Below are 41,030 nucleotides of genomic sequence, written 5' to 3' on the forward strand. Positions count from 1 at the left end.
GGACATCCACGAAATCAAAAACAAACTATCGATCCAAATGGTACTGCAGCATTATGGGTTAGAAATCAAAAACAACCATGTGCATTGTCCTTTTCATGCGGATAAAACGCCAAGCATGCGCGTGTATACAGATACTAATATGGGATCAACCCGAAAAGTTGTGGGATGATAATTTTTAAGCATATATATTTGACAGTCTAAATAAGAAAAATGATACAGATTTCACCCCTCTGAATTGACTTCTAAATGTTTTTATTTTTGCATTGAAGGATTCAGCTGAAGCATTTGTACTGCGGTTATCAAAGAAATTTAGAATGTTGCGATAATGGTTTTGTATTGATCTAGCTACGGTACCAAAAGTTTTTGAGAATTTAGAGTTTTCAATTCTGTTATACCACTGTGCTTGTTTAGTGTAGGCTACAGATTTATCTTTAGTTTTTTGGTAAATTATACCTAGCTCTCTAGTCAATTTATAAGCTTCTTCTAAATCAGGGTAGTACTTGAATAATATTTCAGCCCTAACAGATTGTTTTACTGTCCATTTGTTTTTAGGTTTAAATAGTAAATATCTGCTTCGGGCAAGTAGTTGTTTAGGTGTATCTCCATTTTCTAGAAAATGAGGTTTGTATTTTTGCTTAGTCTCTTTAGCTAATTCAATTTCATTATTCTCTTGCTCGATAGCTTCCCAACGATATTACACTCTAATTTGTTGTAAAGCATCGAAAGCTAATTTTTGCACATGAAAACGATCAGCTACCCTGGTTGCTTTAGGGAATGCTTCTTTAGCTATACGTTCCATAGTTGGTGCCATATCTAAAGTTATTTCTTTTACTCCATAACGATCACGAGTAGCGATTTTCTTCAATACTTTGATGATCCGATCGCTGTTAGTTCCTGCTACCATAGCTACAATAGCACCTTTCTTTCCTTTAGCTGATTTATTAGTAATTACAGTATAAAGTTCTCCTTGAGTTAAAGCCACTTCATCTATGCTTAAGTAGCTACCTATGTTATCTTTAAAAAGAATCCAATCTTCTGCATGAGCTAATTGGTCCCAAGTAAAAAAATCACTTAAATGTCTACGATATTGCTCCTCTAGTTGTTTACCGTCCAAGTGATAATAAGTAGATAAACCTCTACAACTAACAGGAGTGCTATCCAATAAGCCTCTTTAAAAAAAGAGCGAACTCTGATGTCATTCGAGTTCCCTTAGCTACTAAATCCCAATCTCTTGAATAAAGTTCTTGTGTCTCAATATTAATCCACCTTCTACGCTTCACTTCTAAATAACATGCTTTTCTGCGAATAGGAAAATCTTGGATTTGAGTTACAGGATAAAAACCTTTAGAATGTAATCGCTTTTGAGATTGTTCGGCCATCGGTAATGGCTTTTCTTCTAAAACTAGTGTCAATCTATCATTAGATTCTTTGGCTTCTATAATATCAAAATATTCTAAAATCCCTTCGGGTAAAAAGTAAGCAAGTAGTTCTTTGGAGTCCAATTTATTGTTTTTTACAAAAATCTAAAATTTTGCAACACTCCACAACTTTTCGGGTTGATCCAGTATAATGACCACAATTTATTAAAATATTAATTACTGCAAATAGTAATGCCTTGCAATTACGTTACTTCAATACTTGATTTATATACGCTTCAAATTTTTCAACACCTATATTTAACAGCGTATTTCCATGTTTGTCTTTGTAGTTAGGAATACCATTTGTAACTACTTTGACAATACCGTTTTTATCCAGCAACACATTGGTAGGAAAAAAGCGAACACCAACTTCGTTTATATAATTTGTATCCGTTGAAATATGGGTAAAATTGAATTCTTGAGTTTTTAAAAAAATTTTTAGGTTTTGTTCATTTTCAAACGTCATGGAAACAAAATTAACACGGTCTTCATACTTTTTCTTTAACTCATTTAAATAAGGCATTTCATCCACACATGGCTTGCAGTGTATAAACCAAAAATTAATCAGGGTGGGTTTGCCATTGGGTTTTGCTGCATTATAAATACCTCCATCCAAGGTAAATTGGTTTACACTTGGCAACTTTTTCCCCATGTAGGAACGTACTTTTTCTTGCTGCATCAATTGATTCATATTGGGTTGAGAACGACCAATAAAAAAACATGTCAAAAGACTCAAAAATAGTACTATATGTTTCATTTTTCTAACTTCACTACAAATTGCAACCCTAAAGCTACGAAAACCATTTTTTTCCTAAAATACTTTTTAAATCAAGTTACTTTTAAAAAAATAATTTATAAAATGAATCAAAAAAACCTCGAAAGACGAGGTTTTTTTGGTATTAATTCCTATGTTAAACTAAAATTCAATGTCACTATTCAACAAGTAATTTATTGGTGTACGTATGCCCATTAATTTCAACTGTATAAATATAAACACCTGTAGTTAACTTAAAACTTTTTGCCTCCAATTGAATTTCTTTTGTTTCATTATTAATAATCTGACCTTGATACAGGGTCCCTAAATCCCCACCTGTTACACTCCATAAATTAACATTTATTTCAGCTGTTTTCTTAGCGGTAACATATATGGTTGTAGCTCCATTAACAGGCATTGGGTTTGGAAAGTTATATACACTTGGAGTATTAATAGCATAATCTAATTCTTTTAGAGCAACATCCTCCAAATCAATTAATTGTTCATCAACACTTAGCTCCGAATTATTATTTAGTTTTTTATACCCATATTTTGAAACCGTATTTAAGCCCCATGCAATATTATTTACCGGATCCCCTATTGACCCTTCAATAAAACCTAATGGATCTGCTGACGAATGCACATCGGCTACAAAATCTATATCTAAAGTATTTCCATCTCCAAAAGCATCTCCTGGCAATACTCCAGATCGAGATATACTATCTGTAGCGTCCATTATTGACCTTGCTTCATTATCATCCAAAGTATGATCATTGCCTAAATAATGTCCTATCTCGTGCGATGCTATGTTACCTACAACTGTAGCTACTAGATCTTTTTTATCTGCTCCTTTTGCAAGAGGTATTGAATTTATGGAATTATTATCTGATTCATCAGCACTAAGTCTACCTAATAATACATAAGCAAAATCGTCCAAGCTATAATTCCCAATATCAACAATTGTTGCTCTTCCAATTCCTGACCCTGATCTCCCATAACCAGTTTCATCATATGATCCTCCTATCACCATTGTACTGTAAGGGATATTAAAACGATCTAACATTTTTGGTATTTTTTTACCTAAAAAAGTGCTTGAATAATCGCTTACAAATAATATATCCGCATTAGGGTTTATATTAGAATCAATAACATCTCTAAAATTTTCTTTTATAACTTCTGTAATTTTAAATGCTAATTGAATTCTCTCTAATTTAGTATTTTCAAAACCCCAATTTTCCATATACTCACTAAGTGGAGATAAGGTTCTTGCTTTTAACTCTTCTTCAGTAAAATCCTTAAAACCTTCAATATAATCGGCGTGTGTAAATTCACCTCCTGTAAAATCAAGATAAACAATTTGTTTTTGTCCTTTGTTAATTTCTTGACCTGGTCTTGAAACGTTTACTTCGGCTATATAATCCCCCTTTTGGGTAGTGGAAAAAGCAAATGTATGTCTTCCAGATGTTGGGACAACATATGACAAGTATCTGTATAATCCTTCGTTATCATCTGTTCTTTTTTGTACTAATGGGGCATCTTCTGCAAAAGGAAAAGTTCCAAAAGAGTTAAATCCTATTAAAAATTTATTATTAGGATCAAAAAGTTTTACTGTTTCAATAGGGCCTTCAACACCCATTGAAATTACATCTCCTTTTTTTAAATTTACTGCATAAAAATCATTGTCCCCTAATTGTATTTCATTATTATCAAATGTAATTGTAAATGAGTAAGGACCTTCACTCATAGAAGGAAAACGAAGTTCTGGATTATCCGTTTTTGTTAAAAATGAATTTAAAGATTCCGTTAATGGTTGAAACGATACTGGTAATGCTCCTATTAAATAAGAACCTAAAGTGACATAGTGAATACCATCATCGCTAGCGGTAAAATCCAATGAAACTGAATTTGAACTATCTTCTTGTGATTTAGGCTCTAATGTATCAAATGAAGTAACTGGTCTTCCTAAAAAAAAAGTCTCTGTAGGCGGTATAACAAAAAGTACGGGATTAATCAATTGATCTGGGTCTGTTGATTCGATTTGTACATTGATTGTTTGACCTTTTTTTAAAAATATTTCGTAATAATCATGGTCTCCAAAACCAGATCTTCCAAATGAATTGGCACCATCACCTATAAACCCATTCCCTTTAACTGTTTGTGAGGTGTTTTCAAAATCAATTACAGTTGCTGTTGAAATGGTACCATTATCTTGATCATCAGCTTCTGACAAAGTCCCCAAATCAATTACAGGGATTTCTTCTGCCTCAAAATTATTAAATGCTCCAGTAATACGTGCCCGACTAACTAAATTTGTAGTTGTATTTAAATTAGGTATAAATTGAGCCGTTTCGGAGGTATTATTAATTCTTTGTTCATCTGTTTCAGCTTCGGTTACTAAAATTTCTTTAGTATTTGATGTATTTGAACTGGTTTGAGCATAAAAGCTTGAACCTATTAATGCAAATACTGTGCTAGCAAAAATATTTTGTGTTTTGTGTTTAATTGCTTTCTTCATTAGGTGTAAAATTCATTTATTATATAACGAATGAAATCAAATATACCCTACCTCTGTTCTTTGTTTTTATTATATCTTATTGTAATACTTTGATAATTAATACTTAAAGTCATAATTCAATCTAATTGCTCAGCTATTTCTTTAGCCTCTTTAATTATTTCTTTGGGGTAATTATTAATTTCGAGTATACGAATAGCATTTCTTTGCTTTAATTTCCCTTCTTTAAGTTTATAATCAAAACCTACACTTTTTTTATTTACTGTTTCACTAAAGTGATACAATTCGTATTCATTAGAAAGCATATCGGTAAGTTGAATATCATGAGTTGCTACTATTACTTTATATTACAAAAAATATACGTAAGTGTAGCTTTTAGTGCTTACAAGGTCCTATTTCATTTTATAAATCCACTTTTGCGGATTTAAAAATTTAGAACCTTGATAAATGGAAAATTTAATAATAGAGCGCCCTGTATTTGAATTGGTATGCACTTTGCCTATGGCCTGTTTGGTGCGCACCTTATCACCTTCTTTAACCGAAATTTGATCAATATTATAATAGGTGGTAATAAAATTTCCGTGCCTTATCTGCACTAGTTTCCCTGCTCCTTTTATGGCTTGCACCGTGGATACTTCGCCATCAAAAATAGCCCGAGCTACTTGATTTTCTTCAGTTTCAATATCTACACCACTATTGTTAATTTCAATATTTTTAAGCACGGGATGACGCTGCCTACCAAAAGGTTTAATTACATCGCCTTTTAACACAGGCCAAGGCAACTTTCCGCGGTTTGATGTAAAGTTGGTGGCTAGCTTTTTTGACTCAGCTGTTAGTGTAAATGTTTTAGTCCCTTTTTTAACGCCTGCTTTTTTATTCGCTCTGGCTATGGCCTCTTTAATTAATTTTTCTATTTTTCGATCAATAGCTTTTGCCTTTTTTTGTTGTGCGCGTATTTGTTTTGCATAAGTAGCCTGATCACTATTTATTTGGGCAATTAATTTTTGCTGTTCTAAACGATCGTTTTCTAGGCTTTTTTTTGTTTTTCTATTTTCGGCTACTAGTTTTTCTTTTTGTTTTCGTTGCTCAAGTAGTTGAACGTTTAGTTTTTTTAGTTGCTCGGTTTTTGTTTCAATTAAGGCTCCTTGCTTTTTTCGAAATTTGGTGTATTGTTGCATATAACTAATACGCTTATACGCCTGTAAAAAACTTTCTGATGACAACAAAAACATGACTCTATTTTGACTGGATTTACTTTTGTATGATTTTTGAATCATTTTAGCGTAATCCTCCTTTAAATCGCTGAGCTCCGTAGTTAAATTTTCTATTTCAACCGTGTTTTCTTTTATTTTTCTATTAATGTAATTGGCTTGCCTGTTAGTTAGTTTTACCAAACGATTTAACACCCTTACTTGCCTTGATAAAGCATTGACCTGATCTAGTAACGATTTTTCTTTTTCTTTACTTTTGGCATTTAATTTGGTTATAGAAGCTATTTTGGCTTGCAATGATTTGCGCTCCTGCTCCAATTGCTCTTGGTTTTGTTGCGCACTAGTTACATAGGCAACAAAAAAAATACTTATAACTATAAGGTGTTTTAAACTATTCATACACTAAGGCCAAGCAATTTTTTTATATCCTTCAGGAACTTTGTAAGGAAAAACCAAATCTAAATTTTTTTGAACTCCTTTAAATCCAACGTTTAGCTCTACTTTTTTGTTGATTTTGTAGCTAAAAATTCAATGTTCTCAGGAAAATACTGCTTGTCTATTACTTGATAATTTAAATAATTGACAAACACTTTTTTTTCTTTCTGCGAAAGCTGATAGTTGGCTACCCGCATATTATTTTGAAAAAGCTGTACCATAAAATTATAGCTAGGGTCATCTTTTTTCGGAGTAAGTACAAATTTGTCTGGTGCCTCCCATTTGGACTTGTATTTTTTTGCTTTTAAATCTAAAATACTTTGACCAGTCAAGATATGTTGTACTTTTTCAAAATCGACTTCGGTCCCTAAAAACGCTGACAAGGCTTTAAAGTCACCGTCAAAATAAGTTTTATTTAGTTTTACATAAAAAGATACGCGATCCGGAGTAATGTATGCCTTGCCCATACTAAAACCAAAGACTTTTATACTCATCCAAATTTGCTTATCCTTTTCCATGCGTAATGATATGGAAGGAGCCACTGATTTTTTACCATCATCAAAATTTACCCGCAATCGGGCTTGAAGGGTATTAAAATCAAACGCCGAACTATTATGCAAGGCAATTAATTGCTTTGTCGAAGTTGTTTTTTTAACCGTAGTGGTACTAGTAATTTTGCTTGTTTTGCACGAAAACAAACCCAGAAATACTACACTAACTATTAATCGATAAAAAGCATGCTTGCTACTCAATGGATATTTTTTCACCTTTAGATTGGTATTTTTTGGCTTTATCTGGAGCGCCCAGTGCCTCATAAGAAACCGCCATTTTTAAATATAACGCACGTTCGTATTCGGGATTGTCCACTATATAATCTAATCCATCCGAATAGGAAGTAATGGCTTTTTTATGCTCCCCTTCTTTAGCCAATAAATGACCATTAATTAAATATAAAAAGGGTTGTGAAGGGTATTTTTCAATAGCCGAAGACACCAATTCCTTTGCCTTTTTATTTTTACCATAGTAAAGTAAAAGTGGAAGCGTGTCCTTGATAAGACTAAAGTTATTAGAATCTACATTTAAATTTTCCTCATACACTTTTAACAAACTTTCCGTTGATCCTTGTGCGAGTTGAAATGCCGAAAGTTCCATAAAAAACTTCATGTTTTCTTCTTCACTTAACGTGGAAGATTCCATGCTGTTTAAATCAGCTGTAAAATTAGGGTTTTGCTTTCCGTAAGTGCGGTAATCATCCAACACTTTCCCCTTTAGGGTATCCGAAATATTATTATTACTAGTCAACTTTTTCATGATTTCGGTTGCTTTAACCGTATCATTTGTATATAAATAATCCCTAAAAGTTAAATAATCCATTAGTGGAGAATCCGGCATGGCGGCTTTAAATCGCAGTAACACTTTTGAAGCCTCTTGGTGTTTATTGAGTCCTTTATACACCTCAATTAACTTAACATAAGCATTTTCATTCTGTGGATTTCGGTCCAAGGCTTTTTCTAAATGAATGATAACATCGGTTTTATCCTTTGAAACGGAATAAATCCTGTTACGTAATTTTTCAATGGACGTGTCGTAACCAAATGCACTTTCATATGATGATAATACCTCTAAAGATTTCCCATATTGCTCCGTGTATACGTATGCTTGCGCTAAGGATTTTTTGTATTTTGGATCAATCTCAACCAGTTTACGAAGTGTAGCTATCGTTTTATCATACTTTTGCTGCACAAAATAAATTTTTTGCAAATTGGTTAAAATAGCTTCATTTTTGGGCATGCGCTCCAAAGCAATTTCCAAATTATCCTGTGCCAAATCGTATGCTTTTAACTCAAAATAGTTTTTTGCTTTTTCATAATACAGTATAGGTTTCGTATTATCCAATTTTAAACACTCATCAATAGCATCAATGGCTTTTTGGTGTTTTTCAATTAAACGAAAGCTAAGCGCATTATAAAAAGCATCTTCAAAAGTTTTTGATACATTTGATATATCATTTAAAGTTGATATGGATTGTTGCGGTACTTCTTGCGCAAGCATAAAGTAACTACATAAAAAATTACAGAGCACACAATATATCGACTTCATCATTTTCATTTATTCAAATTGTGAATAATCACCAATACTAATTTTAGTGAATTTCCCATTGTAACGCACCTTATTTCCTATCATTGAATCCTTAATAACGGCGTTTTCAAGTTTTGTTTCGTTTTGCACCAAGCTATTGCTAATGGTAACATCTACCAACTCGCAATCGTTACCAATAGACACGTTGGGTCCTACCTTGGCATTCACTAATTTTACATTATTTCCTATGAAACAAGGTGCAATGATTTCGGAATTTTCCAAACTTACATTTTTGCTTACCAAATTTTCCTCACCATCCTGATGAATAAAGTTAAGCATTTTAGAATTGGTATCCACCGTTACTGTTTTATTACCGCAATCCATCCACTCAGTTACCTTACCGGTTTTAAATATTTTGCCTTGTGCCATAAGGCCTTTAATCCCGTCGTTAATTTGGTATTCGCCACCGTGCATTAAATTTGCATCCAATACTTTTTGTAGTGATTCCTTTAAAGCTTCGCCGCTTTTAAAGTAATAGATACCAATAACCGCTAAATCGGATACTTTTTCTTTCGGTTTTTCAACCAATTCTACAATTTCATTGGCAGTATTTAATTTTACTACTCCGTATTGTTCGGGTTGTGCTACTTGTTTTACCCAAATAACAGCATCGGCAGTAGGATCCAATTCAAAATCAGCTTTAAAAAGGGTATCAGCATAGGCTACTATACAAGGTCCTGAAAGGGAATCCTTAGCACACATAATAGCATGCCCTGTACCTAAAGGCTCATCCTGATAATATACACTGGCTTTAGCGCCCAAACTTTCGGCAATGGCAGTGAGTTGATCTTCTACACCAAAAGAACGGTCGGTAACAAATGCTACTTCGTCCACAGGTTCATTAACTACTTTGGCAATATCCTCCACCAAACGTTGTACTATTGGCTTTCCTGCAATAGGTATTAAAGGTTTTGGTACGGTTAATGTATGTGGCCTTAGTCTTGATCCGCGACCCGCCATGGGAACTATTATTCTCATTTTAATTTTTTCTAAGTGTTTACTCTAAATATTTGTTTGCTTTCTATTTATTTTACTCCAGTGCTTCCAAATCCTCCGCTTCCGCGAGAAGTTTTTGACAGTTCCTCAACTACATTCCAGTCGACACGCTCGTATTTGGAAATAACAATTTGCGCAATGCGATCTCCGTGCTCAATTGTAAAATCCTCGTTGGATAGGTTGACCAAAATCACCCCAATTTCACCACGATAATCCGCATCAATTGTACCTGGTGCATTTAATACGGTTATCCCTTTTTTTGCCGCCAAACCACTTCGTGGTCGTACTTGCGCCTCGTAACCTGCAGGTAATGCCATAAACAACCCTGTTTTTACAATTACACGTTCAAGTGGCGCTAGTTTTATAGAAGTATCCGTTACTGCCCTCAAATCCATTCCAGCCGAAAGCAAGGTTTCATAACTTGGCACTTCATGTCCAGAGGTATTTACTATATCAATTTTCATGCAAAAGTTTAATTTTTTTTAAAAAATAGATTTATAATTTTAAAAATTAAAAGTGATAAAATTATTATACTTTTTATATCAACGTTTTAGCAAACGTTTAATACTATTTTTTTCAAAAATAATGATTATGGTTAAATATAAAAGTATTACCATAACTTTAAACCAAAATAGCTTGGGTAATATATTCATACTTAACGCACTTAATGCCAAGGCTACACTTAAATACATCAGTAACCTAGGCACATTGTAAGGAATTTTATAATAGCGCTGTCCCATGAAATAGGAAATTAACATCATTCCTCCGTAAGCAACCAAGGTGGCATAGGCTGCAGCCATAAACCCAATACGTGGAATAAACAGGTAATTAATTAACAGGGTAACTACCGCTCCAAAAATAGTGAAATACATACCGTACTTTGTTTTGTCGGTAACTTTGTACCAAACCGATAAACTTTGATACACCCCCAAGCACCAGTTAGCCACTAAAATTACTGGTACAATTTTTATGGCTTTCAAGTAACTGGCATCCTTAATAATAATTTTGGTAAACAACTCCTGAAAAGTAAGTACTACCAAAATACCTAAAGAGGCAAATATGACAAAAAATTTAAGCACCACGGCGTAACTGGCTTTGGCATCAGTTTTATCGGCTTGACTAAAAAAGAAAGGCTCGATCCCCATTCGGAATGCCTGTATAAAAAGCATGAGAAACACCCCAAATTTATAACAAGCACTGTAGGCTCCCATGGTACTTTTACCTAACATGTCCCTAACAATTAACTTGTCAATATTTTCAATAACTAAAAATGCTATCCCCGCTACCAAAATAGGGAAGCCATACTGTTGCATTTGTTTAAAAATAGCGAAATCAAATTTCCACGGAAACCTAAAATAATTAGGAAAAACCAGTACGACCATTAGCGCATTAGCTATAAAATTAGCTAAAAACACGTAGCTTTCCTTGGCTTCAAAAACTAAAAATTCGGGAAGTGTTATTTGATAGGCAGCAACCCATTTTAAGAAGAATAAATTAAGCAATCCATTAATTACAACTAAGGTAAAAACACGGATACCTCCATAAGCTATTGCTTTGCCTTTTAAGCGGTAATAGGCAAATGGTATTACCACTAAAATATCAAAAGCTACTAAACCTATTAACATTAAAAGCACAGGAACGCTAACTTTAAACCACAAAGCAATTTCCGTTTTAAAAACGAATACAAAACCAACAAAAATTAATAAGGATACTAGTAAGCTAATTAATGCTGTGGTGTATACGACTTTTTTATTTTCGGACTTGTTATAAAATCGAAAAAAAGCGGTTTCCATCCCATAAGTCAAAAACACATTTATAAAACCTGCGTACACATAAAAACTAGTTATTTCGGAATATTGACTGGTTTGTAATACATCGGTATACAAGCCATTCAAAAGAAGATTAACCAATTTGGGCAATACCATGGCTAATCCATAAATAAAGGTGTCCTTAAAAAGGGTTTTAAAAATACTCAATGCTACTTATTTGTATGGAGTAAATGTAGTGAAATAATTGGGGGGAATAATTTTTGTTGTTAGGAGTCTAATCCTCTATCTCAAAAAAACTATACTAATTTTCAACTTATATTTTATAGTAAAGCATGGAATGTTCAATTATAAAATCCTAGTTGCTGACCTATATTAATCTTACTACTACTTACACTGTTTAATGATAACAAATTGATATATTAGTTATAACGAATATAAAAATTCATTATCAAATGAACTCAACAAACCAAATTAGCTTAAAAAAATTAAAAAGGTGTCATCAAAATTGGGACGAAATGCCTGCACATGGAAAAGGACGATTATGCCAAAAATGCAGCCATACCATTATTGATTTTAGGAATAAATCCGATTTAGAAATTGCCATTGCGCACAGCCAGAGTAAAGAAAAGGTTTGTGGTTTTTATTCTAATGATCAACTTAATGCTCACAAAAACATTAAAAAAGAAAAAAAGTACCTAAATGGTATTCTTTTTGCGCTAGTTTGTTTGGTGTATTAGCTATAAGTAACACTAATGCTCAACAGAATAAAATTACAAACAATATTGCCCAAATTGATACTAAAAAAACAACAGGTAGTCTAAAAAAATATGATACAACAAAAAAATCAACTAAAGTAAGTGATCATTTTTTTATCAGAGGTCAAATAATTGATGCAAATAGTAATACGCCTTTACCAGGTGCTCATGTTTTTATAAAAGAAATTTTGGTAGGAGCTACTACTGATTATAATGGCTTTTATTCATTAAAACTATCTAAGCAACTTTTTTACCAATAAAAAAATTTAGAGAAGAAATTACATTAGTTATTAATTATGTAGGCTTTATATCTCAAGAAGTGAAAATTAATAGAAAACAAGTAAAGGATATTGCTATTTTTACAAGCAATGCTAAACTAGTAGAAAATGTATCTGATTTAAGCTCTTTTGCTATTGTAGGTTACCCTCCTACACTTTACCAAAAAAGAAAAAAGGCATTAAGAAAAATTTTTAGTAGCAAAAAATAAATTTTGCTGCCAACTTATTCACTATCCAATTCTAAAATTTCCTTTTTAATACGTTTACTATGTTTGTAAAACCTCTGTTTTTTTTATGGAGGTCCTTTTCTTTTGGTATTAAAATGCTATCAACTATAAATTGCTCCCACTCTTTTTGTTTTTTTAATGCGGCCTCATTTCTTAACTTTCCTTTTTCCTTTTGTAAAGCAATAGAGTCTTTTTGTTGTTTTTTAAAGGCTCTGCGTTCAATAAAACTTTTATCTTCAGGTTTGCGTATATCAATATTATCATATTTTTTTAGATAACGATATAATTGATTTATACTTTTGAAAATTTTTCTCATCCAATAAGTATTATTTTTTGCTGAATTTTCATAGATTAAGCCGCCGTTCCTTGCATCATAATAAAGTGATAGTCTCAATTTATTATGAAATTTTTCTTTAAAAACACCTTCCTTTACTGGGAGTTCATTTTTTTTACAAAAAAACAATTGTGTCTTATCTTTCGATATTCCCATTCGTAAGCTAGTGCCCCAACTATCAATACTTTTCTTATTATCATTGGAATAGTCATAAATGGTACCGCTTTCTCTAATCAATTCCGCTGTCCCTAATTTTAAGTCTTGATGCCCCCTTAATATTTTTGTAATATTGATTTTAACAGCTGAACATATCTTTATTTCTTCATCTCCATAATAGCCTTTAATACTAGGTTCTTCTTTAGAGTCTTCTAATACAATACCTTCAAAAATATAGTCTGAATTATTGATAATACTGTCCCTGATAAATTCATTATATGCTTCTAAGGTTCCAAAGTGTCTTTGAGCTATTGTATGTTGACTACTTACTAAGCTAATAAGTAGCCATAGTAGACCAATACCTATATATTGGTGTGTTTTTATATTGATTTGTTTCATGTTTTACTTTTTATCTAATGGCTATTTTGTTTTGATCTTTTTTAGTTTAATAGTTGATCCAATTTAGATAATCGCTGTTCCAAACTAGCATTTTTTTGCGCTAGATATTTTAGTTTTTTAGCTTTTCATTTTGCGCTTGTAATTGTTTTAGTTGTTTAGTAATGTATAAGACAAGTTTTCCATTTTCTGTAAAAATCGATTTATCATTGCCAATGAAATATTACTAGAAGATATAGTAACCAACAAAAGCTATCAAATTGATAGCTTTTGAATACTTACTTATTTATGAAATTTAGTTTTTAATTACTAACCTAGTCTTACTCGTACCATTATTTAAAATTACATTAACTACGTAAACTCCTTTTTCTAGACTTGATAAATTCATTGTCTCTATTTTTTGAATTTGACTACTTTTTTCCATAATTATTCGTCCTTGCATAGAAGTAATTGTAATTTTATTTACATTATCCAATAAATTAGTGTCAAAACTTATATTAACAAAATCTTTTGTAGGATTAGGGTAAACACTAATTAAATCATCCAGTATATCTTCGGATTTTGTTAGGTTGTCAACATTATCACTATTTTCTTCTATAAACTTGGCTCCTGAATTATTTGCTGTACTATTTACAATACGCTCAGGCAATGCATCACAATTTAATTCAGTACTCATAACTAAACTACTTCCTTTTTCTGAACGAAATCCTGGTTTAATAACAATTTTTGATCCATGAAAGTTTGCCTCTCCTCCTCCTTTAATCACATAATCACTATCAATTTTAAAAGAATTACGCACCTTGTAATATTCAGATTCTCCATTAGAAATCAATTTATCAAAAGATGAAGCTGATGTTACAGTAAGGTTTTGAATTAACCTATCATTTCCTGTAACAATAAGTGAAACAGATTCAAATTCATCCGTTGATCCGGAATCCATATTTAATTGCACTGTATAAGTGCCTGATGGAATATCTTCAATCACTATTTGTTCTATATTATCAACATTATTATCTCCTTTAGTTGCAGCCGCTGCAGGGTTTGTGGGATCCAACCTCCATGGAAAAAACACACTTCCATTTGGCGATATAATCCTAAGATCGATATTATTTACTAAAGAGGGTGTTCGGTCATTAAGTGCCCGTGCTCCAACCGTTCCTGCAGGATCAACCCATGCTATAGTCACCTTTAATGGCTCACCTTCTAACTTATGAACTTTAAACTCTGTTACTTGATTTTTATTAACTTGTATTTCGTATATGTTTTTTAGTAACCCCCAAGTTGTTACATTTGGAGCCCGGTAATCACAACCTGAATTATTATACCTAATAATTTCTGCAGCTCTTGCAGTATTCATTAATCCCCACCCAAAAGAATAATCTGGACCATCGGAGGCACCTGCCTCATCGGCTGAGTGAATAACTAAACCTTTAAAAGTTGATGACCAACCGTCTATTTCTGCTGGCATTTCACGCTCTAATTCATACAATAAAGCTAAGGACCCTGTTACACTTGGTGCAGCCATAGATGTTCCGCTATCAGATTTTAATGCAGTATCTGAAACATTATCTGTCGACTTCAACCATACTCCATTTGCTACTATATCTGGTTTTATTCTGCCATCATCAACTGGTCCCCAACTAGAAAATCTGGCCAATCTAACAGAACTTGGACCTGAATAACCATCAACAATATCAGCAACAGCACCAACGGTAAAAACATTTTTAGAAATACCGTGATCTGCTATACAATCCCAATCGCCATCTGGGCCTTGTACTGATCCTATTGGTCCAATATCATCCCTGTCATTTCCAGCCGCAACAATCATTAAATATTTATTATTTGCTTTTGCGATTGCATCCCATTCCTGTGCATTACGGTTATATCGACCGAATTGATAATCTTCTACTGTACTTATATTCCTATCTCCAAACCAAAATCCAGAATTCCATCCCCTAATTAATCCATAGGAGTGATTTGAAAGTAAAAGATTAGCATTTGCCATTTCAGTAGTATCACTATTCCAATCATAGGCATCAATACGGGCATTTGGAGCCATTCCCATAACATCAGCATCAATACCAGATGCAATCATAGTACCTGCAACGTGAGTTGCATGAGAGCCAGAATTGAGTGGACTTACTCCATCTCTATCTGTTACTCTCCCTCTTAATTCTACATGTGTTCCTCTTACATCTCCCCCATCCCATATTCCTATAACAGGTGCGTTGCTTCCGTCCAAATCAAAACCTAACCCTCCATCTAATCTAACTAAATTAGTGCTAATAGTTTTTGCTGAATTTTCATTATAAGTGCTTCTGTATATAGGAATTCCATTTTCAATGTCAAATAACTGCATTATTGCCCCATCCGATGAAGTTGTAACATTAGCGTTTACAGAAGGATTTCTTCTTACATATTCATTAATCTTTTTCTGCCTTTCTGAAGCCCTATTAGCTAATTGTTCTTTCAATTTTTGAGGGTCTTTGCTAAGTTCTTGTGAATGTAAATTAGCTATTACTGCTATTAAAAGAAATAGCATACTTGTATAATATCTTTTCATTTATCTGATAAATTAGAATTAATATCTGATTTCATAATTAAACCTGTTTATTAATTATTTTTTCCAGTTTAGCCATACGAATTTCTAAAGCTCTATTTTGTTTCTTTAAAGCATCCATCTCTTCAAGTTTCTTTTCCTGCTCAATAGTATACAAAGTAAGTTCCTCAATTTTCTGTAATAATCGATTTGTCATTTCAGAAACCTTCATATCATTGGCTCTAAAATCATCCGCCGAGGGCATTTCGGGTAAATGCTTGTTTCTTTTTATAAAAGCTTCCACTTCTGCTAATGGTTTTAAATTATAGTCCTCTTCAAAAACCCAATCAGCTCCGTCTTTTAAACTAACAATTACTTCCTGCGCCCAAATGGTTCCATTAACCGAAAGTTCATTTTGAGGATCATCGGTACCTATACCTATTTTTCCTTGAAACTCTATTGTATCTTCTCTTAAAGTCATTCTACTTTCGCCTCCTAATTGTTGTATATTTAAGGCCGTAATATTTGAATTAGCTGCTCCATTCCCGATATAAAACTTAGGTCTTGTTTCACCATCATAAAAAAGCATACCTGTACTAAAACTTCCGGTAGCACTCGCTTCAGGTTGAAATAGCGTAAATCCTTTAAGAATAATATGATTGAATTCATCAAATTGTGAATACCCAAAAAAGCTAAATAAAAAAAGACTGAATACTAAAATTTTTGTTTTCATTATATTGATTTTAAATTGTTAATGATTTTTACCAGTTCGAAGTTCAATAAAATAAACGCCTCAAAAACCCCTGTAAACAGTGAAAATGCATTGTTGTAAAAAATTGATATTCTAATGCTTATTGTTTATTTTAAACTTATTTTTTATCAATTCGAATACCTTTATCCCTTAAAATAGAAATACTACTTTGAAATTTTTAGCATGTACAAAAAGAATAATTACAACCAAAAAAGAGACTGTCGATAAAGGCAGTCTCTTGTTTAATTTATTTTTTAAAATTAACGTTTGATTATTTTACCATTTTTAATCAAATCACCTGTTTTAAATGTAAATATGTAAGCACCTTTTTCTAGGCTAGAAATATCTACAACCGCACCTGATTCTAATTTATTTTTAGAAAGCACAACTGAACCATTAATGTCAAAAACCTCAAATAAAGAATCTGGTTCATAAGCGTGTGTAAATTCAATATTTACATAATCTAAAGCCGGATTAGGGTAAAGTTTAAAAATATTTTCTTCAATATTTGAGGATAATAAACTTTTATTTCCTGTATTTGTTGAAGCATTAGAAAAAACAGCACCATCACAATTTCCTCCGATAGTTGCTCTTAAAGTTCCATCTGAAGCACTCTTGTATGAAAAACCCTTTGAAAGTACTATTTTTTCACCTGCGCTTAGACCAACAATTAAATTTTCTTCAATAGAACTAGATAATTCTAATCTTTCTGAAGATTCTACTAAAACATCAGAATGAATTTTATCGTTAATAATTACATCGTCTATACACGTTAATCCATAAATCCAATCTTCATAATTCAATACATTGGTATACATCGTTGGAGAATTTGAACCGCCAATACAACCAGCCACTCCCCAACTTGCCAATCCAACTAAATGAATTACTCCTTCGTCATTCTTTACAGTTAAAGGGCCACCACTATCACCATGGCAAGGCCCTAATCTTTGAGCTCCTAAAGAACCCGTAGCTATCATGTTATCTGTTAATTCAGCAGAACCAGGCTGTGATATATCAAGTTGACCTTTAGCATCAATATTAGATATAATAGGAACTCCTACTCCCATTAAATGATCAACTCCTAAACCAACACCTGAAATAGTCCACCCCCATCCTGAAGCAAATGCATTTTGACCAACATCATTTAAATTCTGATTTTCATCATTAATAAGTCTTATTGGCTGAACAGAGTCGTTATATTCAATTTCAGTTGATAGTTCAATTAAAGCGATATCATTATCAAATGTTCTCGCAATATAATCTGGATGAATAAACACATTTTCAATTTCTAACAATTGTCCTGAAAAACCTACTTGATTCTGCTCTGTAATGCCCACAGCTATTCGAAGGTCATTTATATCAAACCCTTTTACACAATGTGCAGCAGTAATTACCCATGATTTATTTATAATACTTCCTCCACAGTCATGACGTCCATTACGCTGAATACTAATTTGAAATGGCCTATCTTCAATTTCTATTTCATTTCCACCTATAATAAAAGGAGTGGGACCCGTTTGCCCATGTAAAGCACCTCCCAAAAAACTAAACAGAAGGATTATTAAACTACTTTTTATTAATTTTTTCATTTATTCCTTTTTTAATAATCTTACATTAAGATTATAGTCAATAAATTATTTAACTAATAAGGCTTCTAACTTAGCTAAGCGTACTTTCAACACTTCAAGCTCTTCAAGTTTCTTTTCCTGCTCAATAGTATACAAGGTAAGTTCTTCTATTTTTTGTAACAATCGATTTGTCATTTCAGAAACCTTCATATCATTGGCTCTAAAATCATCAGCCGAGGGCATTTCGGGTAAATGCTTGTTTCTTTTTATAAAAGCTTCTACTTCTGCTAATGGTTTTAAGTTATAGTCCTCTTCAAAAACCCAATCTGCTCCGTCTTTTAAACTTACAATTACTTCCTGTGCCCAAATAGTTCCGTTAACTGAAAGTTCATTTTGAGGATCATCGGTACCTATACCTATTTTTCCTTGAAACTCAATGGTATCTTTTTTTAAGTGAATTCCTGCCTTTCCTGCTAATGTTTGCCATATACTTAATGCCGATTCTGTATTAGGCCCTCCTCGCTGTCCAATATAAAATTTAGCACCACCCTTATCATCAAAAAAAAACATGCCATTTTGATAAGAACCACTATCTCTAGGTTCTGATCTAAAAAATAAAAATGACTTAACTCCTGTATTACCAAATTCTGTTATTTCCGAAGCTATTTGTGAATACCCAAAAAAGCTAAATAAAAAAAGACTACATACTAAAATTTTTGTTTTCATTGTATTGATTTTAAATTGTTAATGATTTATAGTAGTTCAAAATTCTACAAAATAAACGTTTAAAAAACCCCTGAAAACAGTGAAAAACTATACCATTTCACCAATTGTAACTTGAATTAAATTCAATAAAATATTAATAGAAGATACAGTAAACAACAAAAGCTATCTGTTTAGATAGCTTTTGAAAACTTTTAGGTTGAAAATAGTTAGTTTTTAATCAAAATGTAAATTGGTATAACCTTAAAAGACTACATTCTTCTTTAAATTATTTGACTCCTTTAAAAATGGAATTAAAATAGATATAGAAATGTGGCTTAGTAAAATTGTACCATATTTATTAGGTTAGTCCAAATCTCACTTTATAAATATATCGGTTATTTTTACCTAAAATCTTATTTTACCACAATTCGTTTACTTATTATTTTTTTATTTGTCTGAATAGTTACAAAATACACTCCCGAATCATAAGTATACATTTCCAAACTATGTAAATCGTTTGTTACATTGGTATATTTTAAAGTTTTGATTAATGCGCCTGCGCTATTCGAAATTAAAATAGTGACATTTGTAGGTGCAGTATAATTGAACTGAATATTAGCCAAACCATCGCAAGGGTTTGGATATACTTGTAAAAAATCAATTTCTGGTGTATCGTCCTGTTCAATTTCTTTTTTGCCTCTATCGGTATCAATTATAGTTATATTTTGGAGACCGTCACAATCTGCCGAAATAATTTTGGCTTTAAAAATCCCACCTTTGTTCACCTTAAAACCCTTACGCAATACAATTTTTTTACTGGCTTGTACTAAAATATTTGCCCCCGAATTTACTTTTGCATTAGATTCATTTGCACAAGATACTACCGTTGCTCCTACAATAGGATTTTGAGTATTATCAAATCCGTTGCCAAAGGGTCCACAAATTTGTGCTGTAGATGGTATGTTAGGAGAACAATTAATAACACTTATGGCATTTGTATAACCCGAAGCACCTATTCTGTTTAGCGAATTTACCCTGTAGTAATAATTGGTATTGGGTACAAAGTTTGTATCCGTAAAACTTGTGGTATTACTGCTTACATTACCTACAGGGGTAAAGCCCGAGTTAGGAAATAACGAACGCTCGATACGGAATCCAGTCTCGTTAGTGGAATTGTCATTCCATATAATTATAATTTCGTCCAACGAGTTTGTTGAGCTCGAAGGATTTGTAGGAGCTTTTGGCGCCGCGCCACCGCCATTAAATAGTGTTGTAGCCGTAACTGTACTTGTAAAACTAGAATCGCCACTGGCGTTAATAGCCTTTATTTTATAATAGTATGCCCTACCTGCTACCAAACCCGTATGCGTATAGGAAGTACTTGTTGGGTTAGCCAAAAGTGTAAAACCTGTAGTTGGATGTGTTGAAAATTCCACCCTATAATTTGTAGCATTTGAAATTTTAGTCCACGTAAGTCTAATAGACGATTTAGAAACCGTTGTTGCTACCAGGTTGCTTGGAATGTTGGGTTTAATGTTGGTACAGTTTGTTGTATCGGAACTAAGCGTTTCGACCTCTGCCCCGCAAGACCATTGCGTAGCTTTACTTTGTGTTATTATATCTCTAGCGCCCCGAGCTGCCATACCCCTACCCGTGGTTAGCGTTTTTCTTTGTGCTACAGTGGGAGATAATAACTGGGTAGGATGCATTAAATCTTTTTCTTCTAGTACATGTCGAAGCCCAATGGCATGACCAATTTCGTGCAATATGGCTCCGTAAAAATCAAATCCACTACTAATATTACCTGTTATATTAAACTTCCAATTTAAGGTTTGATTGATCCTGATATCTGCCTCCTTTTGTCCGTAATGATTATTGCTACCACAACTGTAATTGTAATTAGTCTCGTTATTATGCGTACCCGTAGCCATAAATCTGATATTGTCAACCTTATTAATATCGTAAGCAATGCTGTTAAATCCATCTTCGGTATTAGCGGAATTTGCAACAATAGTAGCAGGTCTATTATTGGAAGTTTTTTCTAAACTTAAATCAATATTTAAATGATTGGACCAAACCGCTAATGCCCTTTCAATAAGCTGCACTGCATTCCTATTGGTCGCTAATACGCTACCCAATTTGAATTTAATACCATTTACACAATTTAACCGAGGTAAACTAATTCTATAATTATTTGTACCATTAACAGCTCCAAACCTCATGGTTTGTAAAGCATATTGAATATCAATTGCCCTATCACTTTCTACTTTTTCTCCCCAATCTGTAACTACTCTAAATTTTCCAGACCCAGGAGGTGCATTTCTATTAATTCCATTAATCCTAGAATAAGTTTGTAACTTGAATTGAATGCGGTTATTTTCCCATGATATATACTTATCCATCCCTGTTAAATAAAGTTCTGTTAACTTTCCTTGACTATCAACCACCGTATTATTTGCATTTAAAAATTGTACTTGCTGTTTATCCCCTTCGGCCCGAACACCAAAATTAGTTCCAAAAACACTCACAATAGCACCCTTACCTGCTGTAGTGGTTGTGGTAAATCCAGTAATGGTAGGTTTGGGGGCTAACGGGAAAGTTACTGGACTATTTTCGAAATTAGTATTGGTATATGCTGTGGTATTTAAAAAATTTGTGGATGGGCTATTGCCATATAGGTTTAGCATTGGATAAATAGAAGCACTAGAATCTTCACCTACTGTTAAACTAAATGTTGTAGTAGGTCTATTTCTTTTAATTTTTAATTTTACATGCATTAGCTGTTGCCCGCCGGTAGCGGTAGTCACTTCCGTTCTAAAAACAGGGGAAATGGTACCCGTTCCAAGCCCTAAATTTAGAATCTCATCAGTATGATCAGCAATAACCACTTGTTGGTAATTGGTATTATTAAATGCTGCCCCACGAGTGGCAATAATATGATTATTTTCTGCACTATTTTTAAAAAAGTTATTGGTTTGGTATTTAATTCTAATAACGGCATTGGCTAAATACGTATTAGGAACACTTGCTCTGGCAAATACATCAAATTCAAAAAAGCGTTCGCCTTCTTTTCCTGGTCTGGTATCAGCGGTATTTTGCGGATTTTTTAAAAAATAAGTAATGTTTTGAGTTGCATTTAAATTTTTAGCGCCTACTTTTTTTTACTTTTTTGAGGAGCTATAATACTATCTAGTATAAATTGCTCCAACTCTTTTTGTCTCTTTACTTCAGCATCATACTTCAATTTATTTATTTTTTGTTCAACTTCCTTGGTTAATTTTTGTTGTTTTTTATAAGCTTTAGTATCTACAAACTTTTTTTCTTGAGCCTTTCTAATCTCTATATTATCATATTTTTTTAAGTATCGATAAATTTGATTAGTGTTTTTAAATAACTCTCCCTTCCATAAAGTCTTTTTTTCATCTAAATTGTTGTAAAGAAAATCCCACTCTTTTACATCATAAAAAAGTGATAGTCTTAATTTATTATCAATTTTCTCTTTAAATATATTTTTCTTTACTGGAAATTCATTTTTTTTACAAAAAAACAATCTCATCTGTGAATCTTTCATACCTGTAGCAAACATAGGGTCATCCCAATTATCAATAAGATTTCTAGTACCACTTGAATAATCAAAAATTTCTCCTCCTTTTTGAATCAATTCAGCTGTACCTAATTCTAAATCATTATGTCCTCTAAAAATTTTTGAAATTTTTATTTTTACTGCTGTACAAATTTTTATTTTATCATCACCATAGTACCCTATTATACTAGGTTCTTCTTTAGTATCTCTTAGTACGTAACCTTCAAAAATATAATCCGAATTATTGATAATACTGTCCCTAATAAATTCGTCATATTCATCTAAACTATAAAAAATTCGTTTGCCTTGCCCACTTATACTATGACAAAACAAAAGGCTAGTAAGTAGCCATAGTAGACCAATGCCTACATTTTGTTTTATTTTTATATTGATTTGTTTCATGTTTTAATTGACTTATTTTATTACAACTTATGCTTTAATATATGTTGTTGTTTTTAACCTTCCTTTTTCTTTCTGTAAAGCAATAGAATCTTTTTGTTGTTTTTTAAGCGCTCTACGTTCAGCAAAGCTTTTCTCTTCAGGTTTGCGTATATCAATATTATCGTATTTTTTTAGATAACGATACAACTGATTAATACTTTCAAATGTTTTGGTCATCCAAATAGCTCCTCTTTTTGTACTATATTTATAAATAATATCCCAATTTGGCTTGTCATAAAAAAGTGAAAGTCGTTGTTTGTTATCCATTTCTTCCTCAAAAATATCTTCCTTTACAGGAAATTCATTTTTTTTACAAAAAAATAATTGTGTGTGCGTGTCGGAAAGTCCAATACCAACATCATTCGCCCAGCCATCAATATATTGATTAGAATCATCAAAGATGCTACCTCCTAACCTTATTAACTCAGCTGTACCTAGTTTTAAATCATCATGCCCTCGTAATATTTTGGTGATTTTTATTTTAACCGCAGAGCATATTTTAGTTTTATCATCTCCATAATAGCCTATAATTTCTGGTTGGTAGATTCCTCTTCTTTCTACGATACCTTCAAAAATATAATCCGAATTATTGATAATACTGTCCCTAATAAATTCGTCATATTCTTCCATTGTATTGAACAATCTTTGAGCCCTAATTTTTTGACTGTAAATTAAACTACAGATTATAAGCACTATACTAAGTAGCTGCCTTTGATTTATTTTTATATCGTGATATGTCATTTTTTGTTTTACTTTTTATCTAATGGCTATTTTGTTTCGATCTTTTTTAGTTTAATAGTTGCTCCAATTTAGATAATCGCTGTTCCAAACTAGCATTTTTTTGCTCTAGAGATTCTAGATTTTTTAGCTTTTCGTTTTGTGTTTGCAATTGTTTTTCCTGCTCAATAGTATACAAAGTAAGTTCTTCTATTTTCTGCAATAATCGATTTGTCATTTCCGATACTTTCATATCATTAGCTCTAAAATCATCTGCTGACGGCATTTCGGGTAAGTGCTTGTTTCTTTTTATAAAAGCTTCTACTTCTGCTAATGGTTTTAAATTATAATCGGCTTCAAAAACCCAATCGGCACCATCTTCTAAACTCACAATTACTTCTTCTGCCCATATGTGACCCTTAACCGATAATTTGTTTTTAGGATTACTAGTACCAATACCAACGTTACCATTATCTTTAATAATCATTTGTTCTCCCATTCCTGTGGCAAAAACTAATGAATTAAAATCTTCTCTATTTTGGCCAAATGTTGACCTTATATAGGCCCTATCTCTTCCTCCTACTGATTCTAAAAATTTGATTTTTTTTGTTCTCACTAGTGCTATATTTCCATTAATTTCCAAGGCTTCTTTTGGGTTGGTTGTACCTATACCAACATTAGCCTTGTTATTAATGGTTAATGCAGTAGTCGGCAATGCTGTTCTTGTAGCAGAAGTACCTAAACTTAATTTACCTGTAAGGGCTTGAAAACGCATTTCGGCCGCATATTGCGAAGTATTCAAATCAACGCTTCCAGATGGTGCATAATTAAAACCTATAATTTTTTGAGTGCCATTGTGAAATGTAAATGTATTCGAGATTTGAAATTTTTCTATTGGAGCTAATGTACCAATACCTACATTACCATTTTCTTTAATAATCATTCGTTCTTTGTCCTTACCTGTAGCAAAAACTAGCGAATTAAAATCTTCTCTGTTTTTTCCAAAAGACGATCTGATATAAGCTCTGGGGCTTCCGCCAACTGTTTCTAAAAAATTGATTCTCTTTTCTCTCCATAATGATACATCACCACTAAAAAACCCTCCGCTTTGTGCATTAATAGAAGTTATTGAGCTAATTGTTAAAGCTGTAATACCAAGTAATTGTAAATTTTTAAAATTCATGTGCTTTGTTTTTATTTAAGTTGATACAAAGCTAGATAAATACAACTCAACTTGCTCTTAACTTATCGTATGTCAGAAAAATACAAATAGCAACAAATCGCTAAAAGGGATATAAATTCTATAAAATACATTTTCGAAAAAAGTAAATCGCTACTTACCAAAAGGTAAGTTTTATTGAATTATAATGTACTACAAATCAATGTTATTAAATTGTTAACCCTTACATGTAGTCTTTTTCTTTAAAAAAATCAATATTACAGCACGCCTATTTTTTACCAAAAAAAAGCAGCACCTATAAATGATACTGCTTTAATTAATTTTCTACTTTTTTAGTATACAATTTGTATACTTTGATTTATGAATTACGTAAACTACGCTTTAAAATTATTGTTTTTAATTTTATTGTTAAAAATAACGTTAATTCACAAATTCCAATTGTTTATCCAAAACCAAATCAGCAATAAACGCATCAATATGCTGCTTAGTTACATTTGGCATGCACAAAATATGCGTAATCCCTTCTACTGTAGCTAATTGCCATTTCTTTTTTAGCGCTACTGAAGTTTCTCTAAAAAACACTGTGATACCTCCGGTATTTACCCAGCATTCCACTCCTATTTTGTTTAATTGTGCTACGCAATAATTTGTTACCTCCAAACAATCGAAATAGCGTTGTTTTAGCCCTTCCACTCCCATTTTTTTCATATTATACCATAAAAATAAGGGGGTATGCCCATTTCTGGATCCTGTTACGGTGGAGTCGTAAGAATCGATAACTTCCATGGGTCTTAAAATTTTATCTCTTATCGATTTTTTGGTTATAAATACCCCTGCTGGCATGGGCGAACCTAAAAACTTATGTGCACTTAAACAAATACTGTCAATCCCATCGGAAAAGTCAAAAGGGATTCTTGGTTCAATAAACGCTCCAAAACTTCCTGACAGCGCTCCATCAATATGGATGTAGGTTTCTTTTACTCCGCATTTTTCAATTATTTTTTTTGCCTGCGCTACGTTGTCTTTGGCTTCGGTCATAGTTGTACCAAAATTCAAGCTAAAAACTGCTGGATTATCTTTATTAGCGAACAGCTTATCCTCCAAATCAGCATAATCCATTTCTCCGCTAAAAGTAGTGGCTATTACACAGGATTTCATATTTAAAATATCAATACTTTTTGGCACACTATAATGCGCTGCATCTGCATAATAAACAATGGCATTGGGGTAAAGCTTTCGTGCAATGTGTAACCCGCATAAATTATTTTCCGATCCTCCATTGGTAATGTACCCCCAATAATCATTTGGATCTGCATTAAAAAGTTCAGCAAAAAAACTTATCACTTCCCTTTCCAAATTGGTTGTTTGCACTTTGTAGTTACAATCTTCAAACGGATCGCCAATATTATTAATTGAAAACTCCAAAAACGGATACAATTCAGAGAAATTAAAATCAGATGAAATAGGGTATCCTAAAACTTTTTCTCTGTAATTAATTAATTGCTCTTTTAAATGAGCTAGTTTTTGGTCCTGCGAAGTTAAAGTTAGGTTTTCCATTAGGATAAGTTTTTAGTTTCTTAAATTTAACCTTAAATAGAATGTAATTTTGTTTTCAGTATTAAATCAGTAAATAAAACTTACAAATAGTAGCTATACAAATTAAATTATTGTTTTATTATAATTTCAAAGCTTTTCAAAGAATATAATTATGGATTCCATTGACTTAAAAATTATAGCTGCGCTTAAAAAAAATGCCAAACAAAACACAAAAGAGATCGCCAGTAAGGTTGGCTTGTCGGTTTCGCCCACTTTTCAGCGTATAAAAAAGTTAGAAAATCAAAAAATAATCAAAGGATATGTCGCCGTAATTGACCAAAAAAAACTGGGTACTGGCATTATTGCTTTTTGTCAAATTAGCATTTCCAAACACTCTAAGGAAGTAATTGATATTTTTAAGAATGTCATTCAGGATATTGACGAAGTACTGGAATGCAATCACGTATCGGGCAGCTTTGACTTTTTACTAAAAATTGCTGTAACAGATATGGATCATTACCACAATGTAGTGGTTGAAAAACTAACCTCAGTTGATGGTGTACTGAATATTCAAAGTAATTTTGTTATTGAAAAAAGTAAGGATGAGTATTTGAGTTAGAAAGGGTACTTTTTGAATGCAAATTCTAGCTATACATTTAATGTAAGTTTGATATAAGAAAATGTGTTTATTAAATGGTCTTATTATGATAGGTTTCTTGGAGAGAAGTGCAATGAAATTGTATTGAGTCAATTTTCTTTATTAGAACTATTTTTTCGATACTATTTTTCTTCATTTCATTCCGAAAAACCACTCGAAATGACACCTAAATTTTACATCGAACTCACGTTATATATAGTCATGATGTTAAATTTTCCATTTATAATGGTTTTTGTTTAAAAGGTGTTTTACACTTTAGCTAAGGTTCTTTTTCTATTTTCTTCTGTTTTCAAATTAAAAAAATCCTAATTTTTATTGGAATAATTCAAAATCAAAACCAGTATTATAAGTAGTACAGCCTAGTTGAAAATCTCAAAATTAGTGCCACTAAAAAAACCTGATCCATAAATGAATCAGGTTTCAATTTTTTGCAAGTATAGCTACCTAAAACTTACTTTTAATTATTCAAAGCTTCTGCTCCACCAACAATCTCAAGGATTTCGTTAGTAATAGCTGCTTGACGTGCTTTGTTATATGATAATTTTAGGGAATCCCTTAATTCTGTCGCATTATCAGTTGCTTTATGCATAGCCGTCATACGTGCTCCGTGTTCCGAAGCTACAGAATCTCTTAGTGCTTTAAAAAATTGAACTTTTAATGATTTTGGGATCAGTTGCTCAACAATTTCTTCTTTTGAAGGTTCAAAAACATAATCAGCTGTTGTATTATCTTCTCCTTCAATTTCTTTAATAGGTAAAAATTGTTCGCGGGCTACATTTTGTGTTGCCGCGTTTACAAACTGATTGTATACCAAAACTATTTTATCATAAGTTCCAGCAACAAAAAGTTCCATCAGGTTTTCAGAGATTTTTGTTACGTTTTCAAACGTCAAATCATCAAAAATAGCGTTGTTATTTTCAATAACAGAAAACTCCTTGGAAAGAATATCATTGGCTTTTTTTCCAATAGTTAATACATCCACTTTTTTACTTGCATACGTATCACTAATTAAACCTTTAGTAGCTTTAATAATGTTTGAATTAAATGCCCCTGCTAATCCTCTGTTTGAAGATACAGCAACTAGCAATACATTTTCAACATCGCGCTGTTCGCTATATGGACTTCCTTGCTCTCCTTCAAGTGAAGCACTCAAACTTTGTAGTAATTCAGTTAACTTTTCCGAATAAGGACGCATGGCCTGTATAGCATCCTGTGCTTTACTCAACTTTGCCGCTGATACCATTTTCATGGCACTAGTAATTTGCATTGTTGACGATACTGACTTTATTCTATTTCTAAGTTCTTTTAAATTTGCCATTTTTATTTTAAGTACTGAGTATTGAGATATCAGTATACAGACTTCACAACACTTATCGATTTTAAAAAATACATAGTATTAAAAATCTAAATTCATAATACTATGTACTCAATACTATTTATGCGAATTTTTTTGAAATCTCCTTAGCTGATTCAACTAACACATCAATTACATCATCAGTCAATTTCCCTTTTTTCAAAGTATCTAATGAATCTCGGTGCTTAGCATTCAAGTAATCAATATAATCCTGTTCAAACTCTTTAACTTTATTCACAGGAACATCTTTTAATAAGTTTTTAGATCCTGCATAAACTATAGCAATTTGATCCTCTACAGTGTAAGGGTCATTTTGAGCTTGCTTTAAGATTTCAACGTTACGCTTTCCTTTTTCAATTACATTTAAGGTAGCTGCATCAAGGTCGGATCCAAACTTAGCAAATGCCTCTAATTCACGGAACTGTGCCTGATCAAGCTTTAACGTACCCGCTACTTTTTTCATTGACTTGATTTGAGCTGATCCACCCACACGTGATACTGAAATACCTACGTTAATTGCTGGTCGAACCCCTGAATTGAATAAGTCCGAAGTAAGGAATATTTGACCATCAGTAATTGAAATTACGTTGGTTGGAATATATGCCGAAACGTCACCCGCTTGTGTTTCAATAATTGGCAAAGCCGTTAATGATCCACCTCCTTTTACTTTTCCTTTTAATGAATCTGGCAAGTCATTCATGTCCGCCGCAATAGCATCGTCATTAATCACTTTAGCAGAACGCTCTAACAAACGAGAGTGTAAGTAAAAAACATCCCCAGGATACGCCTCACGTCCTGGTGGACGACGTAATAATAAAGACACCTCACGGTAAGCTACAGCTTGCTTTGATAAATCATCAAATACAATTAAAGCTGGACGACCCGTATCACGGAAATACTCCCCAATTGCCGCACCAGCAAACGGAGCATATACCTGCATTGGTGCAGGGTCAGATGCATTAGCTGCAACAATGGTAGTGTAGGCTAACGCTCCTTTATCTTCTAATACTTTGGCTATGTTTGCAACCGTGGACGCTTTTTGTCCGATAGCTACATATATACAATATACAGGCTCACCTGCGTCGTAAAATTCTTTTTGATTTAGAATGGTATCAATACAAACTGTTGTTTTACCAGTTTGACGGTCACCAATAACCAATTCACGTTGTCCACGACCTACTGGTACCATGGCATCAATTGATTTAATTCCTGTTTGTAATGGTTCAGTTACTGGCTGACGGAAAACTACTCCTGGTGCTTTACGCTCCAAAGGCATTTCAAAAGTTTCTCCTTCAATAGGCCCTTTCCCATCAATTGGGTTACCTAAAGTATCTACTACACGACCAACAATACCTTCACCAACGTTGATTGATGCAATACGTTCAGTTCGCTTTACTGTATCACCTTCTTTCACTCCTGTAGAAGGCCCTAATAATACCACCCCAACATTATCTACTTCAAGGTTCAACACAATTCCTTCTAGTCCACTATCAAAAGCAACTAATTCTCCGTATTGTGCGTTAGACAAACCGTATACACGCGCAATTCCATCACCCACTTGTAATACGGTACCTACTTCATTAAGTGAAGCCGTAGCTTCGAAGCTTGATAATTGTTGCTTTAAAATTGCTGATACTTCAGCAGGATTTACTTCAGCCATTACTAATTTGTTTTAAACTTTCATTTCCACGAAGGTGGAAATCTTTATTATTGATCCCCCTTTTTCAAGGAAAAAAATTAATCCTATTTATTGAGATTTCCGCTAATGCGGAAATGAATTTTATCCTATTATAATTTACTCACGTAAGAGGTGTCATTAAATGACATCTTTAAACCAGCCAACTGACCAGCTACACTTGCGTTATATTCTAAATCACCTATACGTAATATAAAGCCACCGATGATATTTTCATCAACAACGCTTTCCAATGCTGCATCCTTTCCCGTTAACTCTTTTACTTTAGCTAAAATTTCTTTTTCTAAAACTTCAGTTAGCGGCACAGCTGTTGTAACTATGGCTACCTGCGATCCTTTGTCTTGTTCGTATAAAGCAATAAAACTTAAAGCTACATCAGGCAACTGCTGCACTCTTTTATTATCGACTAATACATCAAATAATCCAGTTGTAACAGTACTTGAATTAGCAAACACTGCTTTTAATACAGATTTTTTTACTTCAGCTTTTACCAACGGACTTACCAACAAATCACGCAAGTCTTTACTTTCAGCAACGGTTTCTTTTATTGTTTGCATTTCAGCAAAAACAGTATCAGAAATTTCTTGTTGTTTTGCTAAATCCAGAATTGCTTTAGCATATCTTACGGCTGCTCTACTCATATGATAATTAGTTTAAGGTAACATCTTTAAGTAAAGAAGACACCAATTCTAATTGTTTATTTTTATCTGCTAATTCGTTTTTTACTACTTTCTCAGCAATTTCAACTGAAATACCAGCAACTTGATTTTTCAAATCAGCAACAGCGGCCTTTTTTTCCGCCTTAATAGCTTCTTGGGCTTGTTTAATTACTTTATCAGCTTCAGCTTGTGCCTCTTCTTTTGCCGTAGCAATCATAGAAGTTTTCAACTCACGTGCTTCTTTAAGCATACCATCACGTTCAGCACGAGCTTCATTTAAAATACGCTCGTTATCTGCTTGCAAATTTTGCAATTCTTTTTTAGCATTTTCTGCCGCATCTAAGGCGTTTTGTATGCCATCTTCGCGGTCATTTAAACTGTCCAGGATGGGTTTCCAGGCAAATTTCCTCATTAATACTATTAATATTAATAAAATTACTGCTTGCATTACAAACAAGCCTGGTGAAAAGTCATTTAATAAATTCATATTCTAAAAAAATAAAACTTAAATCTGTTTTTGTTTCATTACCTTCCTCGATATTAAGACTATTTATTGGTGTAATCAAAATATTTCGAGATCAAAAATTAGCTTAAACCAGCACCTTTAAAATTGATTTAAAAGGTGTTTTACTTAAAATAGTTTCCTGCAACCAACCGTTGCAGGAAATCTACCTTGTGTTTAAGGTTACGCTCCTAAGATTAATGCACCAAATGCAAGACCTTCTAATAGCGCTCCAATAATAATCATTGCAGTTTGGATTTTACCAGCTGCTTCAGGTTGGCGAGCGATAGCCTCCATTGCTGAACCACCGATTTTACCTAATCCTAATCCACCTCCGATTACGATTAATCCTGCTCCTACTAAATTTGGAATAGTCATACTAAAATAATTTATAAATAATTAAACAAATTCTTCTTTTAAACAATTGAGTTATCTTCAGCTCCATGCACTTCTGCATCATGTGCGTGGTCATGATCATGCTCTTCCACTGCCATTCCTATAAACAACGATGATAACATAGTAAAAATAAATGCCTGTAAAAATGCTACCAACAATTCAATTAATGAGATAAATAGTGTTAACAAAGTTGACACCCCAAAACCACCAGCTAAACCAAGTGTTTCCCTAGCTGTATAAGCTACCGCAATTAATCCCATAACTACAGCATGACCCGCAGTTATATTAGCAAACAAACGGATTAATAATGAAAATGGTTTTGTAAACATCCCTAATATTTCAATAGGCATTAAAACAATTTTCATTGGCACTGGCACCCCAGGCATCCAAAAAATATGCTTCCAATAATCTTTGTTTGCTGTAAAAGTTGTAATCAGAAAAGTGAATATTGCTAAACAAACTGTTACCGCAATATTACCAGTTACATTAAATCCAAATGGTGTTAATCCTAATAAGTTAAGTATCCAGATAAAAAAGAATACCGTTAAAAGAAACCCCATGTATTTTCTATATTTCTTTTCACCTATATTAGGACGTGCAATTTCATCGCGCACATAAATTACTAAAGGCTCTAATACTCTTGAAAAACCAGTTGGAATTGGTCCTTTTTTATAACCTTTTGCCAAGCCACCAAATAACAATAACATTAACAAGCCTGCGATTAACATTCCAAGTACACTTTTAGTAATTGAAAAATCCCACACTTTGTGCGCATTAGTAGCATGGTGGTCATTATCAAGTTTTACTGCAGTTGCACCGGCATCCAATTCATATATTTTACTGTGAATTTTAGCAAATTTTGCTCCATTTTTTGTAACAATCACACTTCCATCATCATTATGATGAAATTCAGAAGACATGAAAGTTACTAAGCCTTTACTCGACCAAACAATTACTGGCAGTGAAAAACCTACATGTTTACGCTTACCATGGCTATCTGTATATGAAAATAAAGAAAAATCATGCGAGTCCGCCAAGTGATGTTTTTTATAAGCATCAATTTCGGGCTTTGTATCAATTAAACCACCTCCTGAACTATGCGATTCAGTTGTATTGTGTTGTCCGTGCTCATTAGCATGTTGAGCTGGTAATGTAGTGTTTTCATTACTCGAAAACATTGCTATACTTACTAAAGAAAAAACAAGTGTAACCAAACACTTTCTAAGTTGTTGTGCAATCATATACTTAATACTAATACAATATAAGCTCTAAATTTGGCTGCAAAATTACGTTTTTAATTGATAATTCACACTAAGAATGCGTTTTTTTTCGAATAAGTTAAATTTGAGGCTGATTTATAAGAATATTAGCTGAAAAATACGATTAGAACACAACAAATGTTAAAATACTATTTGCACTGTATCTGTAACATTTAATTTGTAAGAAAAAGCTTAAACGATTAGTAGCATGTGCTGCAAATCATGTATTACTTTTATATAATACACTACTTATAAAAAGTACATTACTCTAAAAAATAATAAACTATTCCTTTGCTTTGGCTTCCTCTTTTTTTGGAATAATATTAATTATAGGAATTATTTTAGCTAGTAAAAACATCAGATAGATAAAATACAAAGCTAATAGTACGTATTTAATTTTAGGTTCCGCCTTAATTTCTACACTGTAGGCATTAATAAAAATGGCTAAAAAAATCATTTTTAAAAGCAAAAAACCAAGCACTCCAAAACCTACTACAGAAAAAAAATGTGTTGCTACAAATTGTGTAACTAAATAAATTACAATTGAGAACCCACCAAGCAATACATGCTGAAGCAACACAGGAACGTTATCCGATATTTTTAAATAAGGAAGCAGCACAAAATGATGTATTGCAAATAAAGCTAAGGTTAGCACTATAAATTGGACGACTCCTTTTAACACAAAAAATTACTTTGAAAATTTAATAACTTGAATAATAACACCTGCAATAGCTAAAAACACAGCCACTAAAGTAATCCAGGTTTCGTAAAATGGTTCGGTATAGTTGTTTTTGGTGTCCAACCAAATCCCCAATTGAGAACCTCCGTAAATAAGTGCCCCCATTTGAATACCGATTCCGGTAAACATGGCAAAATTTTTAAGCGGACCTTTCGCCATTTGGTTTTTTATTAAGTGACTTTACGTGTCCTTTCATGGCGCAAGAAGCATTAAAAGTAGCACCTGGCTCTACTGAAAGTTTGCCAATAATTACCTCTCCCTCAATATGTGCGGTCGATTTCAACGAAAGTGTTTCCGCAATGTTCAATTTTCCTGAAAACTTGCCTTCAAAATCTGCATTTGTACACTCTAACGTACCGTTGATACTTCCCGTACGACCTACAACCACACGACCTTCAGTTTTTACATTACCCTCAATAGTACCCTCAATCCTAAATCCCCCTTTGGACACAATATCACCAATGATTTTTGTTCCTTCGGAAATTTTATTTTGATTTTTTGAGTAATCTATAGTTTCTTTTGATTTTTTATTATCTGAAAACATGACTGGGGTATTTTTCTAACTAATTAGTAAATAGAATCTTTAATTTTAATGTAATCGCTATACTTTTTTTGCGATTGTATTACCCGATAGTTATCTGTAGTTACAAACAAACCATCGCGTTCCACTATAATTTCTCCGTCTTCGGTATCTCGTAAAATACTATTCATTGCACGTACTTGTTGTTTCCCTCTTAAACCATGCACTACTACAAAAAGCGTGTCTTTTGAATAAAAATCAACAGAAGTTTTTAAGTAATTAAAATTACGCTTTTTAATTAGAGTATCCAACTCAGTCTTAAAATTTTGAGCTTTTTCATTTTGAATTTTCTGATAATCGTATACTAACTTATATTTTTTAGTTCCAGAAGTATCCTGAGTAAATGCTAAATTTTCTAAATATGGCACTGTATTTTCCATTAATACTTGGGCTTTTTGCCCTTCTTTGGCCTGAGGATACGTAATAGCTAGATAATTTAGTAATTCTCGCATTTTAGACGCGCCATAAATTTTTCCCAACGTAAGTGCTTTTAACAATTGAAATTTTGCCACTACCGGATCACCATCGTACTCTGTTATTCGCTTTTCTAACTTATCCAATACTTTGTAATATTCCTGCTTTTCGTATTGCTTGTAAATTTTAGTATAAATTTCTTCTGGTGTTGAACCATCTGTTTTTGCCTTTTTAAATGGATCTTTTACAATTTTTGCATATCTGGAATTGGGGTGGTTTTTTAAAATATCCTGACGCATTTGCTCCTCTCGGAATGTATTTCCATTTGCCTGATAAATTTTATATAAATTGTATTTTGATGGCATAATGTAACGTTCCTCGGGATTGTTTGCAAGCAAAGCTTCAAAATTATCCACTGATTTGTCGTAAGCTTTCAATTGTTCTTTATATACTGTACCTAAATTGAAATATGCTTTATTTATAGCTAGCCCTAGGCTATCCAATACTTTTTTATCGGTTGGAATTTTATCAGCATATTGCACTGGGTCAAAAACAGGATCTTTTTCAATATCATAATCATCATCAATTTCCTCAATAGCTTCAGCCGCTTGAGCAAATTGATTTAGACTGGAAATTTTCCAGTTATCCACCAATTCTCGCTTCCCAAAAACATCTTCGAACTGTATTTTTCCATTGGCAAGCGTAATGGGATTATAAAAATAAAATTGTTGTTCTTCCGTAGAATTTGCTACCCGGGAGCGCGCTGCTACTGTTGGGTTGTTTTGTAACGATCGCGCTTTTAGAGATTTTTGACGTTTTAATTGCCCCTTTTTTAATTCGCGTAAGCTATCCGTATATTTTTTATAATAATTTAACTGCTCCTCCCTTGGCATAGCCGCAATTTTTAAAATACTGTCATTATTACGAACAATCCCTTCGTATAAAATAACATCTTCCAAATTATCACGTTTCTTTTTTATTACACGGTAACGCTTACTGTTTTCATTAAGCAATACCAATGTACTGTCCATATATTGACCTGCAATATTAAATTGCTCATTATTAAACTTCATTCGCCCTAAAGTTTCGTAGCTTAATGATCGTAAATATGAATCGTCAGTACCTGTTGCCAATGATTTCTTATAATAATCTTCAGCGATAGCTAATGAATCTGCACCAAAAAAATAGATTGCTTTTTCGTAATATATTTTATCTAAAAAAGGACGATTCTCCCAGTTTTTTTCCAATTTGGTCAAAATATCCAAAAACGCCACCTGATCATCAGATTCAATTTCCAAATTTCTAGCTTTAGCTAAATAAGCGTTAATTAAATACTCCCTAGGCATCCTTCGGTTCAACTTAATAATTTTATCAAATTCAAAGTTGGCACTATCGCGCTCCCTTACCCTGTTGTAAAGTTGACCTAAAATGTAATGATAACGCCCTTTCTCCTCGTTGATCTTAGTGTTTTTAGCGGCCACTTTCATTGGAGCAATAGCACTGTCTTTATGTTTCAGATTTACGTAAGCCTGTGCTAACATCGCTGAGGCATCAGCCAATTCCTGATCGGTCATTTCAATTTTTTCACGATATAATAATCGTTTCAAATTGCGAATGGCACCCTCATTATTATCCAAGCGGATATGGGTTTTTGCTTTCCAAACCCGTGCATTATTGATGCTATTGCTGGTAGGGTACTTGTATAAAATGTAATTGAACGCTTCCAAAGCTTGAATAAAACGCTGATTAAAATAACGCGCTTTACCTAAAAGCATAAAAGCTTCATCAATTTGTGTATTCCGCTCCCTATCCTTAATATTCATGGAGTGCTTTTGAATTGCCTTGGCTGCTTTTTCTTCGGCACGGTCAAAAGAAGGGTTGGAAACCTCACTCTGCAGGGCAACTTCTTCTCTAATTTCCAAGCGCTCAATAGGCAATTGTTTCCAATAGTTATCCTGATACGCCTCAACTAACGCCTCTTTACCTTCAACAAATGAAACACTCCCATTATAAAGTGTGTTGTACTTTGTAGTAAGCGCGTGCCAATTTCTATTGATGAACTTATCCTTTTTTCGGGAACAACTAATTGCAAATAATATAACTAAACCAATTAGTAATAAGTGGGAAGGCTGCTGTTTTTTCAATCTAAAGAATTTAATACTTAAATAACTAAAATAGGATTTATTTAGTATGTAATTAAAAGCGCAAAATACGTACAAAACATAAAATTACGTTAGTTTTTTAAAAAAAGACACTAAAATGTGCATTGAATTTAAAAATAACACCTCCATTTTGTTGTTCGTTTAATAGCAAACATTATTGCTTTTATTATTTTTGCACCATTAAATTTCCTTTTAACCCCAGAGACTAAAAATACTATATGCCACAATTTGTATCGCTCACGATAAAAGAAGTTATCCAAGAAACTCCCTCAGCTGTTTCACTAGTTTTTAAAATTCCTGACGAATTAAAAAGTGATTTTCATTTTGTTCCTGGTCAATTTATAACATTAAAAGCCACCATAAACGGCGAAGATGTACGCCGTGCTTATTCTTTAAGCAGCAGCCCTTACGATAACGATATAAAAGTAAGCGTTAAAAAAATAGCCGATGGTACTTTTTCTATTTACGCTAACGAGAATTTAAAAACTGGCGATGTCCTGCAGGTAATGATGCCCGAAGGAAAGTTTAAATTGAACCCTCAGCCCGCTAAAAACTTAAATTACATGGCATTTGCCGCCGGTAGTGGTATCACTCCGATAATGTCCATGATTAAAACAGTACTTAACGAAGAAAAAGACAGCAAATTTGTTTTAATTTACGGAAATAAATCTTCCGTAGAAACTATGTTTTTTAAGGAATTACTACAGTTACAATCCCAATATCCAAATCGTTTGTTTTTGGAATTTATATACAGTAGAGAAAATGCCGAAGAGGCTTTATTTGGTCGTATTGACAAAAGTACTGTCAATTTTGCATTAAAAAATAAATTTAAAGATATTTCATTTAATGACTTTTTTCTTTGTGGTCCAGAAGCCATGATTAATACCGTTAAAGAGGTACTCTCTGAAAATGAAATACCTGATGAAGCTATTCATTTTGAACTTTTTACAACCTCTACAGATACCGAAAAACCCTCAAACACTGGAAAAGCTACTATTGCTGTAATTGTTGATGATGAAGAAACTACAGTTGAGGCTGACAAATCCAAAACTATATTAGACAGTGTACTTAATGCAGATTTGGATGTGCCGTATTCATGCAAAGGTGGTGTATGTTGCTCTTGCATTTGCCGAGTAGTTGAAGGTGATGCCAATATGCCAGTAAACAACTTATTAACTGATGATGAAGTTAAAGAAGGCCTTGTACTTGCCTGCCAAGCCTATGCTGTAAGTGATTCACTTAAAATAGACTTTGACGATGCGTAAATACAATCATTTTTAATATACATTAGCTTTTCTATCTTTATGAATAAAAGCTACCCACATTAATTATAGTTTGTTTTCTAACGCTGTATAAATGGTACTATTTTTGATCATTATTTGAAATGGAAAAACAGAATACTGGCAGATTATAAAAAAAACAACTAATATTTCTTGTTTTGTTGCTCTGAATTTTATGCAGCTAAGTATTCTAAATACTAACAAAAAACTAATAGATTAAAATGATACTATTGTAGCAATTATTTTACCGTTTAAACGTTGAACTATTTCACAAGAAATACCCCCCCAGTTTCGAATAAGTTAATTATGATTAAAGCTATTATTATAGCCATTTTATGGAGTATATCTCCTTTTGGAGAAGCTAAAGTTGGTATTCCCTACGGAATTTTAAATAACGTTAATATTTACGTGGTTTTTACCGTATGTTTTATTGCCAATGTATTAGTGTTTCCCATAATGATGTTTTTTTTGGAACACATAAATAGGCATCTTTTAAAATGGAATCCCTATAAGAAATCGGCACTTTTTGTGGCCCGAAGAGCCAAAACTGGTTCTGGAGCTCAAATAAAAAAATATGGTTTTTGGGGACTTATTCTATTTGTTATGATTCCGCTACCTGGCACTGGAGTATATGCAGGCAGCATAGCATCATATATATTTAAAATCGAAAAAAGAAAAGCCTTTTTGGGTAATGTAATTGGTATTTTCTTTTCTTCAATAATTGTTTGGGTAGCTACCATAGCTTCAATGCAAGGCTTAGGCTAGCAAAAATATTGCCCATTACTAATACTTAGTTTAAATAGTGATAATAAGCGCCTTTTCATATTTCACACTTTAACCCTAAAGATTTGATTGTACTTTACGTTTAATTTTTCTTTAAATAAAACGCGTAGCTTTTCCAAAGCAAATAGGTGCTAATAAGAATAATGACCACTGCCCACATCCAATATAATCCAAATAAATTATTGGCAATTACCTGAGTATCTGAAGTCATTGTTTGACCAAATCGCTCAAAAGTACCCGTAAATAAGTAATTCAGCTGTAAATACGTACTTAAAGTACATTGAATTCCTAAAAATAATAAAGTCCACTTTGATATGCTTTTATTTTTTGCAACACTTAAAATTATCAATAACACAGCTATTAAAACCAGCACGACACTTCCTATAAGGGAACGCACCCAAATTAGTATAGATGCTACTAATAATATGATTATGCCTCTCAATACCCAAGTAGTCCAATTTGCTTTTGCAGAAGCAACAATCAAAACGGCACCAAAAACAGAAGGCCCAAGCAGTCCCCCTGCCGCTACCAAAGCTCTTGCCACTCGATAAGGCACATATCCATTTTGTGGTAGCGAAGTAAAAGCAACCCCTCCACCATTTTCATATATTTCCAAATGACTGAAATTTCCGCCCAGCGCAATTGCAGTTAACCCATGTCCCATTTCATGAAACCAAGTGCCCAACAGTATAAAAGGGTACCTAAATATTCCTAATGCAGGCAACTGCCACATTACAAACACTAAAAAAGCAATTATGAAAATTGACCAATTTTTGGTTTTTACAGCCATTTATTAAAAATAAAAATTTATGCAAAATCCATAAAAAAACCTCATTTTACAAATGAGGCAGTACAACATTTACAAAAATTTCAATTCAAAATCTAATCAGACAACTTAAAATAATTTTTGTTAAATCAATTATCAATAAGATGCTGTAAAGAAGACATGTATTACCATACTATTTTAATCAACTTTTAGCTAAAAACTATGCGATAACTTTTTTTTCGCGCATACTTGCCTCAGGGAAAAGCTCAAAAAAGATTGCTTTGTTTTCAGCTAAAAAAAGTGACAAATTATTTCTGCTTCCAATTAAGCTTAATTTTTCAATAATATTTCTTCGGTGGGCATCAATAGTTCGCTTACTGTTACAAAGCGTGTCAGCAATTTCGTTAGTAGTTTTACCCATTATAATTAACTCAGAAACTTTAATTTCCTTAAAAGTTAACGACTGGAATGCCTTAATTATGGTGTTTTTATCAAAAATTAAACTTTTTTTGAAGTCTTTCTGAAATTCTTTGCTTATGTAAGGATCATTTTTATACATGCTCAAAATACAATCAACGATAGATTGTTGGTGCGAGTTCAAAAACAAAAAGCCACGGACACCTTTGGCGTAATACATATTAAACGACTCTTCTTCAAGCGAACTGGCTACTAATACAATTTTTATTTCTTTTGAATGTACGTTAGAAAAATCAACAATTTTATCCACCATATCATTATTTACACTATCTAGATTAATTATAGCTATATCTGGTTTGTAAGTTTCTAATAATTGAGTACACTGTTTGAAATTTTTATCCATTCCAACAATAAAATCCACACAACAATAATTAGTTGCTATTTGCTCAAGCCCTACCTGAGTCATTTCGCAATTGTCTAAATGTAAAATCTTATAATTCATCTTATTTTTTTTAAAGGGGTTCGGAAATAAGACGCTTTAAGATAAAAATACCCTACTGACTTAAGTTTTTTCTTACAAAAAAATTATAATATTTAGCTGTTAACAATAAGTATTATCTATTGTAAATAAATAGACAAAAAAATAAGTAAATTAAAATCAGTATTTTAAGTAATAAATATCAATAAAAAAACAAACGTTAAATGTTCATGAATTTTGATTTAAAAATACAATAGCAGATAAAAAACAATTATATAAGATTTTAGCAAAAAATAAAATCATATAGTAAGTAAAAACTTATCATTGAAAAGTTAATATTTTTAACCTCAATCATTTTATTTGCAGCCAACTACAAAAAATCAAGCAACTTTAAACTTTTCCCGAAAACAATTGAGTGAAAGACTAAAAAAAAGAAAAAATATATATTTTCTTAAAAAAAGAATAATTTTAATGTAATTATTTATGT

Annotated in this window: 39 protein-coding genes and 1 pseudogene; 7 read left to right on the forward strand and 33 right to left on the reverse strand. The window is 32.7% G+C overall.

What is annotated here, in order from left to right:
- The first annotated feature begins 13 nt into the window (after nt 1-13).
- Nucleotides 14-169, forward strand: coding sequence for a CHC2 zinc finger domain-containing protein (locus GMC_RS22980; protein ID WP_369073177.1), 156 nt, complete (start codon nt 14-16; stop codon nt 167-169).
- A 6-nt stretch (nt 170-175) separates the two neighbouring features.
- Here GMC_RS22980 and GMC_RS19280 read toward each other — a convergent pair.
- The 11 genes and pseudogenes from GMC_RS19280 to GMC_RS0106090 all read right to left on the reverse strand — a co-directional run bounded on the left by GMC_RS19280 (nt 176) and on the right by GMC_RS0106090 (nt 11,441).
- Nucleotides 176-982 (reverse strand): annotated as a pseudogene (locus GMC_RS19280) (ISAon1 family transposase).
- 172 nt (nt 983-1,154) lie between these two features.
- Nucleotides 1,155-1,502, reverse strand: coding sequence for an ISAon1 family transposase N-terminal region protein (locus GMC_RS0106045; RefSeq protein WP_010521296.1), 348 nt, complete (start codon nt 1,500-1,502; stop codon nt 1,155-1,157).
- Between the two features lie 124 nt (nt 1,503-1,626).
- Nucleotides 1,627-2,175, reverse strand: coding sequence for a TlpA family protein disulfide reductase (locus GMC_RS0106050; protein WP_040472458.1), 549 nt, complete (start codon nt 2,173-2,175; stop codon nt 1,627-1,629).
- A gap of 175 nt (nt 2,176-2,350) precedes the next feature.
- Nucleotides 2,351-4,687 carry a T9SS type A sorting domain-containing protein gene (locus tag GMC_RS0106055; RefSeq protein WP_010521298.1) on the reverse strand — a complete coding sequence of 779 codons (2,337 nt, stop codon included), beginning with the start codon at nt 4,685-4,687 and terminating at the stop codon, nt 2,351-2,353.
- 116 nt (nt 4,688-4,803) lie between these two features.
- Nucleotides 4,804-5,022: a MutS-related protein gene (locus GMC_RS0106060; RefSeq protein ID WP_262482000.1), complete on the reverse strand. Its 219-nt coding sequence runs from the start codon at nt 5,020-5,022 to the stop codon at nt 4,804-4,806.
- Between the two features lie 54 nt (nt 5,023-5,076).
- A complete protein-coding gene (locus GMC_RS0106065) occupies nt 5,077-6,294 on the reverse strand; it encodes a murein hydrolase activator EnvC family protein (protein ID WP_010521300.1) in 1,218 nt (405 codons plus the stop codon).
- A gap of 98 nt (nt 6,295-6,392) precedes the next feature.
- On the reverse strand, nt 6,393-7,097 hold the full coding sequence (gene lolB1, locus GMC_RS19285; protein ID WP_010521301.1) for a lipoprotein insertase outer membrane protein LolB1: 705 nt from the start codon (nt 7,095-7,097) through the stop codon (nt 6,393-6,395).
- Nucleotides 7,075-8,382 carry a tetratricopeptide repeat protein gene (locus tag GMC_RS0106075; protein WP_010521302.1) on the reverse strand — a complete coding sequence of 436 codons (1,308 nt, stop codon included), beginning with the start codon at nt 8,380-8,382 and terminating at the stop codon, nt 7,075-7,077. The genes lolB1 and GMC_RS0106075 overlap by 23 nt, the downstream gene beginning before the upstream one ends.
- A 57-nt stretch (nt 8,383-8,439) precedes the next feature.
- Nucleotides 8,440-9,447, reverse strand: a complete 1,008-nt coding sequence (locus GMC_RS0106080) for a sugar phosphate nucleotidyltransferase (RefSeq protein ID WP_010521303.1) — start codon at nt 9,445-9,447, stop codon at nt 8,440-8,442.
- 47 nt (nt 9,448-9,494) lie between these two features.
- Complete coding sequence (gene dut, locus GMC_RS0106085) at nt 9,495-9,929, reverse strand: dUTP diphosphatase (protein WP_010521304.1); 435 nt, start codon at nt 9,927-9,929, stop codon at nt 9,495-9,497.
- Between the two features lie 78 nt (nt 9,930-10,007).
- On the reverse strand, nt 10,008-11,441 hold the full coding sequence (locus tag GMC_RS0106090; protein WP_010521305.1) for a lipopolysaccharide biosynthesis protein: 1,434 nt from the start codon (nt 11,439-11,441) through the stop codon (nt 10,008-10,010).
- A 245-nt stretch (nt 11,442-11,686) separates the two neighbouring features.
- Here GMC_RS0106090 and GMC_RS0106095 point away from each other — a divergent pair, with 245 nt between their 5' ends.
- From GMC_RS0106095 to GMC_RS21640, 3 genes are read left to right on the forward strand one after another with little or no spacing between them, the layout of a single operon-like run.
- Entirely contained in the window at nt 11,687-11,971 is a 285-nt protein-coding gene (locus tag GMC_RS0106095; protein ID WP_010521306.1) for a hypothetical protein, read from the forward strand.
- On the forward strand, nt 11,956-12,249 hold the full coding sequence (locus GMC_RS0106100; RefSeq protein ID WP_010521307.1) for a carboxypeptidase-like regulatory domain-containing protein: 294 nt from the start codon (nt 11,956-11,958) through the stop codon (nt 12,247-12,249). Before GMC_RS0106095 ends, GMC_RS0106100 begins: the two co-directional genes overlap by 16 nt.
- Nucleotides 12,250-12,308: 59 nt before the next feature.
- Nucleotides 12,309-12,476, forward strand: a complete 168-nt coding sequence (locus tag GMC_RS21640) for a hypothetical protein (protein ID WP_157998141.1) — start codon at nt 12,309-12,311, stop codon at nt 12,474-12,476.
- Nucleotides 12,477-12,507: 31 nt separating this feature from the next.
- Here GMC_RS21640 and GMC_RS0106110 read toward each other — a convergent pair whose 3' ends face one another.
- From GMC_RS0106110 to GMC_RS0106160, 10 genes are all read right to left on the reverse strand, one after another.
- The gene (locus GMC_RS0106110; RefSeq protein ID WP_010521308.1) at nt 12,508-13,383 is read right to left on the reverse strand and encodes a hypothetical protein; all 876 of its coding nucleotides are present in this window, start codon (nt 13,381-13,383) and stop codon (nt 12,508-12,510) included.
- 292 nt (nt 13,384-13,675) lie between these two features.
- Nucleotides 13,676-15,943 (reverse strand): S8 family serine peptidase, encoded by a 2,268-nt coding sequence (locus GMC_RS20580; protein ID WP_094766257.1) that lies wholly within the window; start codon nt 15,941-15,943, stop codon nt 13,676-13,678.
- 37 nt (nt 15,944-15,980) lie between these two features.
- Nucleotides 15,981-16,652, reverse strand: coding sequence for a hypothetical protein (locus tag GMC_RS0106120; RefSeq protein WP_010521310.1), 672 nt, complete (start codon nt 16,650-16,652; stop codon nt 15,981-15,983).
- Between the two features lie 278 nt (nt 16,653-16,930).
- Nucleotides 16,931-18,259, reverse strand: a complete 1,329-nt coding sequence (locus GMC_RS0106125; RefSeq protein ID WP_010521311.1) for a S1 family serine peptidase — start codon at nt 18,257-18,259, stop codon at nt 16,931-16,933.
- 45 nt (nt 18,260-18,304) lie between these two features.
- Nucleotides 18,305-18,964 carry a hypothetical protein gene (locus tag GMC_RS0106130; RefSeq protein WP_010521312.1) on the reverse strand — a complete coding sequence of 220 codons (660 nt, stop codon included), beginning with the start codon at nt 18,962-18,964 and terminating at the stop codon, nt 18,305-18,307.
- 392 nt (nt 18,965-19,356) lie between these two features.
- On the reverse strand, nt 19,357-21,831 hold the full coding sequence (locus GMC_RS0106135; RefSeq protein ID WP_010521313.1) for a fibronectin type III domain-containing protein: 2,475 nt from the start codon (nt 21,829-21,831) through the stop codon (nt 19,357-19,359).
- A 263-nt stretch (nt 21,832-22,094) separates the two neighbouring features.
- Nucleotides 22,095-22,928 (reverse strand): hypothetical protein, encoded by an 834-nt coding sequence (locus GMC_RS0106145; RefSeq protein WP_010521314.1) that lies wholly within the window; start codon nt 22,926-22,928, stop codon nt 22,095-22,097.
- Nucleotides 22,929-22,955: 27 nt separating this feature from the next.
- Nucleotides 22,956-23,597, reverse strand: coding sequence for a hypothetical protein (locus GMC_RS0106150; RefSeq protein WP_029489628.1), 642 nt, complete (start codon nt 23,595-23,597; stop codon nt 22,956-22,958).
- A 157-nt stretch (nt 23,598-23,754) separates the two neighbouring features.
- On the reverse strand, nt 23,755-24,867 hold the full coding sequence (locus GMC_RS22145) for a hypothetical protein (protein WP_010521316.1): 1,113 nt from the start codon (nt 24,865-24,867) through the stop codon (nt 23,755-23,757).
- A gap of 417 nt (nt 24,868-25,284) precedes the next feature.
- Complete coding sequence (locus GMC_RS0106160; RefSeq protein ID WP_010521317.1) at nt 25,285-26,421, reverse strand: histidine decarboxylase; 1,137 nt, start codon at nt 26,419-26,421, stop codon at nt 25,285-25,287.
- A 151-nt stretch (nt 26,422-26,572) separates the two neighbouring features.
- Here GMC_RS0106160 and GMC_RS0106165 point away from each other — a divergent pair, with 151 nt between their 5' ends.
- Nucleotides 26,573-27,019, forward strand: a complete 447-nt coding sequence (locus tag GMC_RS0106165; RefSeq protein WP_010521318.1) for an Lrp/AsnC family transcriptional regulator — start codon at nt 26,573-26,575, stop codon at nt 27,017-27,019.
- Nucleotides 27,020-27,515: 496 nt separating this feature from the next.
- Here GMC_RS0106165 and atpG read toward each other — a convergent pair whose 3' ends face one another.
- From atpG to porW, 10 genes are all read right to left on the reverse strand, one after another.
- The gene (gene atpG, locus GMC_RS0106170) at nt 27,516-28,376 is read right to left on the reverse strand and encodes an ATP synthase F1 subunit gamma (RefSeq protein ID WP_010521319.1); all 861 of its coding nucleotides are present in this window, start codon (nt 28,374-28,376) and stop codon (nt 27,516-27,518) included.
- Between the two features lie 118 nt (nt 28,377-28,494).
- Complete coding sequence (gene atpA, locus GMC_RS0106175; RefSeq protein ID WP_010521320.1) at nt 28,495-30,072, reverse strand: F0F1 ATP synthase subunit alpha; 1,578 nt, start codon at nt 30,070-30,072, stop codon at nt 28,495-28,497.
- A 128-nt stretch (nt 30,073-30,200) separates the two neighbouring features.
- On the reverse strand, nt 30,201-30,749 hold the full coding sequence (atpH, locus tag GMC_RS0106180; protein ID WP_010521321.1) for an ATP synthase F1 subunit delta: 549 nt from the start codon (nt 30,747-30,749) through the stop codon (nt 30,201-30,203).
- Nucleotides 30,750-30,756: 7 nt separating this feature from the next.
- A complete protein-coding gene (locus GMC_RS0106185) occupies nt 30,757-31,254 on the reverse strand; it encodes a F0F1 ATP synthase subunit B (RefSeq protein WP_010521322.1) in 498 nt (165 codons plus the stop codon).
- Between the two features lie 198 nt (nt 31,255-31,452).
- Nucleotides 31,453-31,647: an ATP synthase subunit C-like protein gene (locus GMC_RS0106190; RefSeq protein WP_010181760.1), complete on the reverse strand. Its 195-nt coding sequence runs from the start codon at nt 31,645-31,647 to the stop codon at nt 31,453-31,455.
- A gap of 38 nt (nt 31,648-31,685) precedes the next feature.
- Complete coding sequence (gene atpB, locus GMC_RS0106195) at nt 31,686-32,906, reverse strand: F0F1 ATP synthase subunit A (RefSeq protein ID WP_029489629.1); 1,221 nt, start codon at nt 32,904-32,906, stop codon at nt 31,686-31,688.
- 301 nt (nt 32,907-33,207) lie between these two features.
- Nucleotides 33,208-33,606, reverse strand: coding sequence for a hypothetical protein (locus GMC_RS0106200; RefSeq protein WP_010521324.1), 399 nt, complete (start codon nt 33,604-33,606; stop codon nt 33,208-33,210).
- A gap of 6 nt (nt 33,607-33,612) precedes the next feature.
- Nucleotides 33,613-33,792, reverse strand: coding sequence for an AtpZ/AtpI family protein (locus GMC_RS0106205; RefSeq protein WP_238527937.1), 180 nt, complete (start codon nt 33,790-33,792; stop codon nt 33,613-33,615).
- 10 nt (nt 33,793-33,802) lie between these two features.
- A complete protein-coding gene (locus tag GMC_RS0106210) occupies nt 33,803-34,207 on the reverse strand; it encodes a bactofilin family protein (RefSeq protein WP_010521326.1) in 405 nt (134 codons plus the stop codon).
- Nucleotides 34,208-34,230: 23 nt separating this feature from the next.
- A complete protein-coding gene (gene porW, locus GMC_RS0106215; protein WP_010521327.1) occupies nt 34,231-36,801 on the reverse strand; it encodes a type IX secretion system periplasmic lipoprotein PorW/SprE in 2,571 nt (856 codons plus the stop codon).
- A 236-nt stretch (nt 36,802-37,037) separates the two neighbouring features.
- Here porW and GMC_RS0106220 point away from each other — a divergent pair, with 236 nt between their 5' ends.
- Together GMC_RS0106220 and GMC_RS0106225 are read left to right on the forward strand one after the other, a co-directional pair.
- Nucleotides 37,038-38,084, forward strand: coding sequence for a ferredoxin--NADP reductase (locus tag GMC_RS0106220; RefSeq protein WP_010521328.1), 1,047 nt, complete (start codon nt 37,038-37,040; stop codon nt 38,082-38,084).
- Nucleotides 38,085-38,405: 321 nt separating this feature from the next.
- A complete protein-coding gene (locus GMC_RS0106225) occupies nt 38,406-38,864 on the forward strand; it encodes a COG2426 family protein (protein ID WP_010521329.1) in 459 nt (152 codons plus the stop codon).
- 100 nt (nt 38,865-38,964) lie between these two features.
- On the opposite strand, the gene GMC_RS0106230 is transcribed toward GMC_RS0106225, so the two are convergent.
- Nucleotides 38,965-39,672 carry a M50 family metallopeptidase gene (locus GMC_RS0106230; RefSeq protein ID WP_010521330.1) on the reverse strand — a complete coding sequence of 236 codons (708 nt, stop codon included), beginning with the start codon at nt 39,670-39,672 and terminating at the stop codon, nt 38,965-38,967.
- 196 nt (nt 39,673-39,868) lie between these two features.
- Nucleotides 39,869-40,567 (reverse strand): LuxR C-terminal-related transcriptional regulator, encoded by a 699-nt coding sequence (locus GMC_RS0106235; protein WP_010521331.1) that lies wholly within the window; start codon nt 40,565-40,567, stop codon nt 39,869-39,871.
- Nucleotides 40,568-41,030: the final 463 nt, after the last annotated feature.

The organism is Aquimarina agarivorans, assembly GCF_000218485.1.
Classification (GTDB): Bacteria; Bacteroidota; Bacteroidia; order Flavobacteriales; family Flavobacteriaceae; genus Aquimarina; species Aquimarina agarivorans.

What these genes read in the sequence shown, in the direction of transcription:
- GMC_RS0106225 (WP_010521329.1), top strand. Translation starts at nt 38,406, where the DNA reads ATGATTAAAGCTATTATTATAGCCATTTTATGGAGTATATCTCCTTTT.
- GMC_RS0106185 (WP_010521322.1), bottom strand. Translation starts at nt 31,254, where the DNA reads ATGAATTTATTAAATGACTTTTCACCAGGCTTGTTTGTAATGCAAGCA.
- dut (WP_010521304.1), bottom strand. Translation starts at nt 9,929, where the DNA reads ATGAAAATTGATATAGTAAATACCTCTGGACATGAAGTGCCAAGTTAT.
- GMC_RS0106160 (WP_010521317.1), bottom strand. Translation starts at nt 26,421, where the DNA reads ATGGAAAACCTAACTTTAACTTCGCAGGACCAAAAACTAGCTCATTTA.
- GMC_RS0106080 (WP_010521303.1), bottom strand. Translation starts at nt 9,447, where the DNA reads ATGAGAATAATAGTTCCCATGGCGGGTCGCGGATCAAGACTAAGGCCA.
- GMC_RS0106150 (WP_029489628.1), bottom strand. Translation starts at nt 23,597, where the DNA reads ATGGAAGAATATGACGAATTTATTAGGGACAGTATTATCAATAATTCG.
- GMC_RS0106220 (WP_010521328.1), top strand. Translation starts at nt 37,038, where the DNA reads ATGCCACAATTTGTATCGCTCACGATAAAAGAAGTTATCCAAGAAACT.
- GMC_RS0106110 (WP_010521308.1), bottom strand. Translation starts at nt 13,383, where the DNA reads ATGAAACAAATCAATATAAAAACACACCAATATATAGGTATTGGTCTA.
- GMC_RS0106210 (WP_010521326.1), bottom strand. Translation starts at nt 34,207, where the DNA reads ATGTTTTCAGATAATAAAAAATCAAAAGAAACTATAGATTACTCAAAA.
- GMC_RS0106190 (WP_010181760.1), bottom strand. Translation starts at nt 31,647, where the DNA reads ATGACTATTCCAAATTTAGTAGGAGCAGGATTAATCGTAATCGGAGGT.
- GMC_RS0106165 (WP_010521318.1), top strand. Translation starts at nt 26,573, where the DNA reads ATGGATTCCATTGACTTAAAAATTATAGCTGCGCTTAAAAAAAATGCC.
- GMC_RS0106235 (WP_010521331.1), bottom strand. Translation starts at nt 40,567, where the DNA reads ATGAATTATAAGATTTTACATTTAGACAATTGCGAAATGACTCAGGTA.
- GMC_RS0106075 (WP_010521302.1), bottom strand. Translation starts at nt 8,382, where the DNA reads ATGCTTGCGCAAGAAGTACCGCAACAATCCATATCAACTTTAAATGAT.
- atpH (WP_010521321.1), bottom strand. Translation starts at nt 30,749, where the DNA reads ATGAGTAGAGCAGCCGTAAGATATGCTAAAGCAATTCTGGATTTAGCA.
- atpA (WP_010521320.1), bottom strand. Translation starts at nt 30,072, where the DNA reads ATGGCTGAAGTAAATCCTGCTGAAGTATCAGCAATTTTAAAGCAACAA.
- GMC_RS0106230 (WP_010521330.1), bottom strand. Translation starts at nt 39,672, where the DNA reads ATGGCTGTAAAAACCAAAAATTGGTCAATTTTCATAATTGCTTTTTTA.
- GMC_RS0106055 (WP_010521298.1), bottom strand. Translation starts at nt 4,687, where the DNA reads ATGAAGAAAGCAATTAAACACAAAACACAAAATATTTTTGCTAGCACA.
- GMC_RS0106125 (WP_010521311.1), bottom strand. Translation starts at nt 18,259, where the DNA reads ATGAAAAAATTAATAAAAAGTAGTTTAATAATCCTTCTGTTTAGTTTT.
- GMC_RS0106130 (WP_010521312.1), bottom strand. Translation starts at nt 18,964, where the DNA reads ATGAAAACAAAAATTTTAGTATGTAGTCTTTTTTTATTTAGCTTTTTT.
- GMC_RS0106050 (WP_040472458.1), bottom strand. Translation starts at nt 2,175, where the DNA reads ATGAAACATATAGTACTATTTTTGAGTCTTTTGACATGTTTTTTTATT.
- GMC_RS0106095 (WP_010521306.1), top strand. Translation starts at nt 11,687, where the DNA reads ATGAACTCAACAAACCAAATTAGCTTAAAAAAATTAAAAAGGTGTCAT.
- GMC_RS0106145 (WP_010521314.1), bottom strand. Translation starts at nt 22,928, where the DNA reads ATGAAACAAATCAATATAAAAATAAAACAAAATGTAGGCATTGGTCTA.
- GMC_RS22145 (WP_010521316.1), bottom strand. Translation starts at nt 24,867, where the DNA reads ATGAATTTTAAAAATTTACAATTACTTGGTATTACAGCTTTAACAATT.
- atpG (WP_010521319.1), bottom strand. Translation starts at nt 28,376, where the DNA reads ATGGCAAATTTAAAAGAACTTAGAAATAGAATAAAGTCAGTATCGTCA.
- GMC_RS0106205 (WP_238527937.1), bottom strand. Translation starts at nt 33,792, where the DNA reads ATGTTTACCGGAATCGGTATTCAAATGGGGGCACTTATTTACGGAGGT.
- atpB (WP_029489629.1), bottom strand. Translation starts at nt 32,906, where the DNA reads ATGATTGCACAACAACTTAGAAAGTGTTTGGTTACACTTGTTTTTTCT.
- GMC_RS20580 (WP_094766257.1), bottom strand. Translation starts at nt 15,943, where the DNA reads ATGAAAAGATATTATACAAGTATGCTATTTCTTTTAATAGCAGTAATA.
- GMC_RS0106120 (WP_010521310.1), bottom strand. Translation starts at nt 16,652, where the DNA reads ATGAAAACAAAAATTTTAGTATTCAGTCTTTTTTTATTTAGCTTTTTT.
- GMC_RS0106065 (WP_010521300.1), bottom strand. Translation starts at nt 6,294, where the DNA reads ATGAATAGTTTAAAACACCTTATAGTTATAAGTATTTTTTTTGTTGCC.